Genomic DNA, 56,481 nt, shown 5'->3' with positions numbered 1-56,481 from the left:
ACGAATTCGACGATGGCCGGCTGGATTTTCTGCGGATTGATGATCTTGGCCAGTTCGGCCAGGCGCGCATCCGGCACTTCGACGATGCCGACATTGGGCTCGATGGTGCAGAACGGGTAGTTGGCGGCTTCGATGCCGGCCTTGGTCAACGCATTGAACAGGGTGGACTTGCCAACGTTGGGCAAGCCGACGATACCGCATTTCAGACTCATTGCTGTCTTCCTAAAGAAATTCTATTTCAATCCATTATGGCGGCGGACCGTCGGACCGCCAGCCCGCAATCATTTGGCTTCGGTGTGCAGCGCCTTCATCGCCTCGGCCATCTTGCCGGCGATCGCGCGCGGCAGCTCGCGCAAGGATGCCAGAATGGCTTCGTCCAACGCTTGCTGCTCCTCGGCGCGCGGCTTCTTCAGCACGAAGTTGGCCACTTCCTTCTTGTCCCCCGGATGGCCGATGCCAAGCCGTAGACGCCAGAAGGCCGGCGAACCCAGCCGCGCCGCGATGTCCTTCAGACCATTGTGGCCGCCATGGCCGCCGCCCTGCTTGAAGCGGGCCACGCCGGGCGCGAGATCCAGTTCGTCATGCACGACCAGGATCTCGTCCGGCAATATCTTGTAGAAATGCGCCAGCGCCAGCACGGCCTGGCCGGACAGGTTCATATAGGTCATCGGCTTCAGCAGCCAGACATCCTGTCCTTCGATCTGGATCCTGGCGACGTCGCCGTGGAACTTGCCTTCCGTGCGCCAGTTGCCCTTGAACTGCCAGCACAACTCGTCCACCAGCCAGAAACCGGCGTTATGGCGCGTCTTTTCGTATTCGGGGCCCGGGTTGCCCAGGCCGACAATCAGGCGGGTGCCAGACATATCGCTCATTCCAATGAAAAAAGCCCGCTGCCCGCCACCTGGGCGCACAACGGGCTTTTCACCGTCACCGCGAACGGCGACGGCAGCAGAAATCACACACGAGTGAAGTCGATGTGCATAACTTGCTGTTTGTACGGGTGCATCTGGAATGCAGCCACTTTCACTTGCTCTTTCTGGCCGTCGATGACCAGATCCAGCACGGAAGCGTGGAAGGATTCGTTCTTCAGAGCGTAGTACATGGTGTTGTGATCCAGCACCAGGGAAACGGCTTCCTTGCCGGCGCCGTAAACCACGGCCGGCACTTGGCCAGCGTGACGCAGGCGGCGGCTCGCACCCGTACCCAGATCAACACGCTTGCTAGCAATCAGTTCAAAAGACATTGTAAAACTCCAGTTTCAGTTAAAAGCACCCGGCCCGCCGCGACCAGCAGGCCAGATGTTTACGGCAGGCAAGCGCCCGTCGCAACCAGTTCCTCATTGAAGAGGTAGGACACCGATTCTTCGTTGTTGATCCTGCGCAGCGTCTCGGCCAGCAGGCCGGCGATCGAAGCCACCCGGATGTTCGGGCAGGCCTTGGCCGCGGCGGTCAACGGGATGGTGTCGGTCACCACCACCATATCGATGTCGGAATTCTTGATGCGGTCCACCGCCTGACCGGAGAAGATCGGGTGGGTCGCATAGGCCAGCACGCGTTCGGCGCCGCGCTCCTTCAGAGCGCTGGCCGCCTTGCACAGCGTGTTGGCGGTGTCGATCATGTCGTCGACGATCAGGCAGGTGCGGCCCGACACATCGCCGATGATGTTCATCACTTCGGCCACATTGGCCTTCGGGCGGCGCTTGTCGATGATCGCCAGATCCGTGTTCAGCGCCTTGGCCACCGCCCGGGCGCGGACCACGCCGCCCACGTCCGGGCTGACTACGATCAGGTCGTCGAAGCGCTGGGCGCGGATGTCCTTCAACAGCACCGGGGTCGCATAAACGTTGTCCACCGGAATGTCGAAGAAGCCTTGGATCTGGTCGGCGTGCAAGTCGACTGTCAGCACGCGGTCGATGCCGGCGCTGGTCAGCATATTGGCCACCAGCTTGGCAGAAATCGGCACGCGGGCGGAACGCGGACGGCGATCCTGGCGGGCGTAGCCGAAATAGGGAATCGCCGCGGTGATCCGGCCGGCGGACGCGCGTTTCAGCGCATCGGCCATGGTCAGGATTTCCATCAGGTTGTCGTTGGTCGGCGCACAGGTGGATTGCAGAATGAAAACGTCGCGGCCGCGAACATTTTCCAGCAGCTCCACTGCCACTTCGCCATCGCTGAACTTGCCGACATCGGCGCGTCCCAACGAAATATCCAAATGTTTGACTACGTTCTGAGCAAGTTCCGGATTAGCCGTACCGGTAAATACCATCAAACTGTCGTATGCCGCCATGATTCGCTTTGCCTTAGCTGGATAAAGAAAAAGCGTGTAAGGCTCTCTTACACGCTTTTTTCATGCTCTCTCTTATTCGGAGAAAGTCCTGGCTGGGGAGGTAGGGATCGAACCTACGAATGCCGGAATCAAAATCCGGTGCCTTACCACTTGGCGACTCCCCAGTAACCTTATTCAGCGCTGTCGAACAGGGGGTGGACATTCAGTCCTTCCGCTACAAATCCCTGATATTTTTTCAACAACACTCGGTAAACTTTATCGGCTTCGTCTTTCGACTCGAATTCCACAAACACGCAAGCGCCGGAACCGGTCATCAGCGGCGAACCATATTTTCTTAACTCGCTCAGTACTTCATTCACCGCTGGAAATCTTTTCTCTACAACGTTTTGCAGGTCATTTCTGCGCTGCTGCGTTGTTTCGAGGATTCGCATTATGCCGAGGCGACCTACCTCTGTCAACATGCTTTGCGAAAAATTCCGGAATATCTCGGCAGTCGGCACATGGACCTGTGGGTGAATTACCAAATACCAGGCAGGCTTCAAAGAAAGGGGCTCCAACACCTCTCCGACGCCGGTGGCCAACGCATTGCGGCCAAAGATGAAAACCGGCACGTCGGCGCCCAGCCTCAAGCCCAGCGCCTGCAGCCGCTCGCGCGGCCAACCCAGCCCCCATAAGCGATTCAACGCGATCAGCACGGTGGCGGCGTCGGAGCTGCCGCCGCCCAGGCCGCCGCCCATCGGCGTGCGTTTTTCCAGCTCGATGCTCGCTCCAAGCCGGCAGCCGCTTTCCTGCTGCAGCAGCCGGGCCGCGCGCACGGTCAGATCCTGCTCCGGCGGCACGCCGTCGGTCGGCGTCAAGAGTTCGATCGCGCCATCGTCGCGGACGGCCAGGCGCAACGTGTCGCCGAAATCGATGAACCGGAACACAGTCTCCAGCAAGTGGTAGCCATCGGGCCGTTTGCCGACCACGTGCAGCAACAGGTTGAGCTTGGCCGGAGCCGGATAGGTGTGAAACGGATGCCGCATGTCTATCTTGTTCTGTATCTGGATGATGGGTATTCGGAGGGCGCGGGGAAGCTGGCTTACTGCCAGCTCTGCACCACTACCTTGACGGTCAGGCCTTCGCGCTGCATTTCCACCCGTTTGGGATGGTCGGCGTCGACGTCGGCGTCGCGGACGAATCGGATATGCCAGCCCTGCTGCTCCAGATTGCCGTCGGCGTCGACGCGGCTTTCCAGACCGGGCGCCGGCAGGCCGCGTATCCACCACACCAGATTGGACAGCGGCAGCGGCCACCCCATCACCTGCCGGGTCAGGCTTTCCACGTCGTCGGCCTGCCAGCTTTTGCCGTCGGCCAGCAGCGTCACGCCGCCGGGATCGCGCAGCACCTTGGCCACGGTGTTGCCCAGCGGCGAGTTGATCGCCACCTCGTCGCGCGGCGGCTGGTGCCGCCAGTCGAAATTGGCGACATGGCCCTTGCCGTCCAGATTGGCCGACAGGCGGCCGCTGACGCTGAACGGCGCGTCGGCCGCCGCCTCCAGCGACGGCTTGGGACGGAATAAAGCCTCGTTGGCGCAACCGGCTAGCAGCAGCGCCAGCGACAACAGCAGCGCGCGCCGGATCACGGCTTGGCCCCCAGGCGGCGCATCGCCTCGGAGATCACCTCATGGCCGGGATGCTGCGCCAGCTCCTTGCGCCACACGGCCATCGCCTCGTCACGGCGGCCCTGCTTCCACAGCACCTCGCCCAGATGCGCCGCCACTTCCGGGTCCGGCATCGCGGCGTAGGCCTTTTCCAGATTGCGCCGCGCGGCGTCCAGCCGGCCCAGCTTGTACTGCACCCAGCCCAGGCTATCCTGGATCACCGGATTGCCCGGCTCCGCCTTCAGCGCCTTTTCGATGTAGCCATAGGCTTCCTGGTAGCGCGTGGTCCGGTTGGCCAGCGTGTAGCCAAGCGCGTTCAAGGCCTGGGCATCGCCGGGCTTGTCCTTCAAAATCTGTTTCAGGTCGCGCTCGGCATTGCCGGTGTTGCCCAGCATGTCGGACACCAGCGAGCGCTCGTACAGCAGTTCGGTCGAACGCGGCTGCCGCTGCAGCGCCTGGGTCAACACTTCGTAAGCGCGGCGCGGCTGCTTGGCTTCTCGCGCCAGCTGCGATTGCAGCAAGGCCACCGAAACCTTCTCCTGGTCGTTGCCGCCCAGGCCGTTCAGACGCGCCAGCGCCTCTTCCAGACGATCGTTTCCGGCCTCGAGTATCGCCAGCCGGGATTGCGCGGGCAGATATTGCTGGCCGGGGCCGACCTGGCGGTACCAGTTTTCGGCGCGCTCGACATCGCGGCTGTCCTCCGCGATCTGTCCCAGCGTGTAACGGACGAAGTCCTGTTCCTGATACTGGCTGGCCAGCGCGTGCTGCAGGCGGTCGTCGGCGGTTTTCAGATCGCGCATCTGGTAGGCCAGCAGGCCGGTCGCGTACAACAGGTCGGCATTATCCGGATGCGTCTTCAGCAAGGCTTCGAAAGCGGCCCGCGCCTCGGGGAAACGCTTGGCCCCGACCAGCAGCCGCGGGTAGGCGGTCTGCAGCTCCAGCCCGGCGTCGGGACGGCGCGCCAGCTCGCGCTGCAGGAATTCCGCCGCCGCATTGATGTCCTTGCGGCGCAGCCTGTCCACCTGCCAGGCCACCGGCAGGTCCCATTTCGGCGCGATGCGCGCCAGGCGGTCGAACTCGCGGTCCACCGCGGCCTGGTCGTTATTGTCCGCCGCGGCGGCGAGCACCGCGAAACGGGCCTCCGGCAGATCGGGGTAACGATCGGCCAGTTCCTCCACCAGGCGGTAAGACGGAGCCGAGCCGCCGTCCTGCCTGGCGCTCAGCCGCGCCAGCTGGACGAAGATCGCGGGGGCGCGCTGCGGCTCCAGCCGCAGCAGCTCTTCGATCAAGGGTTTGCTTTCGGCCAGCTTGCCGCCGCGCATCAGCGTGATGAACAGCTGCTCGCGCGCCGGCAGGGAATTGGGATCCAGCTCTATCCACAGTTGCAGCGCCTCGGTCGCCGGCTTCAACTGGCCGGACAACAGGCAGAATTCGGCGGCGCGCTGGGCCATCCGCGGATCGCGGGTCTCGCGCGCCAGATCGAGGTAGGTGAGCCCGGCGGAGCCGGCCGCGCCGCGGCGGGCGGCGATCTCGCCGGCCAGCACGCCATAGAGGATTTCGGGCGACAGTTCGACCTTGGGCAGCGCGGCCTCGTCCGGCTCGGCCGCGGCCGCCGGTTTCGATTCGGGCTGAGCGGGCGCGGCCGCCGGAGGCTTGACGCCGGCGCAGGCCGACAGCAGCAGCGCCAGCAGCAACGGGAGGGATCGTTTCAGCGGTTTCATTCGCATGGATTAAGTTGCCTGCTCAAAGCCTGTTGAACGCGTAGAATAGCATGTCCGGTTTTCATCTTTGCACCATTTACCGAATCGCCGCCTGACCATGCCAGAACTGCCCGAAGTCGAAACCACCCGCCGCGGCGTAGAGCCGCATCTAGAAGGCCGCATCCTGCGCGGCGCCGTTGTCCGCAATCCCAGTCTGCGCTGGCCGGTGCCGCCGGATCTGGCGGAGCGCGTCGCCGGCGAAAAAGTGCTGGCCGTGCGCCGCCGCGCCAAATACCTGCTGCTGGAGTGCGAGAGCGGCACCCTGCTGATCCACCTGGGCATGTCCGGCAGCCTGAGGGTGATGCCGGCCGGCTCGCCGCCGCAGAAGCACGATCACCTGGACCTGCTCTTGGGCGATCAGGTGCTGCGCTTCCGCGACCCGCGCCGCTTCGGCGCCGTGCTGTGGCATATCGGCCCGCTCGAGCTGCACCCGCTGCTGAAGGCGCTGGGGCCGGAGCCGCTGTCCGACGCCTTCGGCGGCGAAGCGCTGTTCCAGGCCATGCGCCGCCGCGGCAGCCCGATCAAGCTGGTGATCATGGACAACCACGTGGTGGTCGGCGTCGGCAACATCTATGCCAACGAGTCGCTGTTCCACGCCGGCATCTCGCCGTCGCGTCCGGCCTGCGATCTGTCCCGCGCGGATTGCGACCGGCTGGCGGCCGAAATCAAGGCGGTGCTCCGGCGCGCGATCGACGCCGGCGGCAGCACGCTGCGCGATTTCGTCGACAGCGAGGGCAAGCCCGGCTACTTCCAGCAAAGCTATATGGTGTACAACCGCCAGGAAGAGCCGTGCCGCCGTTGCGGCACCCCCATACGCCACATCCGCCAGGGCCAGCGCAGCACTTACTATTGCCCGCTGTGCCAGCCGTGATAGAGTGGCGGCCTGTCATCCCTCAGACTTGAAACCGTAACGATCTTGAAGTCACCCGCCACCACTTCATTCGCCACCCGCTGCGGCCGCGTCTTGCGCCTGCTCGGCCATCTGGCCGTCGGCGTGTTCATCGTCGCCACCCGCTATTCCCGGCTGGCCCAGGCCGAGCGCGCGGTGGTCACCCGCCGCTGGGCGCAGCACGCGCTGAAGATACTCGGCGTCAGCATCAAGGTGCAGGGCGTCAACCCAGGCTTCTATCCGCCCAACACCCTGCTGGTCGCCAACCACGTGTCCTGGCTGGACATCGTGGCACTGAACAGCTGCACCGTGTCGCGCTTCGTCGCCAAGCGCGAAATCCGCAAGTGGCCGCTGATCGGCTGGCTGGCCTACGTGGCCGGCACGCTGTTCATCGACCGCGGCAACCGCCGCGACGCCAGCCGCGTCAACCAGATACTGGCCGACGCGATGAAGAACGGCGGCTGCATGGCGGTGTTCCCGGAATCCACCACTTCGGACGGCAGCGGCCTGTTGCCGTTCAAGGCCTCGCTGTTCGAGGCCGCGCTGCTGGCTGGCGGCACCGTGCAGCCGGTATCGCTGCGTTATCAGCGGCCGGACGGCAGCCTGCTGCGGGAAGCCGCCTACATCGACGACATTTCGCTATTTCAAAGCATAGGCAAAGTGTTGAGCGTGCCGCAGATCGAGGTGGAGATCAGCTACGGGCTGCCGCTGAAAGCCGGCGACGCCGGCCTGGACAACCGCTTCCTGCTGGCGGAACAGGCCAGGTTTCAGGTGGCGCGCGGCCTGCGCCTGCAACTGGAGGAAAAGCCGCAGCCGGCGCCGGCCGCGGAAACCGGCGCCTGAGCGCTCAGCGCGCCAGCCGCTGGCTCAGGCCTTCGTAGAGGTCGTCGCCCAGGCGGACATAGCCCGGTCCCGTGAAGTGGACCATATCCGGGCGGCCCAGTTGCTGCTGCCGCCACGCGCGCATGCTGCACAGTCCGCCCATCGCCTGCTGCCAATCCCAATACAGCAAATGGTTGTCGCGCGCCAACTGGCGCTGCGTCTGCTGCACCGCGCTCAACATCAGCGGCCGCTGCGGGCCCGCCGCGCACTCGCGGCTGACCGCCCCGCCCTTGCTTCGCGCCGAATCCGGCGCGCCCAGCAGCAGGATGGCCGCTTGCGGCAACTGGCTGCGCACCAGGCTGACCGCGCCCTGCAATGTGGCGCGGTATTCGTCCAGATCCAGCTTGGGGTCGAAAGCCTCATTGGTGCCGTAGGCCAGAATCACCAGATCAGCCTCCCGCGCCGCCAGCTGCCTGCCCCAGGCCCCTCCCCAGCTGCGCCACAAGGCCAGTTCCGCGCCATTGCTGCCCACGGTATCCAGCACCACGCCGGGCGCCAGCTTTTCCAACTCATAACCGCCCACTTCCGGCGCCGGCAGACTATCCGCGCGCAAGGTGAACGGCAGCTTCAGCTTCATTTCCACCCGCTGCCAGCCCGCGCCGGCGTTAGCCTGCGCTCGTCGCGGACCGCTGCCGTCGTCCACGATCAAGCCCTGCCCGTCCGCGCTCTGCCGCAGCCAGATCCGCACCCGCCACAAGCCCTTGTCCTCGACGCGCGGGCGCACCGCGATGCTGGCCCCTGGCCGTTGCGCGATGCCGACGAAACCGCCCAGCGGGAAGTCCGGATCGGTGTCGCGGCGGCTGTTGCGCAGCGCCCAGCCTTCGCTGCGCATATAGGCCAGCGCGTTGCGCTGCCCCGGCACATTGACCGGCGGCAGCCAGCCTATGCCGGCGTCGCCGTAGCGCGCCTGCAGCCGGGCGCGCAATTCGCCGCTGAAGTAGTCGGCGGCGGTGTGCGAATCGCCGAACTGGATCACCCGCACCGGCGGCTGCGCCTCGCCCTGCAGGCTGAAGCGCGCGGCCAGGCGGGCCAGGTTGGGTTCGCCGAAATCCTGCACCGGCGCAGCCTGCGCCTGGGCCGCCAGCGCGGCCGCCATCATCCAGCGCGACGCGCGCGCGATTGCCTTGAATGTCATTCGAACCTCAATTCCGCCAGCACGCGGCGCGCCAGCAGCAGTTGGCCCTGACGGGTGAAATGCACGCCGTCGGCGGTACGCACCGCCACCTCGCCCTGGTCGGGCAATGTCATGAATTTATTGAAGCTGTCGTCCTGGCTGCCCAGCGCCTCGCGGGTGGAGATGAAGCGTCCGCCCCCGGCCGCCACCTCTTCCCGGTACAGGCGGTTCAGGTAGTGCACGCCGTCGTTCATCTTGTCGCGGCTCATATTGGGCAGGCCCAGCCACAGCACCTTGACCTTGCGCTTGCTTGCGCTGGCGAGAATGCTCCGGATCCGCTCGCGGTAGCGTTGCTCCCAGTCGGGAGACGCGAAGCGGATGTAATGATTGCCGTTGACCATGTCCCAGGTATCGTTGGCGCCGATGAACATCACCAGCAACTGCGCTTTGGGATTGGCCGCCAGCTGGCGCTCCACCGTCGCCGGCCAATTGAAGAAATCCGGATAGGTGAGGCCGGTGCTTTGCTTGCTGATATCGATCGCCTTGACCTGATGTTGTCGGAACAGCGGCGGCAACAGATGCAGCGCCACGCCCTGCATCATAGAATCGCCGGCCAGCAACACTGGCAGTCCCTCCTCCAGCAGCAGGCGGGAATCCACCGCTTTGACAGCCGCCGCCGCGGCAGCCGAGGCCTGCGGCTTGGGTACCGCGACTTTGGCTGCCGGTGCCGGCCTCGGCTTCAGACAGCAGGCGTTCAAGCTGTCTATCATGCGGCGGTCCCAACCGCCCACCTGCTGCTGCAGCGCTTCGCTGTGCCGGCGCAACCCTCCGCCCAGCGAACCGCCTTCCCTCCATGGCGACAGCGCGTCCAGCCGCTCCAGCAGGCTGGGCGCGTGGAAGGTTTGCCGCCAGTAGGCGTTGACGGCGGCCTGCTCCAGCCAGAACAGCAACAGCATGCAGCTGAGCAGGATGACGAGGATGCGGCGGTGCGGATAGGCGGCGAGCATGGCGAGGGTCGAATCGTCAGAATTGGTAGTAAATGAAAGCGGGGATGCCGGACGGCGCCAGCGAGATCACCAACAGCGCGATGGCGCTCAACAGCAGCGGCTTGCCCCACCACGGCAGCGCGGCCAGCCGGCCGAAACAGCGCTCGGGCAGGGAGGACAGCGTGGGCAGCGCGGCCAGCCACAGCGCCAGCAACAACAGCAAGCCCGGCGCGTTCAGCGTCAGCTCCTGGCCGGAGTGCGCAAACATCGCGCGCAGGAAATCCATCGCCTCATCCAGCGACTGGGCGCGAAAGAATACCCAGGCCAGACACACGTAATGGAAAGTGATCAGCCGCGCCAGCCACGGCGACGCTCCGCTGACGGCGTCGCGCCGCCACAGCTTGTCGCCGACGTTCAACGCCACCACGCCCAGGCCGTGCATCGCGCCCCACACCAGGTATTTCAGGCTAGCGCCGTGCCACAGGCCGGACAGCAGCATCGCCGCCAACAGGTTGATCTGCGCGCGGGCGAAGCCATCGCGGTTGCCGCCCAGCGGGATGTAGACGTAGTCGCGGATCCAGCTGGACAGCGAGATGTGCCAACGCCGCCAGAAATCGCGCAGGTTCAGCGCCAGGTAGGGCGCGTCGAAGTTGCGCGGCAGCTGGATGCCCAGCAGCAGCGCCAACGCGGTGACCAGGTCGGTATAACCGGAGAAGTCCAGGTAGATCTGCAGCGCGTAGGCGTAGAACGCCGCCCACACCTCCAGGGTATGGAAAGTGTCAGGCGCGGCGAACACCGGGTCCACCCAAGCGCTGGCCAGCCAGCCGGCCAGCCACAGCTTCTTCAGCAAGGCCAGCGCGATCAGGCCCAAGGCGCGGTCCAGCTGCGCCACCTGCCGCCGGGCGGGACTGCGCAGTTGCTCCAGCAGATCGCCGGCGCGGCAGATCGGCCCCGCCAGCAGGGTGGGGAAGAACGCCAGGAACAACGCGAACTGCGGCAGCGCCGCCGGCTTGATCTCCTTGCGGTACACCGACACGAAGTAGCTGACCGACTGGAAGGTATAAAAGGAGATCCCCACCGGCATCAGGATGTCCAGCGCCGGCAGCAGCGCCGTCACTCCCAGCGCGTTAAGGCCGGCCTGCGCGCTTTCGCGGAAGAAATCGAAGTATTTGAACAAGGCCAGATTGCCCACAGCCAGCAGCAAGGAAGCCTGCAGCCAACGCCGCGGACTGGCGGACGCGCTCATCCGCCGGCTCAGGCCATGCTGAACCAGCGTGTAGACGGCAAGAATGGAGGCGAAACGCCAATCGAGCTTGGCGTAGAACAAATAGCTGGCCAGCAGGAGCAGAAGGTTCTGCATGCTGGGCATGCGGCGGCAGCCCCAGTAGACGGTAAAAAAACCGACGAAAGCCAGGGCGAACTCAATGGACAGATAGCTCATGCTAAGGTAACAAGCTGGCGGAGGCGGCAATTATGACAATAAGCCTTGCCGCTTGCCAGCTTTGCTAAAAATTTATTTATCTGCCCGCCGCAAGCGCGATTTCCCGATAGGCCGGGCAAGGCAGAGAAAACAATTGCCTGTCATTCAGCCGCAGCGCCGACAGGCTGCCGCCCCACAGGCAGCCCGAGTCTATCGCCAGGATATCCTCGTCCAGATGCACGCCCAGCGCCGACCAGTGGCCGCAGATGATGGGCGTGCCGCCGTGGCGGCGGCCCGGCGCCTCGAACCACGGCACCAGATTGGCCGGCGCGCCGTCCAACTCGCCCTTGTAGCTGAGGTCCAGCTCACCGTCCCGCGTCAGGAAGCGCATCCGCGTCATCACGTTGACGATCAGGCGCAGCCGATCCACACCCTTCAGATCATCGGTCCAGCGCGTGGGTTTATTGCCGTACAGGCGGCCGAGAAACTCCCGGTAGCGGGTGCCCGACAGGCCGAACTCCACTTCCTCAGCCAGCCGGAGCGCCTTGGAAATCGTCCATTCCGGCAACAGGCCAGCGTGCACCATCGCGTAGCCCTGGCCCTCCAGCATCATCGGCTGGCAGCGCAGCCAGTCCAGCAGCACCTTGCCGTCGGCGGCGTTGAGGATGTCTTCTATGGTGTCGTCGCGATGGAGCTTGCCGAAGCCTTCCGATACCGCCAGCAGATGCAAGTCGTGGTTGCCCAGCACCATCTCCACCTGGTCCTGGTGCTGGAACACCCAGCGCAGCACATCCAGCGACTGCGGTCCGCGGTTGACCAGATCGCCGGTCAGCCACAGCGTATCCTTGCCGGGATTGAAGTCGATCAGCCGCAGCAATTGCTGGAACGGCTCGAAACAGCCCTGGATGTCGCCGATTGCGTAGATGGCCATATTGTTTCCTTGAGTGGCGGATCGGCTGCGAGAGTGGGACGCCATCCGCGATAAGCCATGATACCCCATGCTACAATGCATGGCCTTGATTACCGATTTGCTGCGCCCGTCCGGGCCCGACCGCCATGTCCGCTCCCCTGCTCAATCCGCCGCAACGCGCGGCCATCCATTACCTTGACGGCCCCTTGCTGGTGCTGGCGGGCGCCGGCTCGGGCAAGACTCGGGTGATCACCTACAAGATCGCCCATCTTGTGCGCGAGGGCGGCATTCCGGCCCGGCACATCGCCGCCATCACCTTCACCAACAAGGCGGCGCGCGAAATGCTGGAGCGGGTGAGCAAACTGATGACATCGGCCGAAATCCGCGGCATCACCGTCTCCACCTTCCACTCGCTCGGCATGCACATCCTCCGTCAGGAAGCGCCGCATCTGGGTTACAAAACCCAGTTCTCCATCCTGGACGCCTACGATGCCGGCAAGATCATCGCCGACATCCTGAACACCACCGCCAAGGATGAAATACGCAAGGTACAGAGCCAGATCTCGCTGTGGAAGAACGATCTGAAAACGCCGGACGACATGCTGCTGGCGGCGCAGGACCAGTGGGAAAGCGTCTGCGCCAAGACGTATCTGGCCTATCAGGACACGCTGACTGCCTATCAGGCGATGGACTTCGACGACCTGATCCGGCTGCCGGTGCAGCTGTTCCGCACCCACCCGGAAGTGCTGCTCAAATGGCAGGGCAAGCTTCGCTACCTGCTGCTGGACGAATATCAGGACACCAATACCTGCCAATACCAGATGGTGAAGCTGCTGGCCGGCGTGCGCGGACTGTTCACTGCGGTGGGCGACGATGACCAGTCCATTTACGCCTGGCGCGGCGCCAATATGGAAAACCTGCGCCTGCTGCAGCAGGATTTCCCTCAGCTTAAAGTGATCAAGCTGGAGCAGAACTACCGCTCCACCGCCCGCATCCTGCGCGCCGCCAACAGCGTGATCTCCAATAATCCCAAGCTGTTCGAAAAACAGCTGTGGAGCGAGCTGGGCCTAGGCGAACCGATACACGTGGTCCAGTGCAAGGACGAAGAACACGAGGCGGAGACAGTGGTGCAAAAGCTGCTCGCCCACAAGTTCGAGTGCCGGACCGAGTTCAAGGACTACGCCATCCTCTACCGCGGCAACTACCAGGCGCGGATCTTCGAGCAGGCGCTGCGCAACCAGCGCATCCCCTACCAGATGGCCGGCGGCCAGAGCTTCTTCGACAAGCCTGAAATCAAGGACCTGCTGGCCTATATGCGGCTGATCACCAACCCGGACGACGATCCCGCCTTCATCCGCGCGCTGACCACGCCCAAGCGCGGCGTCGGCGCCGGCACGCTGGAGAAGCTGGGCGCCTGGGCCGGCCAGTACGGCAAGAGCCTGTTCGCCGCCGCCCACGACGCCGGCCTGCGGGTGCAGGTGCAGCAGGCGCAACTGGCGCCGCTGGAGCAATTCTGCGAATTCATCACCCAGCTGCAGTACCGCGCCACCCGCGAGGAAGCCGGCAAGCTGGCGATGGAGCTGCTGCAGGCGATAGGCTACGAAGCCTGGCTGTACGACAGCGAGGACAGCCCCAAGATCGCCGAAACCAAATGGAAGAACATGCTGGAAATGGTGGCCTGGTTGGCGAAAAAGGGTGAGGCCGACGGCAAAAACCTGATCGAGCTGACGCAGACCATCGCGCTGATCACCATGCTGGAAGGGCGCGACGAAGGCGAGGTGGACGCGGTGAAAATGTCGACGCTGCACGCGTCCAAGGGCCTGGAGTACCCGCACGTGTTCCTGGTGGGCTGCGAGGAAGGCATCCTGCCGCACAGCGAGTCGGTGGAAAACGGCATGGTGGAAGAAGAGCGGCGGCTGATGTACGTCGGCATCACCCGCGCCCAGCGCAGCCTGACGCTCAGCTACTGCGTCAAGCGCCGCCGCGCCGGCGAATGGCAATTCATCGAGCCGTCGCGCTTCATCAGCGAAATCGACGGCGAAGACCTGCGCCATTTCGGCAAGCCCGGCGCCGAGCCACTGGTCAGCAAGAGCGAGGGAAAATCCCGGCTGGCCAACCTGACCGCGATGCTGGCCGGCAAGGACAAATCGGGCGAAACGCCGACGGATTGAGCGGGCAAGAAAAATGGCGCCGCGAGGCGCCATAAAGAAGAATGAGGAACATCTCTGGGTGAAGCGAGGCTGGGGAACCTCACCTGACTGAAGGGCTGGAAAGCCAATCGGTCAATCAGATGAGCGAATGATGCCCGATATCCGCCAAGCTGCCACCTGTCCTTTTTAGCAAGTCATAAGCATTGACATTTCACAAAATACCAAAAGCATTAAAAAATCACCCAATGCCAATTGGGTGATTTTTTATATCAAATGCTGCTTATTTTGAATTATTGACCATATACTCGATGGCAGAGCGGAATTCCGCATCGCTACCGGTATAGCCGCCTTTGGGCGGCATCGCGTTCAGGCCCTTGGTGGCGATTTTCACCACTTCGTCCATGCCCGGCTTCAGACGCGCCGACCATGCCGCCTTGTCGCCGAACTTCGGCGCGCCCGCGAGGCCCGCGGCATGGCAAGCCACGCACACGCTGTCGTAAATCTTCTTGCCGACCACCGCCGGGTCCGCCGCAGCGGCCGCGCCGCCCGCCCCGCCAACCGGTGGCTCGGTGAACTTGGCGCCGCCGGCGTTGCCCATATAGGCGACCGCGCGCTTCACTTCGTCATCGCTCAGATCGGTCGCGCCGCCCTTGGCCGGCATCGCGTTGAAGCCATGCAAGGCATGGTTGACCAGCATGTCCCAACCCTTGGCGATGCGCGGTCCCCAGGCGCCGGCGTCGCCGAACTTGGGAGAGCCGGCCAGGCCGGTGGCGTGACAGGACATGCAGATGCCCTTGTAGACCTGCTCGCCAGTGCGCATGCCCGGCGGCGCGTCGCTGGCCTTGGACTCGCCGACCGGCTTCAGGCGGGCTGCCACGGCTTCCTTGGTCATCACCTCGGCATCCACATTGAAACCACTGGTGGCGAGCTTGGCCAACAGCCAAATCGCCACGACAAGGAAGACAACGACGCTGACCAGCACCTTTACGATCTGGCCGGGGGCCATTCCGTTCTCATTACTCATCCCAAGCCTCGCCTGAAAAAATGACAATTAAAACTGGTTAATTATACGGTATGCAAGTTCGCAAGGCAAAAAACCATACTCTGGACTCGGATTAGATGTTTGCGGTATGATGCGTTCACTTGATTGCAAGTGCCAGCGCACCCGTAGCTCAGTTGGATAGAGTGTCAGTTTCCGAAGCTGAAGGTCACAGGTTCGATCCCTGTCGGGTGCGCCAACCAAATCAAGCGCTTGCGCCATTTCATGACATTGCGTTCATTCCGGTTGTTCCCTCCTGCATTCCCCGCAAACTGATTTCCCAACGCTGCCCCGCAATATCCGCCTTTTGCATTTCGTTGAACCCGCCCGCAGCATCTATTCCAAACCGTCACAGTTGTTTTTCCTCCCGCTCTCTCTTTCGCCCTGAAATACGCCTTTAACATGAGACACCCATAACTCAGCCCGCCGGCCTCGCCGCATCGCGCACGCGCCGGCATGGAACCTGGAAAGTCTCATGAACATCCTGATCCTACACCGCATCCCCTATCAAAAGATCAACTACCATCTCGGCATCGACCACGACAGGCACAACGTCACCTACATCGGCACCGCCAAACAATTGGCAAACCTGCCTGAAGGTTTGCGTTGCGCCCGGCTCGAACGGCCTGGCCTCAAGGATACCGCCAGTGAGGTGCTGGCGATTCTGTCCGATCTCAAACTGCATTTCGACCGGGTGATTTCCCTTTCCGAGTACGAGCTGCTCGATGCCGCCAAGGTCCGCGAGGCGCTCGGCGTCCCTGGCGCCAGCATCGACGAAGTGATGGCCGTCCGGGACAAGCTGATCATGAAACACAGGGCTGCCGCGGCCGGACTGCGTGTGCCGCAAGCCTTGCCGCTCGCCGAATTCCTTGCCCAGGGCGGCGCCCCATGGCCGGGACGCACCGTCATCAAGCCCGTGGACGGTGCCTCCAGCGAAGACGTCCAAGTCTTCGACGATCCGGCCTCTCTGGCCAGCGCGCTGGAGAGCCGCCAGGCCGGCATCCCCCGCCTGGACCAAGACCTCCACGCCAACGCGGAGCGCTTCGAGGTGGAAACCTTCATCACCGGTCCTTTGCTGCACCTTGACGGCTTGGTGCACAACGGCAAGGTCGTCGCGCTGGTGGGCAGCCGCTACATCGGCACCTGCCTCGACTACGCCAAGGGCCAACCGCTGGGTTCGGTGCAATTCAAACTCGACGCCGCGCAGGAGCAGTGGGTTCAACGCGCCATCGACGCCATCAGCCTGCGCTCCGGCGCTTTCCATCTCGAAGTCATAGACGATAACGGCAGCGGCGACTGGGTCTTCCTCGAGATCGCCAACCGGGTCGGCGGCGCCGACGTGGTCGACACCTTCGAGATGGCGACCGGCATCTACCTGCCGGCCCAGGAACTGGCCATCCTGTGCGGAGAACAGCCAGACCTGCCCGGCTCGTTGCGCAAGACGACCTTCTTCGGATGGTTCGTGTTCCCTGGCCATCACCTGCCCGACGGTTTCGTGGAGCTGGATGGCCACCAGTCCTTCTGCAAATCATCCGAGTTGCTGCGCCACAGCGTGCTGCCGAGGGATACGCCGCTGCCGCGCAACATCACTTACCAGGCTTTCGAGGTGCCGTTCTCCGGCGTGGTCGGCGCCGAGTCGACGACCGCGCTGCAAACATGGATGGAGGCGCTGTTCGCCGCGGTCACCCTGCATCCCCGCCTCCAGGAAGAAGTCCGCGAGGTGCCGGCATGAACAATCTGCGAATGCTGTCGTTTCTTGGATCTCGGGCGGCGTCGGCGCTGGGCGACCAGTTCCTGATGTTCGCCGTGCCGCTGATCGTTTATCACAGCACCGGCAGCGCGACGATGTCCGGCCTCGCCTTTCTGTGCGAGTGGCTGCCGCGCGTGATCTCGCTGCCGCTCGCCGGCACGTTCTCCGACAGGCTGGGCGGCCGCCGCGTCTACGCGCTGGCCGACGGCACCCGGGCCGGCGCCTGCCTGCTGGCGGCGCTGGGCCTCGCGATGTGGCCGGGCCACAGCTTCGCCATGGCCGCCATCCTGATGGCGATTTGCGCGGCCTGCTACGCCCAGGCTTTCATCGCGCTGGAAAGCACGGTTCCGATGCTGGTGCCGCCGGAACAGATGCCGAAAGCGCAAAGCATTTTGCAAGCGATAGATTATTCCGCAGGGGTGCTGGGCCCGGCGCTGGCCGGCGCGCTGAGCCTGTGGCTGGCTCCCAGCCAACTGCTGTGGGCGGCCTGCGGCGTGTTCGCCGTCAGTGCCGCCGGCGTCTGCACGCTGCCGCCGATGCCGTCGCGCGCGGCCAGCCAGCCGTCCGAACGCAGACCGCTGTTCCTCGACAGCTTGCAGCACGGCTTCGCCACGCTGAGACAGGCTCCCGTGCTGCTGGCCCTGGTCGCGCTGTCGATGCTGGTCAATCTCGTGGTCGGACTGGCGCTATCGACCAGCGCCGCCGTCACTGTCGGCGTGTTCGGCAAGACCGACCAGGTCTACGCGACGCTGCAGGCCTTCATGGGCATGCTGTCCATCGCCAGCTTCCTGCTGGTGCCCTGGCTGCTGCGCCGGGCATCCGTCTACCAGTTGGGCATGGCGGCCTTTGCGCTGATCATCAGCGGCGGCGTCCTGATGGGCTTGGCAAGCCACTATTCGATATTCGTGCTGGGATATGCGCTCAGCTTCGGTTTGTGCGGCCTCTTCAACGTGTTCATCCGCACCGAGCGGCTGCACTGGATTCCCAAGGAGAAACTGGGAAGGGTCATCAGCGTGATCGTGCTGCTGAACCAGCTCAGCCTGCCGCTGTCTGGCTTGCTGGTCACCTTGCTGGCCAACCGCATTCCTCTCCAGTGGCTGTTCATCGGCGCGGCCCTGCTCGCCTTCGGCCTGTGGATGCCGCTGCAAGCTTATATCCGCCCTCGCGCGGTCACGGCCCAGCCCAGCCCCGCCTGACGCCTCTGCCCACCCCCGCAACGGGTTCATGGCTTAGCCATGAGCCCGTTTTTCATTCCAGAACAGTCCATCATTACTAATTATCAAATCAAACCATTCCAAATCGTTAAATCTCATTTTCCATAGGATTTAACAAAAAATATGTCGAAGTAATATATTAGTCCTGCAACCATTCTTCTGGAGATCGTCAGCAAATGACTGTTCGCATACATTGGAGCCTGCCGCTGGATAGCGGGCAACAGAGCGCCAGCGGCGGCTTCGATGCCGGCGTGGTCGACGTCGACACCATGATCAGCTTCGCCCGCGAAGCGGAAGAAGCAGGCGTGGATTCGCTGCTGATGCCGATGAGCTGTTACATGCCGGACCCCATTCCCCTGCTTGCCGCGCTGCTGCGGGAAACCCGCCGCGTCCGCTTCATCCTCGCCTATCGTCCGGGCCTGATGTCGCCGACCTTGCTGACGCAGGTCATCAATACCCTGGCATGCATGGGACAGTCCCGCGTGGACCTGAATCTGGTGGCCGGCATCTCTCCGCAAGAACAGGCTTATTACGGCGATTTTCTGGAGCATGACGATCGTTACCGCCGCGCCGACGAGTTCCTTGGCGTCATGCAGGCGCTGTGGGCCAGCCGCGAACCCGTCACTTTCCACGGCCAGCATTACCAGATCGAAGCGGCCACCCTCGGCCTGCGCCACCCAGGCGACGGCCGCCCCTACATCTACGTCAGCGGCGCCAGCGCGCCGGCCAAGGCGCTGGCCGAAGAGCGCGCCGACTGTTGGCTGTGCTACGGCGACCTGCCGGCCAAGGTAGGCGTCCATGCCGCGCCGCTGTTGCAAGCGGGCAAGGAAGTTGGCCTGCGGCTGCACGTGATCGCCCGCGAGACGCGGGAGCAGGCCCTGGACGCGATAGCGGAAATGATGGCCCGCCCGGATGAAAAACACCGCGCCTTCATCAAGGACTTCGTTTCCCGCTGCGACTCCGAGGCCGTCAAGGGCAGTTTCCGCCTCGCCGAACAATATCCGGACCACTGGCCGTCTCCCTATCTGTGGACCGGTGCGGTCCCCTACCGCGGCGGCCCCGCCATCGCCATCGTCGGCAGCTATCAAGAAGTGGCCGATTACATCCGGGAATACGAACGCCACGGCATCCGCAATTTCATTTTTTCAGGCTGGCCGTCCCGCGACGAAATGCGCCACTTCTGCGGCGGCGTCATGCCCTTGCTGCAAAAGGAAGCCGTCCATGCTTGAGTCATCCGCGCTGAAAACGCCGGTGCTCAGCCGCCAGCGGCTGGACGCGGCCACCGAGCGCGTCACGCTGGGCCTGCCATCCCGCCACCCGGATGTGCGGCCCGGCCAGGCGATCCAGGTTCAACTGGCGGACGGAAGACCCTTCTTTTCCATCGCAGGACTGCAACCGGGCGCCAGCCTGGAGCTGCACGTCACCCGACGCCGGGACAGCCGCAGCAATCCGCAGCTGTTCGCGGCGCTGGATGCCGGCTCGCTGCAGATCAGCCTGCCGCACGGCGCGATCGCGCTGACGGACGACAGGCGCCTGCCGGACATTTTGATCGCAAGCCAATCCGGCTACGCCCAATCCCGCGCCATGCTGGACTGGATGGCCCGCCGCCGGCCAGGACACCGCTGCCGATTGCTGTGGCAGGCCTCCTCCGGCTATCTGGAGGCAGAACGGCCCTGGCTGGAAAAACTGGCGGCGGCCTGGGCCGGCCTGTCGCTGACGCTGCTGCCGCTGGACGAACACGATGCCTTGAACGAGGCGCTGGCGGCCCTGCCTTCGCCCTCGACCCAGGGTCTGGCCGTGGTCAGCGGCTCTTCCCACTTTCTCGATGCCGCCCGCCATGCGTTGCGGCGCCACCGATACACATTGCTGAGCGACCAGAATCCGGCCGCCCTGCCCTCGATCGAACAGGAGAACGCTCTATGCCGGTAATCACCCTGCTGCCTGAGCACAAGCAACTCGAACTGCCGGCGGAAAGCCCGTTGATCGACCTCGAATTCGAATACTACGGCGAACAACACTTGTCCTTCGGCTGCCGCTCCGGCGTCTGCGGCGTTTGCCTGGTCAAGGTGCACCACGGCGCGTCCTTGCTGGGCCCCGTAGCGGAAAACGAGCGCGATTTCGTCCAACGAATGGGATTCGAATCGGGTCCCTACCGCTTGGCCTGCCAATGCCGGCTGAACGGCGACGTGACGCTGGAGGTCGCCACCCGCGACGCCATGCCCCACGCGGCCGCGCCGTCTCCGGAGCCGGATCGCGCCCCCGCGCTGTAAAACCGCGCAACCCCATTTACCCGGCGACTCCGCCCGCGCTGGCGGCGGGAAGCCATTTTTCAAACCATAGCCCATAGCTATAAACAACCACCACTCAACAGGAAAAATCAACATGAACCGTTGCAAAAACACCGGCCTGAACCGCAGCAAGCCCTTCCTCTCCTCCAGCCAGTCCCAAGAACTGCGCCAGAAGATGGATCAGCAAATCGACGCCCAGATCGACGCCTGGTACGCCAGCGTGCCCGCCGCCGACCACCTGGAACGCCGCGAGGTGAACAGCGAGTACTACCGCCGCAATCTGATCGAAACCGCATGGCGCATTCGCCTGCTGCGCGTGGCCGAATCCAAAACGCTGGCGGAAATCGCCAAGCGCAGCCCGGAAGCCGCCCAGATCTGGGCGAACTATGAAATGGAGGAAATGCTGCACGACGAGCTGTTCATCCAGGATCTGCAGCGCGCCGGCGTCAGCCGCGAAACCTTCCTGGCCACCGAGCCCTACCTGTCCACCAAGCTGCTGACCGGTTTCTTCAGCTACCTGCTGGACCATGAAGGCCCGCTGGGCGTAGTGGCTTACTCCTATCTTGTGGAGTACGTCAACGTCAAGCTGGAACCGCGCAAGATCGAGGCCATGAAGCACAGCATCGGCGACCAGAAGCTGGTCGGCCAGATCGCCCACTCCCATACCGACATCAATGACGACCACCCGGGCGAAGTCTGGGCCGCTCTGCGCCTCCTGATTGAAAACGAGCAGGACATCGCTCACCTGGAACGCTACCTGCAAGAACACCAGCGCATCCTGGCGATGTACTTCGAAGAACTGGCGCAAGACACCCTGGCCCAGGAAAGCAAAGCGGCCTAATGCCATGAAACGCGCCATCATTCTGTTAAGCCATTGCGGCTATTCCTTCATGGAAGACCTGACCGCTGCGGCACGCAGGCAAGGGCAAGCGGTGCTGATCCTCAGCTCCGCCCCCTTGGGCGCGGCCAGCGAACGGCTGGACGCTCTGGCCGGCCTGGCGGACGGCGTGCGCGCCGCCTCAGGGCATCAGCTGGAAGAAGCCGACCTGCTGCAGGCCATCGACGCCTGGCGCGGACAGGGCTGGGAACCCGCGGCCTGTGTATCGGTGTGGGAGGGCTACCGTCGGTTGATGGCGCAAGCCAACGCGCTCCTCGGCGTGCCCGACCTGGCGCCCGACACCGTGGACAACCTGACCGACAAGCACTGGCTGCGCCAGCGGCTGCAAGCGCTGGGCCTCAGCCAGACCCGCACCGAACTCGCCAGCGATGCTTCGCTCGAAGCCTGGCTGAGCGAGGGCCGCCCTGGCTTCGTCAAGCCGCGCCGCGGCCTGGCCTCCTTCGGTGCCAGCAAGCTGCGACCGGGCCTGAACATGGCCCGCCTCTCCGAGATCGGCGAGGAGGCCAGCCGGGATCCGCTGTACGCCGGCCTGATCGGCAATCCGCAGTTCATCATTGAAGATTATCTGGACGGCCCGGAATTCAGCTTCGAAGTCATGATGCAGGCTGGCCGCGCCTATCTGCTGGGCGTGCACCACAAGCTGCAGGTGACGGAGCAGGAACACACGGTGCTGGAGGAATGCTGCGTCTCGCCGCCGCTGGACTGGGAACCCTCCCAGGCGGACGGCGCCAGGCAATGGCTGCAGGCCGTGCTGCACGGCTGCGGCGCCGACTGGGGCTGCTTCCATCTGGAAGCCCGGCTGTGCGCCAGCGGCTGGGAACTGATTGAAATCAACCCCCGCGTGGGCGGCTCCCTGATCTCGCCGAGCGTCGCCGTGCAATGCGACGGCCGCAATCTGCTGGACTTCTGGCTGAAGCAACTGCTGGCCGCCGACTCCGGCCAGCAACTGCAGGCCGGAAGCGAACTGGCCGCGCTGGACTCGGAATACCCCCGGCGCCGCGCCAGCTTTTTCCGCGCCTACTTCTGCCGGCCCGGCACCATAGACTCGATCGAACGGAACGAGCATCCCCACGCTCCGGACCAGCTGCAGTGCTTCCTGCAGTCGGGCCAGACCATTACCGAAGGCGCGCGGGAAGTCTTCCTCGGCCAGGCGCTGTGGTCGTTCGACTATCAGAGCCGCCACGAAGTGATTCCGGAATTGCTGCGCGCCTCCAGCCGCACGCTTGTCGCCCACTATGCCGATTGAACGAGGTATTACTGCGATGACATCTGAAAACAAACGCTGGCTGCTGCTGGTGGACTACAACCTCAGCCGGGTGGGCGACGTAGCCTGCATGTTCGACTACGCGCGGACCCGCTACCAGCTCTCCACCATCCTGATCCGCCACCATCCCAGCCAGCAAGACCATCAACTGGCCGACGCGGTCATCGATCTGAATCCGCTGGACGGCGGCTTCGTCGACCAGGCGCTGCGGGCATTGCAGCCTTGGCTCGGCCAACTGGCAGGCGGGCTGGTGTTTTCCGACAACGCTGTCGCCAGCGGCGCGTCCCTGCTCAAAGCGCTGGGCTTGCCGGTGGACGACGCCGACCTGGCCCAGGCAGCCTTCAGCAAATCCGTCTACCGGCAGCGCGAGCAAAAGCATGCCGAGCTGTTCGGCGCGCAATCGCTGTACTGCCCGCCTTTCCAGATCATCCGCACGCAGGCCGAACTCGCGGCCTTCGCCGAGCGCAATCCGGAAGGCTTCGTGCTCAAGCCGTCCTGCGAGGGCAACAACCGCGGCGTGCTGCTGCTGAAGCAGGGCGACGATCTGGCCGCAGCCTGGCAGGAAGTCCTGCCCTATCTGGACGGCGGGCTGATCGCGGAAGGCTACATTCCCTTCCATCGCGAATATTCGTTCGACGGCATCGGCAATCTGCATTTCATTACCGAGAAGATCAGCGCCAGCGGCCGCTATCCGGTGGAAACCGGCCAGTTGCTGCCCGCCCGGCTCCAGCCCGCGGAAAGACATCGTCTGATCCGGGCCGGACAGAGCGCCAACCTGCTGGTCGGCCAATTCGCGGGCCCCTTCCACAACGAGGTCAAACTGGACGATGCCGGCGCGAGAACTGCGGTCATCGAGCCGAATCGCCGTCCGGCCGGCATGAAGATCTGGCACTTGGCGGAACGGGTCTATCGACAATCCTTCTACCAGCTGTGGGTCGATAGCGTGCTGGCGCAAGCGCTGCCCCAGCAACTGCCCGCTCCGCGCGGCCAGGCCGCCACGATGATGCTGGGCATGCCCCGCGACGGGGAGCTGGACATCGCCGCCCTGCCCGCTCCAGAACAGCTGCTGCAACAGGCGCTGCAACGATTGGGGGAACAGCCGGACGAACTGGAATTCTTCGAATTCGCCTGGCTCGCCCCCGCCCGCCGCGCCTATCCGCTGCAGGCCCGGGACAACGGCGACTTCCCGGCCCAGGTCTGCGTGTACACGCCGGACGATGGATATGATCTGCACGGCTGGCTGCAACGATTCCAACAAGCGTGGGCGTCCATCCTCCTCAACTACCTCGACGCGCCTGACGTGGAAGAGAAACTACGCCGGCCAGCGGTAGCCATCGCCAAAAATGGGGGGCATGGATTTCTGCATGCGCACCATTAGGAAATCCTGCAGCAGACGCACCGGCAGCGACAAATGCCGCCGGTGCGCATAGTAGAAATAAATGGAGCGCGGAGGCGGCGCGAAATCGGTCAACAACGGCACCAGGCGCCGGGTGGCGAGATAGGGGTAGGCCTGCACCGTTCCTATCATCGCCAAGCCGGCCCCCTGCAGCGCCGCCTCACAGGCGGCGAACGGATCATTGACGGTCAGCCGCCCCTCCACCTCTACCCGCCGCAACACCCCGTTGTCGTTGAACTCCCAAGGCATCAGCCTGCCGCTGTTCTGGCTGACCACCCGGATGCAGTCGTGGCCGTCCAGATCGGCCAGCGTCTGCGGCGTGCCCGATCTCGTCAGATAGGCCGGGGAGGCGAAAACCAGGCGCTGCAGCGGCAGCAGGGCCTTGGCGACGAAGCTGCTGTCCTTGGCCAACTGGTCGCCGATGCCCGCGTCGTAACCATCCCGCACCAGGTCAACGATACGGTCTTCGAAGTGGAGCTCCAGCTTCAAGGATTGGTGCAGCTGGGAGAACTCGTTCAACACCGGCAGGAAATAATTCCTGCCGATGCCGTTGGGCAAGGTCAGCCTCAGACGCCCGCCCACCTCGCTGCCATGGTGGCGAACGTCCTGCTCCAGCTGCCGGAGCTCGCTGTACAGATTGGACATCCGCTGGAAGTACATTTCGCCGACTGCGGTCAGCGCCAGCGCCCTCGTGTTCCGATGCACCAGCCGCACGCCCAGCTCGCTCTCCAACTGCTGCACATGCTTGCTGACAGCCGCCGGTGTCAGGCCCATGCAACGGGCCGCCTGCGAAAAATTTCCCTCCTCCACCGAACGCAAGAAAGAAACCACAATATTGAAATTATTCATTAGCCCCGCCAGCGGCGAACCGCCACTCATGTCAAAACAATAAATATTAAATCAAGACTGGCATAAAAATAACTGTACGTACTTACAATAACTGGACGAATAAAATCTCCCGCCGCCGGCTCTGCCGCCTCATGCCGGCATTGGTCTCACTCCATGAAAAAACCCTCCGGCATGCCGGAGGGTTGGATGGCGATCAGCCCATCAAGGACAGGTTCGACTCCTCGTCGCCGTCCTCCTCTCCGAGGAAGCCGCCGCTCTGGTGCGTCCACAACCGGGCATAGAGGCCGCCCTGCGCCAGCAACTGCTGATGCGTGCCCTCCTCGACCACCTGGCCCTGGTCCAGCACGATCAACCGGTCCATCGCCGCGATGGTGGACAGCCGATGGGCGATGGCGACCACAGTCTTGCCTTCCATCAGCCGGTACAGGCTGCTCTGGATCGCCGCTTCCACTTCCGAATCCAGCGCGCTGGTCGCCTCGTCCAGCAGCAGGATGGGCGCGTCCTTCAGCATCACCCGCGCGATGGCGATCCGCTGCCGCTGGCCGCCGGACAGCTTGACGCCGCGTTCGCCGACATGCGCCTCGTAGCCGATGCGCCCCTTGGGATCGGTCAGCGAGCGGATGAAATCATCGGCTTCAGCCTTGCGCGCCGCTTCAATCATTTGCTCGTCATTGGCGTCCGGCCTGCCGTACAACAGGTTGTCGCGCACCGAGCGATGCAACAGCGACGTATCCTGGGTCACCATGCCCACTCTGGCCCGCAGGCTGTCCTGGGTCACGCCGGCGATGTCCTGGCCGTCGATCAGAATGCGGCCGCCATCCAGGTCGTAGAAGCGCAGCAACAAGTTGACGATGGTGGACTTGCCGGCGCCGGAACGGCCGACCAGGCCGATCTTCTCGCCCGGGCGTATCGTCAGGTCCAGGCCGGAAATCACATTTTTCGCTCCGCCATAGGCGAAATCGACATTATCGAAGCGGATCTCGCCGCGCGGCACTTCCAGCTTGGCCGCGTCCGGCTTGTCCACCACCGCCACCGTGCGCGACAGCGTGGTGATGCCGTCCTGCACCGTGCCGATGTTCTCGAACAGGCTGGACATCTCCCACATGATCCAGTGCGAAATGCCGTTCAGCCTCAGCGCCATCGCGGTGGACGCCGCCACCGCGCCGATGCTGACCTGGCCCTGGCTCCACAGCCACAGCGCGGAACCGGTGGTGATGCCGATCAGCAGCATGCTGGTCAGCTGGTTGACGACCTCGAAGCCGCTGACCAGACGCATCTGGCGATAGGCGGTGGACAGGAACTCCTCCATCGCGCCCTTGGCGAAGCGCGCCTCGCGCTGGCCGTGCGAGAACAGCTTGACCGTAGCGATATTGGTATAGGCGTCGGTGATGCGGCCGGTCATCAGGCTGCGCGCATCGGCCTGCAGGGTGGCCGCCTTGCCCAGCTTGGGCACGAAGAACCACAGCGTCGCGACGTAAAGCGCCAGCCAGGCCAGGAAAGGCAGCAGCAACATGACGTCGAAATGGCCGAGCACCGCGATCATGGTGACGAAGTAAATGACGACGAATACCAGAATGTCGGTGATGATCAGCACGGTGTCGCGCACCGCCAGCGCGGTCTGCATCACCTTGGCCGACACCCGGCCGGCGAACTCGTCCTGATAGAAGCTCAGGCTCTGGCCCAGCAGATGGCGGTGGAAATTCCAGCGCAGCCGCATCGGAAAATTGGAAAACAGGCCTTGATACTTGCTCATTGCCTGCAGCGACACCAGCAGCACGCTGGCCAACAGAATGCCGGCCAGCAGCAGCAGATGGCCGCTCTCGCGCTGCCACAGCTGGTTGGCCGGCACCTTGGCCAGCCAGTCCACCACCGAGCCCAGCATCGAGAACAGCAGGGCCTCGAAGGCGCCGATCAACGCGGTGAGCAGGGTCATGCACAGGATCAGGCCGCGCATGCCGCGGGTACAGAACCAGATAAAGGAGAAAAAGCCGCGCGGAGGCTGGGCGGCAGGCGTGTCCGGATAGGGGGATATCCGGCGTTCAAACCAGGAAAACATAAAGATCGCTCCATTCCCGACAAGCTGAGGGCTGTCGGACAGGGGGTTTAGTGGAGCGATGACGGTAGCCTATCTTCAGCCAGTCTGCAACGGGAAAGTTTGCCCGCAGTCGTTTTCGCGCATGAAAATAGCCGAGACTGGCGGCATCCGGCAGATTGCCTCAGTTCTGTACCTCCAGCCGGATATATACCTCTTCCAGTTTTTCCGACGTGCGCGTCTTCACGTCCACCTTGTGGACCTCGGCCCTCAGCCGCCCCTTGTAAACATGCAACATCAGTTCGGCGGCCTTGCGCGCCTGCTCCTGGGTGGGATGCAGGGGCCCGCTGTCGTCGATGCCGAAATCCGGTGAAATCAGTTTCAACCGATACATTATTATTTTCTCGAAAAATGGCGCTGCCGGATATTTTTATACGGAATGCATTTCCAGCACTCGATTCTACATGAGTTTACCTGATAGAAAATCGATGCCGCGCCATGTAAGGAGAAATCCGAATCTGTTTACAATTCAATGCAAACATTCTAATGAATGCGGATAATGCCGGAGAAAAGCCTGGACAGCTGAATGAGAAAATTGAATATGGGAAAAGCCGGCGAGAAAAAACCCGGCCAAGCCGGGTCGTCGATAAGCGCGCGGCCTCCGCCTAACACCGGCGCTCAGGCCGGCACGCCCATTTCCTGGCCCAGCTCGTAGCGGACCCGCGAGAGCGCGTCTGCCATCTTCCGGTTGTGGCGCTCCCAGTAGCCATGCCGGCACAGGCAGTCCATGCTGACCAGCGCCGCGTCTATCATGAAGCGCTCGTCCACCAGCAGCTGCTCCACCTCGGAAAACGGCAGCAGCAGATGCTCGGCCACCTCTCCATCCTGGCAAGCCGGCGACTCTCCCGGCGCCAGCCACAGATCGTAGGCGTACAGCCATTCGCGGTGCAGGCCCCGCGCCACCGGCCGCTGCGCCAGCAGCAGCGACGCCGGCGTCAGGCCGTCCACCCGCTCGCGCGCGACGCCGGCTTCTTCCCACGACTCACGCTCCAGAGCCAGCGCCAGCGTTTCGCCGGCGGCGACGCCGCCGCCGACCAGGTTGTCCATCCGGTTCGGGTCCACCGCCTTGTGCGGGCTGCGCCGTCCCACCCACATCCGGACCTCGCCGTCGTCGAGCCGGCACAGGCCATTGACGTGCACCGCGCGGCTGGTCAGGCCCAGCGGGCGGAAGGCCGCGCGCTCCAATTCGAAGTAGGGTCTGCCGTCCTGGCGGAAGGCGGTGAAGTTCTCGTTGCGCCAGCCGTTGAGCCAGCCAGCCTGTTGCCAGCGCCGCGCGGCGTGGGCCAGCGCGTGGCTGATGCTGCGGTAGCTGCCCTTCACCTTGCAACGCAGGCCCTGGAAGGTTTCCTCGAACAATTGCGGCTCATGCTGCAGCAGGCGCTCTTTCCACTGGGCGTTGACGCACCCCATTCTTTCGGTGCCGATGAACAGCGGCGTGAACTGCTGAGCATCGAAGCGGCTGACCTTGTCCAGATAGCCGAGTACGGCGTCCACCTGCATGACCACTCCCCCTGCGTTGTTCCGGGAAGGCTGCATATTAGGATGTCTGCCGACGCTTGACTATCCTTCGTCGCACAAAGCCCGAGACTGTTGCATTCCCGCGATTTCAACGCAGCCGATCGCCGAGTCCGGAATCCCGCCGCGGCGCCAGTTCCGCCCCGCGCAGCCAGACTTCGGCATCCCCCACCGCGGCGAAACGGGAGCGGGCGCGGGTGATGGCGGTATACAACAGCGCGCGGTTCAGCAGCGCGCCGGCCTGCTGCGGCAACTGCAGCCACACCTCGTCGTACTCCGAGCCCTGGCTCTTGTGAACCGTCATCGCGAACACCGTGTCGTGCGCCGGCAGCCGTCCGGGCGCGAACTCGCGCCAGCCGCCGTCGGCCGATGGAAACAGCACTCTCAGGCCGGACGGCCGCTGCAAGGCGAAACCGATGTCGCCGTTGAACAGGCCCAGCCCGTAATCGTTCTCGCCTATCATCACCGGCCGGCCCGGATACCAGTCGCGGCCCTCCTGCTTGACGCCGGCCGCTTCCAGCTCGCGCTCGATGCGGCGGTTGCAGTCGGCCACCTGACGCCGTTCGGCCGCCAGCAGCATGAAGGCGGAAAACTCGCGCTGCGCCTCGTCCGCGCCGGCGCCGGCGGCCACCGCGTCCAGGTAGCCGCGCCTGCGCGCGAGCAGCGCCGCGTCGTCGGCCGCATCCTGCCGCCAGACATCGGGCCGTCCGGCATCGTCCAGCACTTGCAGCGAGGCCCGCCCTTCGCCGGCGTTGACTCGACGCGCCAGCTCGCCAATGCCGGAATCCGCGCCGAAGCGGTGGCTGCGGGTCAGCAGCGCCACGCAGTCGGTCAGCGCGCCGCCGGGAGCGGCATCGCCCCGCAGGCTGGCCCCGGCCACCCGCCGCAGCCATTGCGAAGTCTCGTCGCGATAGGCGATGCGCCCGCACAGCTCGCCCAGCACCGCGCCGGCCTCCACCGACGACAGCTGGTCGCGGTCGCCCAGCAGGATCAGCCTGGCCTGGGACGGCAGCGCCGCCACCGTGCGCGCCATCAGCGCCAGGTCTATCATCGACGCCTCGTCCACCACCAGCACATCCAGCGGCAGCGGATTGCCGGCGTGGTGGCGCGGCGCCTCCACGCCGGGACGCAGGCCCAGCAGCCGGTGCAGCGTCTCCGCCTGGGCCGGCAGTTGGCGGCGCACCGCGTCGTCGACATCCAGCCGGTCGCGCGCCGCGCGCACCGATTCGGACAGCCGCGCCGCCGCCTTTCCGGTCGGCGCCGCCATCGCCATCACCAGCGGGCGTGGCGACATCGCCGCCAGCAGCGCCAACAGCCGCACCACGGTGGTGGTCTTGCCGGTGCCGGGGCCGCCTGAAATCACCATCAGCCGCTGCCGCGCCGCCAACGCCGCCGCCAGCTTCTGCCGGTCAGGCTCGCCGTCGTCCGCGCCGGGAAACAGCCGGGCCAGCAGATCGGCCAGCCGCGCCTCGTCCGGCGGGGGCAGCGGCTGGGCCAGCCGCGCCAGCCCTTCGGCCAGCCTGTTCTCGTCATGCCAGTGGCGGGCGAAATACAGCCGCCCGGCCTCGTCCAGGATCAAGGGCGCGTAATCGCCCGGCTGGCCGACCAGCGGGCTGCCGCGCAGCGCCGCCGCCTCGCCGCGGTGCGCCAGCGGCAGGCAGACATGGCCGGCCAGATTGGCGTTGCTCAATTCGCCTATCAGCGCCAGCACCTTGTCATCCGCGTCGGGCGCCAGGCGTTGGAACAGCTTGACCAGTTGGCCGGGCAACAGCGGGATATCGGGTTTCATCGATGGGACTTCCGGATGGATCAGACGCCGCGCTCAATGGCGGGCGAACAGCGGCCGCAAGCGGCCTTGCTCTTGCAGTTGCTGGATGGCCTGGTTCAGGCCCGGCAGCAGGTCCCGATAGCGCGGATGCAGCCGCAGCGCCACCGGCAGGCTGCCCAGCGACTCGCCCGGCAGGCAACGGCCGCCTTCGTCGCGCCGGCTCCAGTATTGCGCGCGGCGGCGCTCCAGCACCACGGCCTGGACCCGGCCCTGGCGCAGCTTGTCCAGCATTTCGTCCTCGTTGGCCGATCCGTCCCGCAGCAGCTTGCGGCTGGCGAACGCGCTCTCCAGCGACGGGAAGCGCTGGCCCAGCAGCGTGCCTATGGTGCCGCCCTTCAGCGAGGCCAGGGTAGCGGGCCGCTTGCCCTTGTCTGGCGGCAGGCACAGCACGAACTCCGCGTCGGCGATGGGTTGGGTGTAGAAGCCGGCCACCGGGGACAAGGCGCGCCAGGATGCGTTGACGCCGACTTCGACATCCAGCTTGCCCACCTGGAACAGCTGCTCCAGCCGTTGCGAGGGATAGTAGTCGAGCTGGAAATGGACGCCGCTTTGCCTGGCAATCAAGGCCAGCGCGTCGCGGTAGGCCAGCGAGAGTCCATCGTCGGCGTTCGCGCGCAGCGATTCGCCGCTGTCGTTGGCCAGCCCGGCCCGAAGCGTGGGTTGGGCCAGCGCCGGCAGGCACAGCAACAGCATCAATCCCCACCACAGCCTATTCACTCAGCCTGGCCTCCAGCGCGTCGCAGATGGTGGACAGTATCTTGATGCGCGCGAAATACTTGTTGTTGGCCTCCACCAGCGTCCACGGCACCTTGCTGGTGCTGGTGCGGTCCACCATATCGCTGACCGCTTGGCGGTAGAGGTCCCATTTGTCGCGGTTGCGCCAATCCTCGTCGGTGATCTTGAAACGCTTGAAACCGGTTTCCTCGCGGCCCTTGAAGCGCGCCAGCTGCTCATCCTTGCTGATCGCCAGCCAGAACTTCAGCACGATGGCGCCGTTCTCGGTCAACTGGTGCTCGAAGTCGTTGATCTCGTAATAGGCGCGCATCCAGTCGGCCTCGGCGGCGAAGCCCTCCACCCTCTCCACCAGCACCCGGCCGTACCAGCTGCGGTCGAAGATGGCGATGCCGCCCTTGCCCGGCAGATGCCGCCAGAAGCGCCACAGCCAGGGCTTGGCCTTTTCCTCCTGGGTAGGCGCGGCCACCGGCACCACCCGGTAGCGGCGGGCATCCAGCGCCTGGGTGATGCGGCGGATGCTGCCGCCCTTGCCGGCCGCGTCGTTGCCCTCGAACGCCAGCACCAGCGAGTGGTTGCCGAAGCGCGGATCGCGGGTCAGCTTGTTCAGCCGCCCTTGCAGCTGGTCCAGCTTTTTCTGGTAGCTGGCCTTGTCCAGCTTCTGCTCCAGCTCCAGCGTGTCCAGCACCAGCTTGTTGTCTATCGGCGCCAAGAGCGGCGGCGCCTCGACGCGGTCGGTGCTCAGCATCGGCTGGCCGAGGCGGTTGCGTATCGCCTCCAGTATGGTATTGGCCACCGTCAGGCTGCGGTAATTGGCGTCCTCGCCGTCGATGACGATCCACGGCGCGTGCGCGGTATTGGTCAGCCTGAGCATGTGCTCGCCGTACTTGCGGATCTTGTCGTAGCGCTCATAGTGCTCCCAGTCGGTCTTGGTCACGCGCCAGCTGGTGGCCGGGTCTTGCTCCAGCGTCTTCAGCCGCTGCTTCTGCTTGTCGCGGCTCAGATGGAACCAGAACTTCAACACCACCGCCCCGTCCAGCGTCAGCATGCGCTCGAAGCGCAGGATGTCGAAAATTTGCCGGTCGAAGGCGTCGCGGTCGCTGCGGTTGAACACCCGCTCGAACAAGGTATCGGAATAATAGGACCCGAAGAACATGCCGATGCGTCCGGTGGCGGGCAGCTCGTTCCAGTAGCGCCACATCCACGGCCGGGCGCGCGCTTCGTCGTTGGGCTTGTCGAAGGCTACGGTGTGGATCAGCCGCGGGTCCAGCCACTCGTTGATCAGATTCATCGTTTCGCCGCGGCCGGCGCCGTCGAAACCGTGGATCAGGATCAGCACCGGGAAATCGGCTTTTTCCTTCAAGTCATACTGCACGTCCAGCAACGCCTCGCGCAGCGCCGGCATCATCTTGCGGAAAGTGTCTTTGTCTATGCTGTGGCCGATTTCGGCGGATTCAAACATGTTTCACATCCTTATCCACTTGCTTAGCTTAGTTGCCATCCCCGGTCGCCATCACTGCGTAGAACTACCAGGGCCTCTCTTGGTTCCAGATCCCGCCAGTAGCGCGTCCAGCGCGTCCAGCAGCGCCGCGGCCGGCGCATCGGCCCACACGCCGCAGCCCGGCTCGCCCATGCCGCGCAGAAACAGGTAGCGCACGCCGCCGAAGCGGCCGTCCCAATCCGCGCCGCGCGCGGCGAAGTAGCGCCGCAGCGCCACCAGGTAAATCAGGTACTGCAGGTAATAATGCTCGCGCGCCACCGCGTGGACCAGACTGTCGTTGCGATAATCGTCGTAAGCGTCGCCCAGATGGTTGGACTTGTAGTCGATCAAATAGACGCGGCCGTCCGCCTCGCACACCAGGTCGACGAAACCTTTCAAAAAGCCCTGCACGCTGGCGAAATCCAGCGCGCCGGCGGCGCGCCGGAACGGCTCGGCCAAGCCATGCTCCGGCTTTTGCAGCGCGGCGATCAGCGCCGCCACGTCCAGCCTTTTCACCGGCAAGGTGAATTCCAGCTCGATCAGCCGCTTGCCGTCGGCGACGTCGCGCAGCCGCGCGCCGGGGGCGATCTCGGCGTTCAGCGCGTCCAGGATCAGCTCGCAGCCGGCGTCCAGCCACTCCTCGCCGAAGCCGTGCCGCGCCAGCGCGCGCGCCACCGCCGCGCGGATGTCGTCCTCGCCGGAGCCGAAGCTGATGTTTTCGAAAATCTCGTGCAGGCAAACGCCGGCCTTGGCGCCGCGCGGGAAGCTGAAGCGATTTCGGACCGGGTCCTCCGGCGGAGCCGCCGACGCCGACGCCGCCGCTCGGTCATAGTCCGGCGCTTCGGCCAGATGGCTGCCGGCGTCATGGGTCAGCGAGGTGAAGCTGGCGATCTTCCACGGCGTGTACAGTTTGCGCTCGAACGGCCGCGCGGCGTAGGCGCGGCCGATCTCGCGGCCGCCCGCCAAGGCCTGCCGTCCCTCGCCGGCCAGCCAGCGCGCCGCGTCGCCGCGCGCCTGGAGAAAGTCCCGCAGCTGCGCTTCCACTGTGCCGCCGTCCAGCTCCAGCGCGTCCAGCGCCGCCAGGTCGCGCGCGCCCGGCGCGTGCAACAGCCAGGACAGCGCAGCAGTCTTCAGCTCCCGCACCCAGCCCCAGGCGATGTACTGGCGGTATTGAGCGCGGGTCAGCGCCACGTACAGCAGGCGCAGCTTCTCGGCCAGCATCTCGCTCCGCGCCGCCTGGCGGATGCCGTCGTCGGCGGCCGCTTCCGGCGCCAGCCACGGCTCGTCGCCGTCGTGATAGCTCCAGAAGCCCGCGCCGCGCCGCTCCAGCGCGCCGTTCCACAAGAAGGGGCAGAACACCACCGGGTACTGCAAGCCCTTGGAGGTGTGGACGGTGACGATCTTGACCAGCGCCGCGTCGCTCTCCAGCCGCAGCACCGCGTCCTCGCCGCGCGGCGGATCGGCGACGCGGGCGGCAAACCAGGACAGCAGCGGCGCCATGCCCTGGCGGCCCTCGCTCTCCTGCTGGATCAGCTCGGCAAGGTGGCCGAGATTGGTCAGCCGCCGCTCGCCGTCCGGCAGCGGCAGCAAGCGCTCCGCCGCCCGCTCCCGCGCGAAATAGTGCCGCCAGGCGGCCATGAAGCCGCGCTCGCGCCAGCGCTGATGGTCGTCGGCGTTCTTCAGCAGCTGGCGCTCCCAACGCGTCTCGTCTTCCAGCTCGGACTTGATCCGCGCGGCGTCGAAGCCGGCCAGCTCGGTGGCCAGCGCGCGCCGCAGCCTGCCCTCGTTGGCCGGCTCGGCCCAGGCGTGCAGCAGGGCCAGCATCTCGCCGGCCTCGCGGCTGGCGAACACGCTCTCCTGGGTCAGCGCCACGCTGGCCACCCCGCGCGCGCGCAGCTCGGTCCGCACCCGGTCGCCCTGGCTGTGGGTGGCCACCAGCACCGCGATGTCGCCGCCGGCCAGCGGCCGCCGCGCGTCGCCCTTGGCGATGGCGGCGCGGCCCTCGGCCGCCAGCGTCAGCAAGCGGGCGATCTCGTCGGCGCAGCCCTCCGCCGCGGCCTGCTCGGCCGCCTCCTTGCTCAACTCTTTTTCGCCGGCCTGTATCCACTGCGCGTTGAACGGCGCGCGATCGTCGTCCACCTCCAGCCTGCCGCCGGACGAGGGGCTGGCCGCCACCGGCTGGTAGGCGATGCCATCCAGCAGGAAAGGCAGATCGCGGCCGAACAGCGCGTTGACGGTGGCCACCAGCGGCTCGTCGGAGCGGCGGTTGGTATCCAGCGTGTACTGACGCTCGGCGTCGTGGCGAGCCGCCAGATAGGCGAAGATGTCGGCGCCGCGGAAGCTGTAGATCGCCTGCTTGGGATCGCCCACCAGAAACACCGGCCGCGCCTCCTCGACGAAGCAGCGGCGGAAGATCCGGTATTGGGTGGGGTCGGTGTCCTGGAATTCGTCGATCAGCGCCACGGAGAAACTGTCCGCCACCTGCGCCGCCAACAAGGGGCCGGTTTCCGGATGCGCCAGCGCCGCGCCCAGATCGGTCAGCAGATCGTCGAAACTGCGGCTGCGCTCGACGCCGCGCCGCCGCGCCAGCTCCTCGTTGGCCCAGGCGATCAGCTCCAGCTTCAGCCCGGCCAGCGAGTTGGCCACCTGGCCCATATAGACGTCCCAGCCGGCGAGCCAGGCCTCCATCCGCTCGAACAAGGGATGGGCCGGCGGCTCGCAGCCCTTCTTCATGCCCTTGGCCAGCGCCTCCGGCCGCAGCTTGTCCAATAGTTTGCGGCTGTCGCTGTCCAACTCCGGCAGCGCGTCGGGCAAGGCCAGCCAGCCGCGCAGATTGCCGGCGATGCGCGCCATGGTGTCCGGCCGATAGATATTGGCCTTGAAGCCGGGATGGGCGAGGAACAGCGCCAAGCCTTCCTCAACCAGCTCTGGCGCTGAAGCCAGCAGCTTCCATCGCTCACTAGCCACCCATCTCGCAGTCTCCAGCCTGACCGCGTCCGGCGCGCGCAGCTTGAGATAAGGCTTGGACAGATAAGGGCGGATCTCGGCCAGCCAGGCGTCCGGCGTCTCGCCCCGCTCCACCAGCACCTGGGCCAGCAGCGGCGCGGCGACGATGCGGCGGCGCCAGAAGTCGTCGACGATTTCGGCCAGCCGCGCGGCGTCGTCCTCGACCAGCTCGGCCTGGAAGGTCTGGCCGCTCTCGAAGGCGGCGTCGGTCAGCACCCGCTGGCAGAAGCCGTGGATGGTGTAGATGGCGGCGGCGTCGAAACCGTTGACCGCGGCGGTCAGCCGCTGGCGGGCCACGTCGCGCGCCTGCCCCTCGGGAAAGCGCGCGGCCAGCGCTTGCAGGAAATCGTCGCCGTCGGCCTTGCCGTCCAGCAGCGCCAGCATCTCGGCCAGCCGCCGGCGCAGGCGCTCGCGCAGCTCGGCGGTGGCGGCCTTGGTGTAGGTGACCACCAGGATCTGCTCGATGGCCGGCGGCGACGCGCCGTCGCGCTCCTCCAGCAGCAGCCGGACGAACAGCGCGGCGATGGTCCAGGTCTTGCCGGTGCCGGCCGAGGCCTCGATCAGGTTGACGCCCGCCAGCGGGCAGTTCAGCGCGTCCAGCGCCTGCGGCGCGTTCATGCCTCGCCTCCCTGCAGGCGTTCGGCCAATGGCAGCAGCAGCGTCTCCGCCAACTGGACGAACAATGGATCTTCCAACGGCGATTGGTGGCGGAAGGCCAGCGCGATCGCCGGCTCATCCTTCTGCGCGATGCCGTCGCCGAGGATGAAATTGGGCTCCCACTTCTGCCAGGCGGCGGCCAAAGCTTTTTCGCGGTTTTCGGGCGCTTTGGCCAGCGCCTCGGCGTAGGCCCAGCTGGTGCGGCCGAAGAAGGGCAAGGGCTGGGCCTGGCCCTGCTTCCAACGGACCAGCCACGGCGCGAGCAGGCCGGCGGCGTCGATCTCCTCGTCAAGCAGCGTGCTGCCGGCGTCGTCGTAGCAGGCGCTGTGCGGAACCACGCCCGCCGGCCGCGCCGCGCACAGGATCAGATGGCTCAGCCACAGCGCGACGCGCTGGGCGGCATTCAGCTTGCCGACGATGAAATCCAGCCGGCCCTCGGGCCGCAGGCCGTACAGCTCGCCCACCAGCGTGAAGCCGGCGATGTCCAGGTGCACCGGCTGCGGCGGCAGCGTCTCCTCGCCCAGCGCGCGCGGCAAGCGGCCGGCCAGCCGGGCGCTGGCCCGGCCCTCCTCTTGCAGCCAGGCTTGGCCCAGCTCGCCGGTGGGCAGCAGGCCGGCGGCGGCCACTCTTTGCCGCACCGGAGCCGATGGCTTGCGGTGCAGCATCGCCTCCACCAGCTGGCGGCGCAACGCGTGGCTGGCGTCGCGCTCCATCGCGAACGGCTCCCGCGCCGGCTGCGCCTCGTCGCGGTAGGCGACGCGCAGCGCCAGCCGGTCGGCCAGCCAGGCCCGCGCCGGATTCTGCCAGAAGCGGATGAAATCGTGCAGATTGACCACCGTCGCAGCCGCTTCGTCCGGCAGCGGCGCGACGAAAGGCGCGGGCTCGGCCGGCGGTGCGGCCAGCGCGGCGGCGAAAGCCGGCTCGAAGCTGGCCAGCCGCGCGTCGCCGCCGTCGAACGAGGTGGGAGAAAACGGCTGCAGCGGGTGGCGCAGCGTCAGCCGCGCCGCCATGTCCTCGCCGCACATCGCCGACAGCGTGTCCAGCAGCTCCGACACCAGCGGCGACGGCGGCAAGGGCTCGCCGCTGCGCGCCGACTGGCCGACATAGGAGAGATACAGCCGGCCGCGGGCGGACAGGATGGCCTCCAGGAACAGGTAGCGGTCGTCGAAGCGGCGCGAACGGTCGCCGCGGCGCGGATTGCGCGCCACCAGGTCGAAGCTGACCGGCCGCTCGTCGCGCGGATAGGCGCCGTCGTTCATGCCGACCAGGCACAGCGCCTGGAATGGTATCGAGCGCATCGGCACCATCGCGCAGAAGGTCACGCCGCCGGACAGAAAGCCCTGCGCCGACGACGAGGACAGCTTGCGCAGCAGCCAGTCGCGCGCCACCGCCAGGCCCACCGGCTGGCCGAAGCCGGCCAGATCGGCGTCCTCGGCCAGCTCGGCGAAGGTTTCGCGCAGCAGCTCCAGCGCCGCCTCGTCGTCGCCGTCGGCCAGGAACAGGCTGTCGCAGGCCAGGTGGAAGCGCTGCGCCCACTGCTGCGGCGCGGCCGGCAGGGACCACGCGTCCGCCAGCGCGTCCAGCGCGTCGTAGAAGCCGGCGAAGCGCGCCAGCGTCTCGCCCAGCTGCCCTTGGGCCGCGGTATAAGGCAGCAGGCCGGCGAACAGCCCGGCGTCGTCGCCGGCCAGCGCCGGCGGCAGCACGGTGCCCAACAGCAGGCGGTCCAGTCCCCAGCGCCAGGTATAGGCGGCTTCGGCCGGCAGTCCCAGCGAGGCCTTGTGCGCGGCGTCGCGCCCCCAGCGGATGCCGGCATCGCGCACCCAGTCCTGGATGAAGGCGAGATCGGCGTCGGCCAGGTCGAAGCGCGCCAGCAGCGCCGGGCAATCCAGCAGCGCCAACACCTCGTCGGCGGCGAAGCGGGAATCGGCCAGCTTCAAGACGGCGGCGAAAGTGGACAGCAGCGGCTGCTCGCGCTCGACGCGGCGGTCGGCGATGCTGTACGGGATGTTGGGCGCGTCGTCGCGGCGGCCGAACACCGCGTCGATGTACGGCGCGTAGGCGTTGATGTCCGGCGTCAGCACCGCCACGTCGGCCGGGCTGAGCCTGGGGTCGGCGGCGAACATCGCCAGCAGCCGGTCCTTCAGCGCCTCCAGCTCGCGCATCGGGCCGTGGCAGGCGTGCACCTCCACCGAATCGTCGGCCGGGTCGAAAGGCCGCGGCAGCTGCGACGGATCGTTGAGCTCCAGGATGTCGCGCTGCAGCCGGGCCAGTAGGCTGTCGCCCTTGGGCGCGGCGAACAGCGGCCTGGCGTCCAGTTCGGCGTCCTCGGCGATCAGTTCGAAAAAGTCGCGCCCCTGCTTGCCCAGCGACGACAACAAGGGATGGCCCTGGGTGGCGAACAGGTCGCCGGCCTGCCGGAGCTTCAGCATCCGGCGCGCATCGACGATGTCGCCCCAATAGGCCTCGCACGGATTCAGCGTGAACAAGCAGACGTCGGTCAGCTCGGCCAGCCGTTTGACCAGCGCCAGATACATCGGCGCCAGGCTGGCGATGCCGAACAGCGTCACCCGCGGCGGCAAGTGCTCGGGCTTCAGCTCGGCGAAGAACTGGTCCAGCATCCGCACCCGGTGGCGGCCCGGGTCGCTTGCGGCCAGCTGCCGCCACAACGCGGCCTGCCAGGCCTCGTCCTCACCCAGGCCCAGCAGCTCATCGGCCTCCCAGGCGCGGATCCAGTCCGGGCGGAACACCAGGTACTGGTCGAAGATGTCGGCGATCTTGCCCGCCAGCTCGAAGGCCGCGGCCTCGCCGCCCTCCAGATAATGCAGCACCGGACCGAACGGCTCGCCCTCCAGCGTCGGCAGCAGCGCCAGCAGCCGCCAGGCCAGCACCTCGGGCACGAAGGCCGACTTGCGCGGCAAGTTCGGCATCACCTGCTGCATCAGCCGCCAGGCGAAGGCCGCCGGCAGCGCGAAATCGATATGGGCGGCGATGCCGGCCTTGCGCGCCACGTCCAGCGTGATCCAGCGTCCCATGCCGCGGCTTTGCACGATCACGGTCTCCGCCGCGAACGGATCGGCCAGCGGCATCGCCTGGGTCATGCCGCAGAACAGCTCGCCCAGTTGCTCGAGACGATTGGATTGATAGAGAAACAGCATGGAATGGTGCGCGCGCGCCTGGATGCGGATATGGCCGGATTGTAGCATCGCGCGGCGGCCGGCCGGGGAACCGGCGGCGATTGACGCCCATCAATGCCCGCCCCGAGCGGATGACATTCAATACAGCCATGATAATGACATTTTGCTTTCTCGCCCCGACGCGCCGCCCCGCGCTCGCTACAAAACGCCGGCCGCGCCGTGTACCATGGCCGGCATCAGCGCGCTGCGCGCCTCAACCGTCGGACCGCCATGTACCCCTACCTGATCGTCAAGCACGCCCACATGGGCTTCGCCTATCTGTCCATCCTGCTGTTCGCCGCCCGCGGCGCGCTGGTGCTGGGCGGCCGCGGCCACTTGCTGCAGAACAAGCCGCTGCGCATCCTGCCTCACGTGATCGACAGCCTGCTGCTGGCCTGTGCCATCGCGCTGGTGGTGATGGGCGGCTGGCCCATTCTGCAGAGCCCCTGGCTGCTGGCCAAGATCGCCGGCCTGATCGCCTACGTGGCCCTGGGCACCATCGCGCTGCGCGGCTCCACGCCGCGGCGGCGCGCGGCGGCCTTCATCGCCGCCTTGCTCACCGTGATCTACATCGTGCTGGTGGCCAAAACCAAACTGGTCATGCCGCTGCTCTGATCGGTCCCGCCGGCTTGACTGCGCCGGCCGCGGCTTCTAGGACACAGTAGGGACGCGCGATGCAGCCCTTTATCCCGTCCCTGCCCCCGGAGCCCGCCGCCAGATGAACCGCGACCTTCCCGCCGTCTTCCGAAACCGGGGTTTTTCGCTGCTGGAGCTGTTGATCGCGCTGGCGGTGGTGGCCATCCTGGCCGGCATCGCCATCCCCTCCTACCAAAACTATACGCAGCGCAGCCGCCGCAGCGACGCGCTGGACGCCTTGTACCAGTTGCAGCAGGCGCAAATACGCTACCGGGGCTTTCACGCCGAATACGCCTCGCAACTGGCGGGCCTGAAAACGCCCTACGCCAGCGGCGTCAGCGCCCAAAAGCATTACCAGCTGGAAACCGGAACCGGCAGCAAGCCCGCATCCGACTTCTACGTCCAGGCCACGGCCAAGCCCGGCGGCGCCCAGGCCGGCGACCGCGACTGCCAGACCATCACGCTCACCCAGCGGCAGCAGACCGTCAGCCTGACGCCGCCCGCCTGCTGGGGACGATGATGCGCGGCGAGCAGCGAGGCGTCACCCTGATCGAGCTGCTGGTGGTGCTGGCCCTGGCTTTGGTGCTGCTGACCCAGGCGCTGCCGGCGCTGGGCCGCTGGATCGCCCGCCAGCAGCTGCAGGGCGCGCTGGACGACATCGACCGCGGACTGCAACTGGCGCGCAAGAGCGCCGCCACCCGGCAGAAAAAGATCTGGGTGACCTTCCGCCGCGACGGCGCCGCCTGGCTGCTGCGGGTATCGGAGAGCGATGCGAAGGATCCATGCGACACCGCCCGCGACTTACTGTGCGTCGGCAGCGCCGAGCATGCCGGCATCGCGCTGGACATGGCCGATCCGCTGCCGCTGCAGCTGGTTTTCACGCCGCTGCGCGGCCTGCCGGAAACCCCTGGCGGCGCCATGATCGGCGGACTGCGGCTGCGGCTCAGCCGCTCCGGCTGCCGGCCGGCGGATTTGCAATTGCTGCCCACCGGCCTGGTCATCGTCGACGAGGCCAGATGCCCATGAGACCGGCGCGCGGCATCAGCCTGCTGGAGCTGTTGATCAGCATGACCATCGGCCTGCTGTTGCTGCTGGTGGTGTCCGGCCTGCTGGTCAGCCTGCTGGGAGAGCAAAGCCGCGAACGCCGCCAGGCTCAGCTGGGCGCGATGATGGACGCGTCGCTGTCTCTGATCGCGATGGACCTTCGCCGCGCCGGCTTCTGGAACGGTTCCGGCGCGGAGGAAGACAATCCCTACCGCGAGCTGTTCATCGAGCGAGACGGAAGCTGCCTGCTCTACGGCTACGACAATCCGGCCACGCCCTCCGCCGCGCCCAGCCTCCGTTATTTCGCCTTCCGCCTGGAAGGGCAGCGCATCCAGCGGCGCAGCAGCGACAAGGCCGGCTGGAGCTGCTCCGCCAGCAACGGCTGGGACGACCTGAGCAAACCCGGCATCGGCGTCGTCGACGCGCTGCGCTTCAGCCCGGAAGCCGGCGGCGGCGCGATCGGCATCGCCGTCAGCGCCCGCGCCGCCAACGGCCCGGAGGAGGAAAAGCTGGACATCCACACCAGCGTGACGCTGCGCAATCACCCCAAGGTGGCGGTAAGATGAGCCGCCGCCACGCCGGACTCGCCACGCTGTTCGCGGTGCTGACGCTGCTGGCGATCGCCAGCCTGGTGTTGCTGGCGGCCTCGCGCCAGCTGGTGCTGATCCACGCCAACGCGCAAAACCAGCATCGCTACCACCAGGCGCTGGACAATGCCGAGGAAGGCCTGCGCCAAGGCAGCCAGGCGCTGGCAAACGGCCAGCCTCTCCCGGCGGATAACGACCGCTTCTCGCTCACACAGCAGGCTATCGCCCCGGACCGCATGCGGCTGCGCAGCGCTGGCAACTACGACGGCCATCGCGTCACCGTGCAGCGGGACTTCCTCCAGAGCGGGAACCAGGGCGGATCAAGCAGCGCGCTGACCCTGGTCGGCAACCTGGATCTGAGCGGCGCCATCAACCTGATCGGCGACAAGCCGGTGGAAATGACAGTGGATGGCGCGGTGACGCTGAGCGGCTCGGTAGACGGCATCGCCACCCTGCAAAGCACCGGCGACATCATCGTCACCGGATCGCAAACCATCAATACCCTGTACTCCAACGGCAATATCGAACTGGGAAACGGCCGCTACCAGACGGTGAAGGCGCTCGGCAACCTGACGCTGCGCGGCGACGCGGCGATCGGCGCGCTGGCGCGGGTCAACGGCAAAGCCGCCTTCCTCAACAGCCCAGGCGTCGCGCCGGCGGTGGCTCGGGCCGAGGTGAAGGGCGATGTGGACATCGCGATGGGCGGCGCCCGCTTCGGCCAGCTGGATGCCGAGGGCAAGGTCGACATCCGCCAGATCGGCGCGCTGGACGCGCTGCGCGCCGAGGGCCACCTGAGCGTGCAGGGCTGGGGCGCGCCCATCGCCGCCACCGTCGCCGGCGCCGCCAGCTACAACGCGGGCAATCCCGACATCCGCGTCGCGTTCCAGCCCGGCCTGAAGCTGAATCTGCAGCCGGTGCCGCCGCTGGAAGTGAAGCGGCCGCGGCTGGACGCCTACGACTACCGCGGCCAGGCCCACTACGTGTTCACCCATGCCGCCGACGGCGGCGTGCGGGTGACGGTGCGCAAGATCCACGGCCTGGCCGACGGCGAATACCGGCTGGGCCGGGATCCGGACAAGCAGCTGCCAAACTACCTGTGCCGCTCCGTGGACGCCAACGGCGTCTGCCGCGCGCCGGCGACGCTGATCTGCAAGGGGCATTCGCCGCAGAACGATTGCTTCGCCGGCAGCCGCCCAGGCCAATGGAAGCTGGACGGCGTCACCTTCGCGCCCGGCGTGCTGTGGTTCGACGGCGACCTGGAGGTTGGCAACGGCACCTACCACAACACCTTCATCGCCAGCGGCAGCATCGCCACCAGCGGCCAGCACGTCAGCTACGCGGTCAACTACGCCGGAACCGTCGGCATCTGCGCCAACGTCGACTTCCCCAGCCTGTATCCGGAAGACGACTGCCGCGGCGGCGCGTTCAAGGGCCGGCCGGTGGGCAACGCGGTGTTGCTGGCCGGCGGCTACGTCGGCAAGCGCTTCCATGGCGGCGACATCACGCTGGGCTCGTCCAGCCGGGTGTTCGGCAATGTCTGGGCCGGCAACCAGCTGTTTTCCAGCGGCAGCACCACGATACACGGCTACGTCAGCGCGCTGGCCCAGGCCGGCGGCCAGGGCGCGCGGCCGCACCAATGGGGCGCCAGCACCACGATAGACCTGCGCGGACTGCCCGACTCGTTCCGGCCGGACGGCCCGCCAGACAACGGCGGCGGCCAGAGCGGCGGCGGCCGTTTCAAAGCGCTGCCCTACAGCTGGATGGACACATGAAGACCCGAGCCCCGCGCGGTTTCACCTTGCTGGAAATGATGATCAGCCTCTTGGTGCTGGCCATCGGCGCGCTGGGCCTGCTGCAGCTGGAAACCCAGCTGCTGCACAGCCAGATCGCCGCCAACGATTACAACACCGCCACCAATCTGGCCCAGGCGGCGCTTGAGCAGCGGAAAACAAACCAGCCCGTCGACTGCCGCCAGAGCAGTTACGCGCCGGCCGCCGCCAGCGGCACCCTGGCCCGTTTCCGCTGCCGCGGCAACGATAGCGGCCCCACCGCCCAGGTGGACGTGAACTGGACCGACAGCGAGGGCGAAAGCCTCACCCTGAGCCTGACCGCTCCGAAATAGCGCGCCCGGCGCTCCTTGACCCAAAACAAGGGCGGCCGGACGCCCATCTGCTACTGTCCCCGCATTTCCCCTACCCGTGATTATCCGATGCCAGCCAGTCAGCAACTGCCGGAACTGGTGTGCCCGGCGGGCAGCCTGCCCGCGCTCAAGGCCGCCGTCGACCATGGCGCCGACACCGTCTACTTCGGCCTGAAAAACGACACCAACGCCCGCAACTTCGCCGGCCTCAATTTCGACGAACACACCGCCCGCGTCGGCATCCGCTACGCGCATGACCGCGGCCGCCAGGTGCTGATGGCGATCAACACCTACGCCCAGGGCGGCGACATCAGCCGCTGGCGCCGGGCGGTGGACCAGGCCGCCGACCTCGGCGTAGACGCCGTGATCCTGGCCGACCTGGGCCTGCTCGACTACGCCAGCCGCCGCCATCCCGAGCTGCGGCTGCACTTGTCGGTGCAGGGCTCGGCCACCAACCACGAGGCGATCCGCCTCGCCCATGAGCTGTTCGGCGTGCGCCGCGCGGTGTTGCCGCGCGTGCTGACCCTGGATCAGGTCAAGAAGGTGATCGAGCAAAGCCCGGTAGAAATAGAAGTATTCGGCTTCGGCAGCCTGTGCGTGATGGTGGAGGGCCGCTGCCTGCTGTCCAGCTACGCCACCGGCGAATCGCCGAACAGCCACGGCGTCTGCTCGCCGGCCAAATACGTGCAATGGCAGAACACGCCGTCCAGCCTGGACGCGCGCCTGTCCGGCATCCTGATCGACCAATACGGCCTGGACCAGCCCGCCGGCTACCCGACGCTGTGCAAGGGCCGCTTCGACGTCCAGGGCGACACCTACTACGCGCTGGAGGAGCCCACCAGCCTCAATGTGCTGGCGGTGTTGCCGCAGTTGCTGGACATGGGCGTGGCCGCGATCAAGATCGAAGGCCGCCAGCGCAGCCCGGCCTACGTCGCCCAGGTGACGCGGGCGCTGCGCGAGGCGCTGGACGCCGCCGGCCGCGAGCGGCACCGCTTCATGGTGCTGCCTGCCTGGCAACAGGCGCTGAACAAGGTGGCCGAAGGGCGCCAGCAAACGCTGGGCGCCTATGACCGGCCCTGGAAATGAGCCGCCGCATGGATACCCGCATGAATCCCATTCCCATGAAACTGTCGCTCGGCCCGGTGCTGTTCTTCTGGAGCCGCGACGACATCCTCCGCTTTTACGCCGAAGCCGCCGAGTGGCCGCTGGATACCCTGTACCTGGGCGAAGTAGTATGCGGCCGCCGCCAGCAGCTGCGCAGCCAGGACTGGGTTTCGCTAGCCGCCGATCTCGCCTCGACCGGCCGCGAGGTGGTGCTGTCCTGCCAGGCGCTGATCGAGAGCGAGTCCGATCTCAAGCGGCTGCGCAAGATGGTCGACAACGGCCAACTGGCGATCGAGGCCAACGACCTCGGCGCGGTGCGGCTGGCCAATGAAAAGAAGCTCCCCTTCGTCGCCGGCACCCACCTGAACATCTACAACGCCGACACGCTGGCGTTGATGTCCCGCCTCGGCGCCTACCGCTGGCTGCCCCCGGTGGAAATGGGCCGCGACACGCTGGCCGCGCTGCTGGAAGCCGCCCGGGGCCAGCAACTGGAGATCGATACTGAAGTGTTCGCCTGGGGACGGCTGCCGCTGGCGCTGTCCTCGCGCTGCTTCACCGCCCGCCATTACAACCTGAACAAGGATGACTGCCAGTTCCGCTGTCTGGAGCACCCGGACGGGCTCAGGCTGGACACCCGCGAAGGCCAGCCCTTCCTCGCCATCAACGGCATCCAGACCATGTCCGACGGCTGCCATGCGCTGCTGCCGCGCCTGGAAGAGCTGCACGCCGCCGGCGCGGGCCGGGCGCGGATCAGTCCGCAGGCGCAAGGCACCGAAGCCGTAGTTCAGGCCTTCCGCCAGCGGCTGGATGGTCACGACGGCTCCGGCTCGCTGCTGGACGGCCTGCGCGCCCAAGCCCCGGGCGAACTCGTAGACGGTTACTGGCGCGGCCAGGCCGGCATCCAAGCGCTGGAGGAGACCCACTGATGCGCGTTCCAGAATTGACCTTCCCCGCCGCCGGCGCCCGGCTGTTGTCGCGGCTGCCCTCCGCGCCGCCCAGCCGGCTGCTGGCCGCCGCCCTGAATCTGCTGAAGAAACGCGGCGTGCTGCCGGTGGACATGGCGCTGCTGGACGGCAAACGCTTTGAGGTTCACGTCAAGGATGCCGGGTTGCGGCTGGGCTTCGCCGCCAGCGGCGACGCTTTCGTCGCCAGCCGCGGCGAGCCTGATTTGCGCCTGGCCGCCAACGGCTGCGACTTCGCCCGCATGATGCTGCGCGAGGAAGACCCGGACACGCTGTTCTTCCAGCGCAAGCTCTCCATTGAAGGCGATACCGAGCTGGGCCTGATCATCAAGAACCTGCTGGACAGCGTGGACTGGAGCCAGACGCCGCTGGCGCGAATGATGGCGGCCTGAGCGGCTGCTTGCCCCGGCCAGTGGGATGGGCTAGCAAGAAAATAGTCCGCCACCCACGCAGGGGCACCATGAATCCCTGGCCGTTCAGCGCCCGCCGCATCCGCAAGGAACTGACCCTGATCCTGCTGCTCAATCTGGGCTGCTATCTGCTGTTCATTCACTGGGATCTGTTCGAGAAGCTGGACGTCTGGCTGCACCAGCACCCGGCCTCGCAACTGGACGAGGTGCTGTTGCTCAGCTTCACCCTGGCGCTATCCATGACCTGGTTCGCCATCCGCCGGCTGCGGGAGGCTCGCCAGTTGCTGAAAGCGCTGCGCCGCCAGGCCGAGCGAGACGACATCACTGGCCTGGCCAACCGCCGGCGCGCCAACCAGGCGCTGCAGCGAGAAACCGAGCGCAGCTGCCGCTCGGGCCGCCGCTACTCGGTTCTGCTGATCGATCTCGACCACTTCAAGCACATCAACGACAGCCATGGCCATCTGGTCGGCGACAGGGTGCTGCAGCGTTTCGGCCAAGTGCTGCGCCAGCGGGCGCGCCAGTTGGACACCATCGCCCGCTGGGGCGGAGAGGAATTCATCATCGTCTGCCCGGAAACCGAGCAGGACGGCGCGCTGGCGCTGGCCGAAAGCATCAGCCAGCTGCTGCGCGAAACCGACTTCGATCCGGCGCTCCGCGTCACCGCCAGCATAGGCGTGGCGACCCTGGCCGACGACGACACGCCGGACAGCCTGGTCCACCGCGCCGACATCTGCCTGTACGCCGCCAAGCAAGCAGGCCGGGACCAAGTGGTGGGAGAAAACCATTCCCCCGCCGCGCAGCCATGAAAAAACCGGCGCCGCGGCGCCGGTTTTCTTCGCATGGGGAAAGGCTGCTCAGAGCGCGCCCACGCTCTGCTGCAAGGCGCTGCGCTTGGCCGATAGGTCCAATCCCGGCAGATCCGCCATGATGTCCGGATGATCCGCCAGCTTCTCCACCACGTAATCGACGAAAACGCGGGTACGCGGCGCGATATGGTCGCGGTGCGGGAAGCAAATGTAGATGGAACGCTCCAACGACACCATGTCGGTCAGCACCGGCTCCAGCTCGCCGCTGCGGATCAGGTGCACCACCTCGTGGCCCGGCAGTTGCGCGACGCCCATGCCCAGACGGGCCAGCTCGGCCACCGCCTCCATGTCGTTCAACGTGTAGGTGCCGTTCACCTCCAGCGGAATGCGCTCGCCCTTGCGGTCGAACTCCCACTTGAACAGGCGACCGGAAGTCGGAAACTGGAAGTTGATGCAATCGTAGCCGCTCAGCTCTTCGGGAGCGGACGGCCTTCCGTGGCGGTCCCAATATTCGGGAGAGGCCACCACATACAGCGGCATCTGCGCCAGATTGCGCGCCACCATGCGGCTGTCCGGCATCATGCCGGTACGGACGCCGACATCGTAGCCATCTTCTATCAGATCGCTGAAATGGTCATCCAGGCCGAAGAACACCCTGATCTTGGGGTAGCGTTCGCAAAACTCGCCCATGATGGGCAGAATGAAGCGGCGGCCGAAGGAGTTGGGCATGCTGACGCGCAGATGGCCGGCCGGCTCGTCGCGGCTGGCTTTCAACTGGTTGATCGCCGAATCCAGATTATTGACCGGACCGCGGCACTGCGCGTAGAAGCGCCGGCCGTCTTCCGTCAAGGTCAACTGGCGGGTAGTGCGATTGAACAACCGCACCTCCAGCTCCTGCTCCAAGCGGGCAATGCTCTGGCTGATCGCGGCCGGCGAGACGCCAAGCTTGCGCGCGGCATCGGAAAAACTGCCGTTCTCGGCTGTGGTCATGAAGACCATGAGTGCTTTTAAGGTATCCATAAGCGGGGCGATTCCTGAAGCGATCCATGCTGTTTTGCCTGATTGATTGGTCTGGCGAGCAGTCGGATCGTTCACAGAATTGAAGCTATTTATTAAAACAGCTTACATCAATTCTGCATGATATTAAAGAATATAGTTTAATCTCATATACTATCCACCACTTTGGCCGCGTCGACTGCCTACCCTACATCCCCGATGTTTGCCAGCCGCGTCCTCGAACGGGCACCGCTGGCTTATCAATTATTTTATGCGATCCAATTATGCGCTTTAAAGCGTTCGCTTGCCAGAATTTATTAGTTATCGCTTACAATTTATGACATTGAGATGAAGATAAAATGCGACATCCTTACTCATCGCAACGTCCGGCGCGTCTTACAGAACAAAGATAAGAAAAGCATTATTTTTAGCCAAATCATGCCCTTGTCATTGTTGATGCAAATCAATATCATCGTTTTTACAATTACAAAAAAGTCAAATTCTTTTCCCCTATCGGCATGTTTCTATTTGTAACGAATGCCGTTATGACAAACAAAATGATGAATTATCAGTAATTTTCCTAGGATTCATGCTCTTACAAATTTGGTATACTCAATGACGAAAAAGCAACAATTCATATGAATTCAAATCCGCAGGGTCTTACATGCAACAAGCATGTGGGGTACTATCTGCGGCACACAGAACCAAGAACAAGGAAGACCCGCTCATGGTGACTTCAAAACCCATCAATGCAAGACCGCTCCCGGCCGGACTCACCGCGTCGCAGCAATGGACATTGCTGGAATGGATTCACATGGCCGGGCACATCGAGACCGAAGGCGAGCTCAAGGCCTTCCTGGACAACATCCTGACCCAGGCCCCGTCGGACCGCATCATTCTGGTCCTCGGCCGCCTGAACAACCAGAACCAGATCCAGCGCATGGAAAAGGTGCTGAACGTCAGCTACCCGTCAGACTGGCTCGACCAGTACTCTCAGGAAAACTTCGCCCAGCACGACCCGATCATGCGCATCCATCTGGGCCAGGGGCCGGTGATCTGGGAGGAGCGCTTCAGCCGCGCCAAAGGCGCGGAGGAAAAGCGCTTCATCGCTGAAGCCTCCAGCAACGGTATGGCCAGCGGAATCACCTTCAGCGCGGCATCCGACCGCAACAACGTCGGCAGCATCCTATCTCTCGGCGGCAAGGAACCCAGCCGCAACGCAGCGCTGGTGGCCATGCTGAATTGCCTGACGCCCCATCTGCACCAAGCCGCGGTCCGCATCGCGAATCTGCCGCCAGCCTCTCCCAGCAATATGCCGCTGTCGCAACGGGAATACGACATCTTCCACTGGATGAGCCGCGGCAAGACCAACTGGGAAATCGCCACCATCCTCAACATCAGCGAGAGGACGGTGAAGTTTCACGTCGCTAACGTGATCCGCAAGCTCAATGCGAATAATCGTACTCATGCCATAGTTCTTGGCATGCACTTGGCGATGACACCCCGCGATTTAGTGAACGGATAAGCTCCGTTTTCGCCTGCCCCCAGTCCAGCAGACCAGTCATAGACATCACCCCGCCATCCAGAGGGCGGGGGATGCCCACGGGCACGATGGGGAAGCCCATCATCACCAATCGCCGGTAAAACACCGGCTCCACCACGAAATACATCCAGCGCACGCCGCGCACTTGCGACCAGAGCCACGCCCCCAGGTACAACAGTCTGGCCGCCATGATGGATTCACGCGCGCCAAGCACGCTCCGGTCCACCGCCAGACGGGTGATTTCCGAATACTCGCATCCCTTGCCTATTCGCTCGCCAGGCGCCAGCAATCGCGAGAACTCCTCCTCCAGCATGAAAGGATGATCCCCCGTCGTCAGGCGTATCGCGCCGACAACCTGCCCCCCGCGAGACAACACCAGATTGTCAGAAAAGTCATCGTACGCGTCTCTATCGAAGCCATCCTCGCATAAAGGCACCCACTGCAGCTGCTCGCGAAAGATCTTGTGTCGGAATGCCCACAGCTGTTTCATTCTGGATTCGGTATTCGCCCATTCCAGTACCAGTCCATCTTGACGCAACGGAAAAAATTCTTTCATTTCAACCTCCTATTATCGGTTCGTATAGGCAGAAGAAATGTAAGACCAGACCGAAATAACTGAATCTGACAAATAGGACAGGAAAATTTGATGAAATTTTGTCTAGTGAATGCGCAGAAACCACAATCAAATCCAACCCAAATCGTCATCCCATCCATGATTTTTTGTTACATTAAGGTCTTTGCCCTCCTCTGATCATGACCGCCTTCACCAGTTGCAATCCCTCTTCCGGCGAAGTCTGCTTCACCCGTTCCTCCTGGAATATGCCGGCCCTGGAACAAAGCCTGCGACAGTTGCGAACCGCTCAAAGCGGCTGGGCCGCCCAAGGAGTGGAACAACGCGCCGCGGCGCTGCTGCGCCTGGCGGACCTGCTGTCCCAGCAACGTGAAGCGCTGGCGGATCTGGTGACGCTGGAGGTGGGCAAACGCACGCCTGAGTGCCTCGCGGAGATAGACAAGTCCGCGCAACTGATTCGCTATTACGCGGAGCTGGCGCCGGAACTGCTGCAATCGCTGAGCATCCCCACCCAGGCCAGCCGCAGCGGCGTAGCCTTCGAGCCTCTGGGCCTGGTGCTCGCTGTCATGCCCTGGAACTATCCGGTATGGCAGGTGCTCCGCTTTGCGATCCCTGCGCTGATGTCGGGCAATGCCTGCCTGGTTAAGCCGGCGCCGTCGGTGCCGCAATGCAGCCAGTTGCTGCTGGACATCGTCCGGCACGCCGGCATCCATGTCCTGGACATGGCCTGGATCGAAACCGAGCTGGTGGAAGAGGCGATCCGCCAATGCGACGCCGTCGCGTTCACCGGCTCCACCCAGACTGGGCGCGTGATCGCCTCGCTGGCCGGCCGGCACCTGAAGAAAACCGTGCTGGAACTGGGCGGCAGCAATCCCTTCATCGTGCTTGCCGATGCCGACGTCCAGGCGGCGGCGCGCGACGCCGCCAACTCCCGCTTCCGCGACGCCGGCCAGAGCTGCAACGCCGCCAAGCGGATGATCGTGGTGCCAGAAATCGCCGATGCCTTCGTCAGCGCCTTCTGCGCCGAGGCGGCCAAGCTGCGCGCCGGCGATCCGCGCGATCCGGCCACCACCTTGTCGCCGCTGACCCGGGCCGACTTGCGGGAAGCGCTGCACGCCCAGGTGCTGGACGCCTGTCATCATGGCGCGGAGTTGAAGCTGGGCGGACAGATGCCGCACACGCCAGGCTTTTACTACCCCGCCACCGTGCTGGACCACGTCAATCCCAGCTGCCGCATCTACCACGAAGAAGTGTTCGGCCCGGTGGCCGGCATCCTGCGCGCCGCGGATGAGGCCGACGCGATCCGGCTGGCCAACGACACCCCGTTCGGCCTGGGCGCCAGCATCTATAGCGCCGACAATGACCGCGCCTGGACGCTGGCGCGCCAGATCGAAGCCGGCAGCGTATTCGTCAACCGCCACACCAGTTCCGATCTGCGACTGCCCTTCGGCGGCGTCAAGGCCTCCGGCTATGGCCGCGAGCTGTCCGAATTTGGCCTGTACGAATTCGTCAACGTCAAAACCTACTGGCAGAAGTAGCCGGACAAAAGAAAAAGGGGCCAATGGCCCCTTTACTGTTTTTCGTAACCCGCGGCTCAATGCAGCCGCGCCACGCTTTGCGACAGCGGAATGCCCGCCTCTTTCAGGCAATCGGCCAGATCGCGCCAGCACGCGTCGCGATCGGGCGCCACATCCGGCACTACCAGCCACGGCACGCGGGCGGCGATTTCATCGCTGCCCTTCAGCCTCAGGCCCACTTCGTAGCCCTGGATCTCCGGCTGGTATTCCGCCACCGCCTCCAGCTTCTCGATGCCGCCCTGGCTGGTCGCCAGCAAGGCCACCGATATGCCCAGCCGCTTGCGGTTCCAGGCGCGCATGCCGCTGGACAGCGCCTCCCACCACGGCAGCGGCGCGAACAGCTCGGCCTCGCCGTACTCCATCTCGGCGGCGACCGCCTGCTGAACCAGCGGCATCGATGCGTCCAGCGCGCGGCGCGCCAGGCGGCGCGCGCGTTCCGGCGGCAGGGCGCCGCGTTCCACCAGGAAGGGGATCCAGCTCATCACCAACTGCGGCTCGACCGTCTTGCGCGCCGCGTCGAAGGTGGCGCGCGACGATTCGGGGTCCAGCGGCGCGAAATCGCAGCCGGCATCCATCACCGGCGCCAGTTGCACCAGATCCTGGCAGGCGCGCTCATTCAACATGTCCACGGTGAACAGCGTCGGCGAAATCCATAGAATGGATTTTTCCGGCACCTCCAGCGCGTCGGCCAACGCCACCTCCAGCGACTCCAGCCGCGGGAAGTGCCACCAGACGCCGCCCTGGCTGCGGGAAAACGCGAACGGCAGCGCCCACAGCTCGAACGACATCACATTGCCGTCCTTGCGCATCACCTCGGGAAAGGCCACCGCATCGCGCGCGCTGTTCACCAACAGTTGGCGCGCCGCCGGCTCCGACACCAACGACAGCTGCGCTTCGGTGAACACCGCCTGATCGCCGGCCAACAAAGCCATTTGCACCGCCGCCGCCAGCTGCGCGCCCTCCATCGGTTTGCCCACCGCCTGACGCGCCTGCTCCGCCAGCTTGCCTACCGCCAGCTGCCGCTCCGCCGGCGGCAGCGGCTTGGTCGGTCCGATGCGCATTTCACGCGGCTCCGGACCGGCCGCGTCGCGATCGGCATAGGCCTTGTGCAAACGCTGGTAGACACGCATCGCCTCGTCGCAGATATCCTGCAGCTCGCCAACGCTGGGCTCGATCTCGTCATAGAAATTGAAGTCGAACAACCTCAAGCGCAGATTGCAGACATAGACGGTGAGGCTCTCCTCCTCGTCATACAGCATCGCGCTCGCCAGACCATCGCGCTCGCGGCCGGGAAAGTCGGTGTCGTCATTGCCCACCAGGCGGCAGACAAAAGCTGGGGATTCGGTATGCACCAGGTACTCGGCGCCCTCCAAGCCCTGCTCATCGACGGCATCGCCGAAAATGAAACGGTTGGGCAGGTAGGGTTCGCCCCGAATACGGGCATTGCGCGGCAGGGATTTCATCAGGCGACACTATCTACGTTTACAAGCATCTATTGTAGCGCCACCACCCTCCGGCTTGAAGCCTGCCGCGCGATTTACGACTGCGCCGCAACAATTTGCGCCAAACTGGCGCGCTGCCGGCCGTCGGCATCGAAGTTGCCCTCATCCAGCCACGCCTCAAGCGCAGCTCTTCGCACTGGCCACTCATGGTCCAGGATGGAGAACCAAACCGTGTCCCGATTGCGCCCTTTGTTGACCCGGGCCTGGCGGAACAGACCCTCAAAGGTGAAACCCAGCCGCAAAGCGGCTTGCACCGATGGCGCATTCTGCGCGTCGCACTTCCATTCATAACGGCGATAGCCGAGTTCGAACGCATTGCGCATCATCAAGTACATCGCCTCGGTGGCCAGCCGGCTGCGCTGCAAGCGAGGCGAGAAATTAAGGAAACCCACCTCGATGCTGCCGTCCGCCGGCGCGATGCGCAGATAGCTGCAGAGTCCAACCGCCTCGCCGTCGCGGCCGTCGACGATGGCGTAGAACTGCGGGTCGTCCAAAGCCGCGTTCGCCGCCATCCATTGCTGCCAATCCTCCAGATGAGAAAACGGGCCATGGCTGAGGTAGGTCCAGTTCGCGCCGCCCGGCATCTTATGCAATTCGTCGAACAATTGCGCGCCATGCCGCTCCTGGCTCAGCGGCTCCACCCGGCAATAGCGTCCGGCCAACAGGCTGCGCGGCGGATGCCGCACCCCCTCCCAGTCAACCCGCATGCCTACCATCTGGCCATTCGCATTCGTCTCTGCCGGCTGCGCCAGCGCTTCCCAATCAACACGCATCGCACACCTCCTTGCCGCAGCCCGCATCGCGGGTGGTGGCGTAGCCATCGCGCTTCCACCAATCCAGCCCGCCCTGCAGCTCCTTCACCTTGAACCCCAACTTCGCCAGTTTCAGCGCGCCCTTGGTCGAACCGTTGCAGCCGATGCCGTCGCAGAACGCCACCAGCGTGATATCCCGCGGCAGATCGGCGGTGCTCTCCATCGTCATCAGCCGGTGCGGATGGCTGAGCGCGCCGGGGATGGTTTCATGGCCGAATGCTTCAGCGCTGCGGGTATCGATCAAAAGCAGCGAGCGGCCACCTTCCCCCAGCGCTTGCGCCACATCGGCGGCATCGATCTCGTAAGCCAGCTTGGCTTCGTAAAACTCCTGTTGGCTGATCATTGAGCCTGTCCTTCTGCGTGCATGGAATACTGTTATGCTAAGTTCAAAGTCATCACCAGAAAAGCTCCACTTAAGCCAATTTTATGGAACCACTTTGAGCAACGATTGGTTAGTCGACTATCTGCAGCCCCGGCTGACGCGCAATGGCCCCGAGCATTTGTCGCGCCAGCTCTATCGCCAGCTGCGCGAACTGATACGCTTGCGCCGGCTGGCCGGCGGCAGCGCCCTGCCCGCCAGCCGCGCGCTGGCGCAGACGCTGCGACTTGGCCGCAATACCGTGCTTGCGGCTTATGATCAGCTGGCGGCCGAAGGCTATCTGGAAAGCCGCCACGGCTCGGGCACCTATGTCTGCGACGCCTTCGGCGACGCAGCGCCCCAACCCGCCCGCGCCGATGCGCTCCCGCGCCAGCTTTCCCTCCGTGGCCAAGCCCTGGCCAATGCCAGCCGTTTGCCTGCCCGCAAACTCGGCGCCTTCGTGCCGGGCCAACCCGAACTCGAGCTCTTCCCCCACAAGCAATGGCAACAATGCTTGAGCCGGCGGCAACGGAGCGCGCCGCTGGCATGGCTGCACTATCAGCATCAAGGCGGATTGCCCGAGTTGCGCGCCATCCTCAGCCAATACCTGCATTTGACGCGATCGGTCCGCTGCCAGCCGGAACAGGTCGTCATCGTTCCCGGCGCCCAAAGCGCGCTGACCTTGCTGGCGCAATTGCTGGCCGAGCCCGGAGACACCGCCTGGATAGAAGAGCCGGGCTATACCGGAGCGCAGGCCGCCATGCTGGCCGCCGGCCTGCGCTGCCAGGCCATCCGGGTCGATGAGCAAGGATTGCGTTCGGATCCGGCCGCCGATCCGCCGCGCCTCATCTATGCCACGCCCGCCCATCAGTACCCGACCGGCGCGGTGATGAGCCTGCCGCGACGGCTGGAGCTGCTGGCGCAGGCCCGCCGCCACGACAGCTGGATCGTGGAGGATGATTACGATGGCGAATTCTGCTACGCCTCGGCGCCGCTGGCCGCGCTGCAAAGCCTGGATCAGGATGGCCGCGTGATCTATGTCGGCACCTTCAGCAAAGTGATGTTTCCCGGCCTGAAGCTGGCCTACCTGGTGCTGCCGGCCGAGCTGGTCGATCCCTACCGCCGCTGCCAGGCCAGACTGCAAGGCGAAGGCAGCTACCTCCAGCAGGCCGCGGTGGCAGACTTCATCGAACAGGGCCACTTCGCTCGCCATATCCGGCATATGCGCGAGCTATACCAGCGGCGCCAGCAACTGCTTCGGCACGCGGTGGAGCAATGCCTCGGCTCGGCTCTTCCCCTGCACGGCGGCGATGCAGGCATGCATCTGCTGGCGGAACTGCCGGAGGGTTTCGATGAGTGGGAGCTGCAAGCGGCGGCGGCGGAGCGCCAGCTGTGGCTGCGCCCGCTGGCCCGCCATTTTCTGGATACGCCCTACCGCAACGGACTGGTATTGGGTTACGCCGGCATCGCCGACCACGCGATGCGCCCTGCCGTGCAACAATTGGCGGACTTGCTGGAAACGAGACTGAAATGACAAAACCGACGCTGCTGGTCAGCGCCTGCCTGCTGGGGCAGCCCGTACGCTACGATGGCCAATCCAAACCGTTGTCCAGCCTGCAATGGACAACCATGAGGCAACGCTTCGACCTGGTCCCCGTCTGCCCGGAATGCCTGGGCGGCTTGCCTACGCCCAGGCCCGCCGCCGAGATTGTCGGCGGAGACGGCCGCGACGCATTGGCCGGCACCGCCCGCATCCAGACCGCAGACGGCGATGACGTCAGCGCCGCCTTCATCGCCGGCGCTGAGCGCGCCCTGGATGCGGCCCTGCAGCATGGCTGCGCCCAGGCGCTGCTCAAAGCCAACAGCCCCTCCTGCGGCAACCGCCAAATTTACGACGGCAGCTTTTCAGCCACGCTGCGCGATGGGCAAGGCATAGCCGCCAGCCTGCTGGAACGAAATGGCATCGCCGTCTGGAATGAAACCGAAATCGACAGCCTGCTGGATCCCGAGCCGCCGCAAGCAGTTTGACTGCCCCGCAAGAGCCCAGTCGCCGTCAGCAAACCGCTCGAGCGGATGCGGTGCCTGCTGGCCATCCGCAAACGCCAAAGCCCCGCCGGGGTTCGGTCGGGGCTGCTTGGGGAGGTTTCGCGCGCGCAAAGCACAAAGCCCAGCTCGTCTGAGCTGGGCTTCGTTATGGGGCGTCTGGCGGTGTC

51 protein-coding genes and 2 tRNA genes (1 of these 53 only partly in view) are annotated in these 56,481 nt (G+C 65.2%); 26 read left to right on the top strand and 27 right to left on the bottom strand.

The features are described from left to right. The 8 genes from ychF to VA599_RS18980 all read right to left on the bottom strand — a co-directional run. Positions 1 to 212: the 5' end (the start) of a redox-regulated ATPase YchF gene (gene ychF / locus VA599_RS19015; RefSeq protein WP_021478221.1), read on the bottom strand. Its footprint begins 880 nt before the window's first position; the window shows 212 of its 1,092 coding nt (coding positions 1–212); the start codon lies at positions 210 to 212; its stop codon lies off the left edge, out of view. Between the two features lie 69 nt (positions 213 to 281). Beyond that, positions 282 to 863, bottom strand: a complete 582-nt coding sequence (gene pth / locus VA599_RS19010) for an aminoacyl-tRNA hydrolase (protein ID WP_021478222.1) — start codon at positions 861 to 863, stop codon at positions 282 to 284. 92 nt (positions 864 to 955) lie between these two features. After that, on the bottom strand, positions 956 to 1,243 hold the full coding sequence (gene rplY / locus VA599_RS19005) for a 50S ribosomal protein L25 (RefSeq protein ID WP_021478223.1): 288 nt from the start codon (positions 1,241 to 1,243) through the stop codon (positions 956 to 958). Between the two features lie 59 nt (positions 1,244 to 1,302). After that, a complete protein-coding gene (locus tag VA599_RS19000) occupies positions 1,303 to 2,286 on the bottom strand; it encodes a ribose-phosphate pyrophosphokinase (RefSeq protein ID WP_021478224.1) in 984 nt (327 codons plus the stop codon). Between the two features lie 89 nt (positions 2,287 to 2,375). Next, positions 2,376 to 2,450 (bottom strand) — tRNA-Gln (locus tag VA599_RS18995). 6 nt (positions 2,451 to 2,456) lie between these two features. Further along, entirely contained in the window at positions 2,457 to 3,311 is an 855-nt protein-coding gene (gene ispE / locus VA599_RS18990) for a 4-(cytidine 5'-diphospho)-2-C-methyl-D-erythritol kinase (RefSeq protein ID WP_346790057.1), read from the bottom strand. Between the two features lie 56 nt (positions 3,312 to 3,367). Next, on the bottom strand, positions 3,368 to 3,910 hold the full coding sequence (gene lolB, locus VA599_RS18985) for a lipoprotein insertase outer membrane protein LolB (RefSeq protein WP_021478226.1): 543 nt from the start codon (positions 3,908 to 3,910) through the stop codon (positions 3,368 to 3,370). Beyond that, the gene (locus tag VA599_RS18980) at positions 3,907 to 5,655 is read right to left on the bottom strand and encodes a tetratricopeptide repeat protein (protein ID WP_346790056.1); all 1,749 of its coding nucleotides are present in this window, start codon (positions 5,653 to 5,655) and stop codon (positions 3,907 to 3,909) included. Before VA599_RS18980 ends, lolB begins: the two co-directional genes overlap by 4 nt. A 91-nt stretch (positions 5,656 to 5,746) precedes the next feature. Between VA599_RS18980 and mutM the strand changes: the two genes are divergently transcribed. Both mutM and VA599_RS18970 read left to right on the top strand, forming a co-directional pair. Continuing rightward, positions 5,747 to 6,559 carry a bifunctional DNA-formamidopyrimidine glycosylase/DNA-(apurinic or apyrimidinic site) lyase gene (gene mutM / locus VA599_RS18975; RefSeq protein ID WP_104946128.1) on the top strand — a complete coding sequence of 271 codons (813 nt, stop codon included), beginning with the start codon at positions 5,747 to 5,749 and terminating at the stop codon, positions 6,557 to 6,559. 45 nt (positions 6,560 to 6,604) lie between these two features. Continuing rightward, positions 6,605 to 7,420 carry a lysophospholipid acyltransferase family protein gene (locus VA599_RS18970; RefSeq protein ID WP_104946127.1) on the top strand — a complete coding sequence of 272 codons (816 nt, stop codon included), beginning with the start codon at positions 6,605 to 6,607 and terminating at the stop codon, positions 7,418 to 7,420. Positions 7,421 to 7,424: 4 nt separating this feature from the next. Here VA599_RS18970 and VA599_RS18965 read toward each other — a convergent pair whose 3' ends face one another. The 4 genes from VA599_RS18965 to VA599_RS18950 form a co-directional block, all read right to left on the bottom strand. Beyond that, positions 7,425 to 8,594, bottom strand: a complete 1,170-nt coding sequence (locus VA599_RS18965; protein ID WP_346790053.1) for an SGNH/GDSL hydrolase family protein — start codon at positions 8,592 to 8,594, stop codon at positions 7,425 to 7,427. Next, complete coding sequence (locus tag VA599_RS18960; RefSeq protein WP_104946125.1) at positions 8,591 to 9,580, bottom strand: SGNH/GDSL hydrolase family protein; 990 nt, start codon at positions 9,578 to 9,580, stop codon at positions 8,591 to 8,593. The genes VA599_RS18965 and VA599_RS18960 overlap by 4 nt, the downstream gene beginning before the upstream one ends. 16 nt (positions 9,581 to 9,596) lie before the next feature. Further along, on the bottom strand, positions 9,597 to 11,000 hold the full coding sequence (locus VA599_RS18955) for an MBOAT family O-acyltransferase (protein ID WP_021478232.1): 1,404 nt from the start codon (positions 10,998 to 11,000) through the stop codon (positions 9,597 to 9,599). Positions 11,001 to 11,076: 76 nt separating this feature from the next. Next, positions 11,077 to 11,910, bottom strand: coding sequence for a symmetrical bis(5'-nucleosyl)-tetraphosphatase (locus tag VA599_RS18950; protein ID WP_021478233.1), 834 nt, complete (start codon positions 11,908 to 11,910; stop codon positions 11,077 to 11,079). A gap of 125 nt (positions 11,911 to 12,035) precedes the next feature. On the opposite strand from VA599_RS18950, the gene VA599_RS18945 reads away from it, so the two are divergent. Then, on the top strand, positions 12,036 to 14,060 hold the full coding sequence (locus VA599_RS18945; RefSeq protein ID WP_021478234.1) for a UvrD-helicase domain-containing protein: 2,025 nt from the start codon (positions 12,036 to 12,038) through the stop codon (positions 14,058 to 14,060). 259 nt (positions 14,061 to 14,319) lie between these two features. Here the strand turns inward: VA599_RS18945 and VA599_RS18940 are convergent, their stop codons facing one another. Further along, positions 14,320 to 15,063: a c-type cytochrome gene (locus VA599_RS18940; protein WP_031296731.1), complete on the bottom strand. Its 744-nt coding sequence runs from the start codon at positions 15,061 to 15,063 to the stop codon at positions 14,320 to 14,322. 137 nt (positions 15,064 to 15,200) lie between these two features. Here VA599_RS18940 and VA599_RS18935 point away from each other — a divergent pair. The 9 genes from VA599_RS18935 (at position 15,201) to VA599_RS18895 (ending at position 23,870) form a co-directional block, all read left to right on the top strand. Continuing rightward, positions 15,201 to 15,277: transfer RNA gene (locus VA599_RS18935), tRNA-Arg, on the top strand. Between the two features lie 276 nt (positions 15,278 to 15,553). Further along, positions 15,554 to 16,810, top strand: a complete 1,257-nt coding sequence (locus VA599_RS18930) for an ATP-grasp domain-containing protein (protein WP_021478236.1) — start codon at positions 15,554 to 15,556, stop codon at positions 16,808 to 16,810. Beyond that, positions 16,807 to 18,024 (top strand): MFS transporter, encoded by a 1,218-nt coding sequence (locus tag VA599_RS18925; RefSeq protein ID WP_021478237.1) that lies wholly within the window; start codon positions 16,807 to 16,809, stop codon positions 18,022 to 18,024. The genes VA599_RS18930 and VA599_RS18925 overlap by 4 nt, the downstream gene beginning before the upstream one ends. A gap of 194 nt (positions 18,025 to 18,218) precedes the next feature. Beyond that, a complete protein-coding gene (locus VA599_RS18920; protein ID WP_104946120.1) occupies positions 18,219 to 19,271 on the top strand; it encodes an LLM class flavin-dependent oxidoreductase in 1,053 nt (350 codons plus the stop codon). Next, complete coding sequence (locus tag VA599_RS18915; protein ID WP_021478239.1) at positions 19,264 to 19,971, top strand: ferredoxin reductase domain-containing protein; 708 nt, start codon at positions 19,264 to 19,266, stop codon at positions 19,969 to 19,971. The genes VA599_RS18920 and VA599_RS18915 overlap by 8 nt, the downstream gene beginning before the upstream one ends. Next, a complete protein-coding gene (locus VA599_RS18910; RefSeq protein WP_021478240.1) occupies positions 19,962 to 20,312 on the top strand; it encodes a 2Fe-2S iron-sulfur cluster-binding protein in 351 nt (116 codons plus the stop codon). Before VA599_RS18915 ends, VA599_RS18910 begins: the two co-directional genes overlap by 10 nt. 112 nt (positions 20,313 to 20,424) lie before the next feature. Continuing rightward, entirely contained in the window at positions 20,425 to 21,171 is a 747-nt protein-coding gene (locus VA599_RS18905; protein ID WP_021478241.1) for a heme oxygenase-like domain-containing protein, read from the top strand. Positions 21,172 to 21,175: 4 nt separating this feature from the next. Continuing rightward, complete coding sequence (locus VA599_RS18900) at positions 21,176 to 22,474, top strand: ATP-grasp domain-containing protein (RefSeq protein ID WP_021478242.1); 1,299 nt, start codon at positions 21,176 to 21,178, stop codon at positions 22,472 to 22,474. A 16-nt stretch (positions 22,475 to 22,490) separates the two neighbouring features. After that, on the top strand, positions 22,491 to 23,870 hold the full coding sequence (locus VA599_RS18895; protein ID WP_021478243.1) for an ATP-grasp domain-containing protein: 1,380 nt from the start codon (positions 22,491 to 22,493) through the stop codon (positions 23,868 to 23,870). On the opposite strand, the gene VA599_RS18890 is transcribed toward VA599_RS18895, so the two are convergent. From VA599_RS18890 to recC, 9 genes are all read right to left on the bottom strand, one after another. Next, complete coding sequence (locus tag VA599_RS18890; RefSeq protein WP_021478244.1) at positions 23,805 to 24,737, bottom strand: LysR family transcriptional regulator; 933 nt, start codon at positions 24,735 to 24,737, stop codon at positions 23,805 to 23,807. The genes VA599_RS18895 and VA599_RS18890 overlap by 66 nt on opposite strands. 193 nt (positions 24,738 to 24,930) lie before the next feature. Next, positions 24,931 to 26,793 carry an ABC transporter ATP-binding protein gene (locus VA599_RS18885; protein ID WP_346790049.1) on the bottom strand — a complete coding sequence of 621 codons (1,863 nt, stop codon included), beginning with the start codon at positions 26,791 to 26,793 and terminating at the stop codon, positions 24,931 to 24,933. A 160-nt stretch (positions 26,794 to 26,953) separates the two neighbouring features. Beyond that, positions 26,954 to 27,163, bottom strand: coding sequence for a hypothetical protein (locus tag VA599_RS18880; RefSeq protein ID WP_021478246.1), 210 nt, complete (start codon positions 27,161 to 27,163; stop codon positions 26,954 to 26,956). A gap of 284 nt (positions 27,164 to 27,447) precedes the next feature. After that, positions 27,448 to 28,329: an NUDIX hydrolase gene (locus tag VA599_RS18875; RefSeq protein ID WP_346790046.1), complete on the bottom strand. Its 882-nt coding sequence runs from the start codon at positions 28,327 to 28,329 to the stop codon at positions 27,448 to 27,450. A 106-nt stretch (positions 28,330 to 28,435) separates the two neighbouring features. Further along, the gene (gene recD / locus VA599_RS18870) at positions 28,436 to 30,133 is read right to left on the bottom strand and encodes an exodeoxyribonuclease V subunit alpha (protein WP_346790045.1); all 1,698 of its coding nucleotides are present in this window, start codon (positions 30,131 to 30,133) and stop codon (positions 28,436 to 28,438) included. Positions 30,134 to 30,166: 33 nt separating this feature from the next. Further along, positions 30,167 to 30,889 (bottom strand): substrate-binding periplasmic protein, encoded by a 723-nt coding sequence (locus VA599_RS18865; RefSeq protein WP_152526796.1) that lies wholly within the window; start codon positions 30,887 to 30,889, stop codon positions 30,167 to 30,169. Continuing rightward, a complete protein-coding gene (pap, locus tag VA599_RS18860) occupies positions 30,882 to 32,366 on the bottom strand; it encodes a polyphosphate:AMP phosphotransferase (protein ID WP_346790043.1) in 1,485 nt (494 codons plus the stop codon). The genes VA599_RS18865 and pap overlap by 8 nt, the downstream gene beginning before the upstream one ends. A 51-nt stretch (positions 32,367 to 32,417) precedes the next feature. Further along, a complete protein-coding gene (recB, locus tag VA599_RS18855; RefSeq protein ID WP_346790042.1) occupies positions 32,418 to 36,008 on the bottom strand; it encodes an exodeoxyribonuclease V subunit beta in 3,591 nt (1,196 codons plus the stop codon). Continuing rightward, the gene (recC, locus tag VA599_RS18850) at positions 36,005 to 39,202 is read right to left on the bottom strand and encodes an exodeoxyribonuclease V subunit gamma (protein WP_346790041.1); all 3,198 of its coding nucleotides are present in this window, start codon (positions 39,200 to 39,202) and stop codon (positions 36,005 to 36,007) included. Before recC ends, recB begins: the two co-directional genes overlap by 4 nt. Positions 39,203 to 39,451: 249 nt before the next feature. On the opposite strand from recC, the gene VA599_RS18845 reads away from it, so the two are divergent. The 10 genes from VA599_RS18845 (at position 39,452) to VA599_RS18800 (ending at position 46,909) form a co-directional block, all read left to right on the top strand. Continuing rightward, positions 39,452 to 39,835: a SirB2 family protein gene (locus VA599_RS18845; protein ID WP_021475631.1), complete on the top strand. Its 384-nt coding sequence runs from the start codon at positions 39,452 to 39,454 to the stop codon at positions 39,833 to 39,835. A gap of 103 nt (positions 39,836 to 39,938) precedes the next feature. Next, the gene (locus VA599_RS18840) at positions 39,939 to 40,376 is read left to right on the top strand and encodes a type IV pilin protein (protein ID WP_346790039.1); all 438 of its coding nucleotides are present in this window, start codon (positions 39,939 to 39,941) and stop codon (positions 40,374 to 40,376) included. Next, positions 40,376 to 40,882 (top strand): GspH/FimT family pseudopilin, encoded by a 507-nt coding sequence (locus VA599_RS18835; protein ID WP_161627424.1) that lies wholly within the window; start codon positions 40,376 to 40,378, stop codon positions 40,880 to 40,882. Before VA599_RS18840 ends, VA599_RS18835 begins: the two co-directional genes overlap by 1 nt. Next, positions 40,873 to 41,466, top strand: a complete 594-nt coding sequence (locus tag VA599_RS18830; RefSeq protein ID WP_346790038.1) for a PulJ/GspJ family protein — start codon at positions 40,873 to 40,875, stop codon at positions 41,464 to 41,466. Before VA599_RS18835 ends, VA599_RS18830 begins: the two co-directional genes overlap by 10 nt. Further along, the gene (locus VA599_RS18825) at positions 41,463 to 43,259 is read left to right on the top strand and encodes a translocation/assembly module TamB domain-containing protein (protein ID WP_346790036.1); all 1,797 of its coding nucleotides are present in this window, start codon (positions 41,463 to 41,465) and stop codon (positions 43,257 to 43,259) included. The genes VA599_RS18830 and VA599_RS18825 overlap by 4 nt, the downstream gene beginning before the upstream one ends. After that, the gene (locus VA599_RS18820; RefSeq protein WP_346790035.1) at positions 43,256 to 43,609 is read left to right on the top strand and encodes a type IV pilus modification PilV family protein; all 354 of its coding nucleotides are present in this window, start codon (positions 43,256 to 43,258) and stop codon (positions 43,607 to 43,609) included. The genes VA599_RS18825 and VA599_RS18820 overlap by 4 nt, the downstream gene beginning before the upstream one ends. Positions 43,610 to 43,696: 87 nt before the next feature. Next, positions 43,697 to 44,713 carry a ubiquinone anaerobic biosynthesis protein UbiU gene (gene ubiU / locus VA599_RS18815; protein ID WP_021475637.1) on the top strand — a complete coding sequence of 339 codons (1,017 nt, stop codon included), beginning with the start codon at positions 43,697 to 43,699 and terminating at the stop codon, positions 44,711 to 44,713. Positions 44,714 to 44,733: 20 nt separating this feature from the next. Then, positions 44,734 to 45,657, top strand: coding sequence for a U32 family peptidase (locus VA599_RS18810; RefSeq protein WP_346790033.1), 924 nt, complete (start codon positions 44,734 to 44,736; stop codon positions 45,655 to 45,657). After that, positions 45,657 to 46,085 (top strand): ubiquinone anaerobic biosynthesis accessory factor UbiT, encoded by a 429-nt coding sequence (gene ubiT, locus VA599_RS18805; RefSeq protein ID WP_021475639.1) that lies wholly within the window; start codon positions 45,657 to 45,659, stop codon positions 46,083 to 46,085. The genes VA599_RS18810 and ubiT overlap by 1 nt, the downstream gene beginning before the upstream one ends. Positions 46,086 to 46,153: 68 nt before the next feature. Continuing rightward, positions 46,154 to 46,909 carry a GGDEF domain-containing protein gene (locus tag VA599_RS18800; RefSeq protein ID WP_346790030.1) on the top strand — a complete coding sequence of 252 codons (756 nt, stop codon included), beginning with the start codon at positions 46,154 to 46,156 and terminating at the stop codon, positions 46,907 to 46,909. Positions 46,910 to 46,957: 48 nt separating this feature from the next. Here VA599_RS18800 and VA599_RS18795 read toward each other — a convergent pair whose 3' ends face one another. After that, positions 46,958 to 47,929, bottom strand: coding sequence for a LysR family transcriptional regulator (locus VA599_RS18795; protein WP_021475641.1), 972 nt, complete (start codon positions 47,927 to 47,929; stop codon positions 46,958 to 46,960). Positions 47,930 to 48,569: 640 nt separating this feature from the next. On the opposite strand from VA599_RS18795, the gene VA599_RS18790 reads away from it, so the two are divergent. After that, complete coding sequence (locus VA599_RS18790) at positions 48,570 to 49,430, top strand: LuxR family transcriptional regulator (RefSeq protein WP_081665865.1); 861 nt, start codon at positions 48,570 to 48,572, stop codon at positions 49,428 to 49,430. Here the strand turns inward: VA599_RS18790 and VA599_RS18785 are convergent. Beyond that, positions 49,351 to 50,004 (bottom strand): acyl-homoserine-lactone synthase, encoded by a 654-nt coding sequence (locus VA599_RS18785; RefSeq protein WP_081665867.1) that lies wholly within the window; start codon positions 50,002 to 50,004, stop codon positions 49,351 to 49,353. The genes VA599_RS18790 and VA599_RS18785 overlap by 80 nt on opposite strands. 197 nt (positions 50,005 to 50,201) lie before the next feature. Between VA599_RS18785 and VA599_RS18780 the strand changes: the two genes are divergently transcribed. Then, on the top strand, positions 50,202 to 51,557 hold the full coding sequence (locus tag VA599_RS18780) for an aldehyde dehydrogenase family protein (RefSeq protein ID WP_346790029.1): 1,356 nt from the start codon (positions 50,202 to 50,204) through the stop codon (positions 51,555 to 51,557). 56 nt (positions 51,558 to 51,613) lie between these two features. On the opposite strand, the gene VA599_RS18775 is transcribed toward VA599_RS18780, so the two are convergent. The 3 genes from VA599_RS18775 to VA599_RS18765 form a co-directional block, all read right to left on the bottom strand. After that, the gene (locus VA599_RS18775) at positions 51,614 to 53,059 is read right to left on the bottom strand and encodes a hypothetical protein (RefSeq protein WP_021475644.1); all 1,446 of its coding nucleotides are present in this window, start codon (positions 53,057 to 53,059) and stop codon (positions 51,614 to 51,616) included. Positions 53,060 to 53,133: 74 nt separating this feature from the next. Then, positions 53,134 to 53,871: a GNAT family N-acetyltransferase gene (locus VA599_RS18770; RefSeq protein ID WP_346790027.1), complete on the bottom strand. Its 738-nt coding sequence runs from the start codon at positions 53,869 to 53,871 to the stop codon at positions 53,134 to 53,136. Continuing rightward, positions 53,861 to 54,253: a rhodanese-like domain-containing protein gene (locus VA599_RS18765; protein WP_104946105.1), complete on the bottom strand. Its 393-nt coding sequence runs from the start codon at positions 54,251 to 54,253 to the stop codon at positions 53,861 to 53,863. The genes VA599_RS18770 and VA599_RS18765 overlap by 11 nt, the downstream gene beginning before the upstream one ends. Before the next feature lie 94 nt (positions 54,254 to 54,347). Here VA599_RS18765 and pdxR point away from each other — a divergent pair, with 94 nt between their 5' ends. After that, positions 54,348 to 55,802, top strand: coding sequence for a MocR-like pyridoxine biosynthesis transcription factor PdxR (gene pdxR / locus VA599_RS18760; RefSeq protein WP_346790026.1), 1,455 nt, complete (start codon positions 54,348 to 54,350; stop codon positions 55,800 to 55,802). Next, entirely contained in the window at positions 55,799 to 56,296 is a 498-nt protein-coding gene (locus VA599_RS18755) for a 2-thiouracil desulfurase family protein (protein WP_104946103.1), read from the top strand. The genes pdxR and VA599_RS18755 overlap by 4 nt, the downstream gene beginning before the upstream one ends. Positions 56,297 to 56,481: the final 185 nt, after the last annotated feature.

The sequence above is a fragment of the Chromobacterium indicum genome (assembly GCF_039708975.1).
Classification (GTDB): Bacteria; Pseudomonadota; Gammaproteobacteria; order Burkholderiales; family Chromobacteriaceae; genus Chromobacterium; species Chromobacterium piscinae.
This window is presented reverse-complemented; position numbering and strand designations above follow the sequence as displayed.

Bases quoted from the DNA above. Each gene is read 5' to 3' on its own strand.
- pth (WP_021478222.1), bottom strand. From the start codon at position 863: ATGTCTGGCACCCGCCTGATTGTCGGCCTGGGCAACCCGGGCCCCGAA.
- rplY (WP_021478223.1), bottom strand. From the start codon at position 1,243: ATGTCTTTTGAACTGATTGCTAGCAAGCGTGTTGATCTGGGTACGGGT.
- VA599_RS19000 (WP_021478224.1), bottom strand. From the start codon at position 2,286: ATGGCGGCATACGACAGTTTGATGGTATTTACCGGTACGGCTAATCCG.
- ispE (WP_346790057.1), bottom strand. From the start codon at position 3,311: ATGCGGCATCCGTTTCACACCTATCCGGCTCCGGCCAAGCTCAACCTG.
- VA599_RS18980 (WP_346790056.1), bottom strand. From the start codon at position 5,655: ATGCGAATGAAACCGCTGAAACGATCCCTCCCGTTGCTGCTGGCGCTG.
- mutM (WP_104946128.1), top strand. From the start codon at position 5,747: ATGCCAGAACTGCCCGAAGTCGAAACCACCCGCCGCGGCGTAGAGCCG.
- VA599_RS18965 (WP_346790053.1), bottom strand. From the start codon at position 8,594: ATGACATTCAAGGCAATCGCGCGCGCGTCGCGCTGGATGATGGCGGCC.
- VA599_RS18960 (WP_104946125.1), bottom strand. From the start codon at position 9,580: ATGCTCGCCGCCTATCCGCACCGCCGCATCCTCGTCATCCTGCTCAGC.
- VA599_RS18955 (WP_021478232.1), bottom strand. From the start codon at position 11,000: ATGAGCTATCTGTCCATTGAGTTCGCCCTGGCTTTCGTCGGTTTTTTT.
- VA599_RS18950 (WP_021478233.1), bottom strand. From the start codon at position 11,910: ATGGCCATCTACGCAATCGGCGACATCCAGGGCTGTTTCGAGCCGTTC.
- VA599_RS18945 (WP_021478234.1), top strand. From the start codon at position 12,036: ATGTCCGCTCCCCTGCTCAATCCGCCGCAACGCGCGGCCATCCATTAC.
- VA599_RS18940 (WP_031296731.1), bottom strand. From the start codon at position 15,063: ATGAGTAATGAGAACGGAATGGCCCCCGGCCAGATCGTAAAGGTGCTG.
- VA599_RS18930 (WP_021478236.1), top strand. From the start codon at position 15,554: ATGAACATCCTGATCCTACACCGCATCCCCTATCAAAAGATCAACTAC.
- VA599_RS18925 (WP_021478237.1), top strand. From the start codon at position 16,807: ATGAACAATCTGCGAATGCTGTCGTTTCTTGGATCTCGGGCGGCGTCG.
- VA599_RS18920 (WP_104946120.1), top strand. From the start codon at position 18,219: ATGACTGTTCGCATACATTGGAGCCTGCCGCTGGATAGCGGGCAACAG.
- VA599_RS18915 (WP_021478239.1), top strand. From the start codon at position 19,264: ATGCTTGAGTCATCCGCGCTGAAAACGCCGGTGCTCAGCCGCCAGCGG.
- VA599_RS18910 (WP_021478240.1), top strand. From the start codon at position 19,962: ATGCCGGTAATCACCCTGCTGCCTGAGCACAAGCAACTCGAACTGCCG.
- VA599_RS18905 (WP_021478241.1), top strand. From the start codon at position 20,425: ATGAACCGTTGCAAAAACACCGGCCTGAACCGCAGCAAGCCCTTCCTC.
- VA599_RS18900 (WP_021478242.1), top strand. From the start codon at position 21,176: ATGAAACGCGCCATCATTCTGTTAAGCCATTGCGGCTATTCCTTCATG.
- VA599_RS18895 (WP_021478243.1), top strand. From the start codon at position 22,491: ATGACATCTGAAAACAAACGCTGGCTGCTGCTGGTGGACTACAACCTC.
- VA599_RS18890 (WP_021478244.1), bottom strand. From the start codon at position 24,737: ATGAATAATTTCAATATTGTGGTTTCTTTCTTGCGTTCGGTGGAGGAG.
- VA599_RS18885 (WP_346790049.1), bottom strand. From the start codon at position 26,793: ATGTTTTCCTGGTTTGAACGCCGGATATCCCCCTATCCGGACACGCCT.
- VA599_RS18880 (WP_021478246.1), bottom strand. From the start codon at position 27,163: ATGTATCGGTTGAAACTGATTTCACCGGATTTCGGCATCGACGACAGC.
- VA599_RS18875 (WP_346790046.1), bottom strand. From the start codon at position 28,329: ATGCAGGTGGACGCCGTACTCGGCTATCTGGACAAGGTCAGCCGCTTC.
- recD (WP_346790045.1), bottom strand. From the start codon at position 30,133: ATGAAACCCGATATCCCGCTGTTGCCCGGCCAACTGGTCAAGCTGTTC.
- pap (WP_346790043.1), bottom strand. From the start codon at position 32,366: ATGTTTGAATCCGCCGAAATCGGCCACAGCATAGACAAAGACACTTTC.
- recB (WP_346790042.1), bottom strand. From the start codon at position 36,008: ATGAACGCGCCGCAGGCGCTGGACGCGCTGAACTGCCCGCTGGCGGGC.
- recC (WP_346790041.1), bottom strand. From the start codon at position 39,202: ATGCTGTTTCTCTATCAATCCAATCGTCTCGAGCAACTGGGCGAGCTG.
- VA599_RS18845 (WP_021475631.1), top strand. From the start codon at position 39,452: ATGTACCCCTACCTGATCGTCAAGCACGCCCACATGGGCTTCGCCTAT.
- VA599_RS18840 (WP_346790039.1), top strand. From the start codon at position 39,939: ATGAACCGCGACCTTCCCGCCGTCTTCCGAAACCGGGGTTTTTCGCTG.
- VA599_RS18835 (WP_161627424.1), top strand. From the start codon at position 40,376: ATGCGCGGCGAGCAGCGAGGCGTCACCCTGATCGAGCTGCTGGTGGTG.
- VA599_RS18830 (WP_346790038.1), top strand. From the start codon at position 40,873: ATGCCCATGAGACCGGCGCGCGGCATCAGCCTGCTGGAGCTGTTGATC.
- VA599_RS18825 (WP_346790036.1), top strand. From the start codon at position 41,463: ATGAGCCGCCGCCACGCCGGACTCGCCACGCTGTTCGCGGTGCTGACG.
- VA599_RS18820 (WP_346790035.1), top strand. From the start codon at position 43,256: ATGAAGACCCGAGCCCCGCGCGGTTTCACCTTGCTGGAAATGATGATC.
- ubiU (WP_021475637.1), top strand. From the start codon at position 43,697: ATGCCAGCCAGTCAGCAACTGCCGGAACTGGTGTGCCCGGCGGGCAGC.
- VA599_RS18810 (WP_346790033.1), top strand. From the start codon at position 44,734: ATGAATCCCATTCCCATGAAACTGTCGCTCGGCCCGGTGCTGTTCTTC.
- ubiT (WP_021475639.1), top strand. From the start codon at position 45,657: ATGCGCGTTCCAGAATTGACCTTCCCCGCCGCCGGCGCCCGGCTGTTG.
- VA599_RS18800 (WP_346790030.1), top strand. From the start codon at position 46,154: ATGAATCCCTGGCCGTTCAGCGCCCGCCGCATCCGCAAGGAACTGACC.
- VA599_RS18795 (WP_021475641.1), bottom strand. From the start codon at position 47,929: ATGGATACCTTAAAAGCACTCATGGTCTTCATGACCACAGCCGAGAAC.
- VA599_RS18790 (WP_081665865.1), top strand. From the start codon at position 48,570: ATGCAACAAGCATGTGGGGTACTATCTGCGGCACACAGAACCAAGAAC.
- VA599_RS18785 (WP_081665867.1), bottom strand. From the start codon at position 50,004: ATGAAAGAATTTTTTCCGTTGCGTCAAGATGGACTGGTACTGGAATGG.
- VA599_RS18780 (WP_346790029.1), top strand. From the start codon at position 50,202: ATGACCGCCTTCACCAGTTGCAATCCCTCTTCCGGCGAAGTCTGCTTC.
- VA599_RS18775 (WP_021475644.1), bottom strand. From the start codon at position 53,059: ATGAAATCCCTGCCGCGCAATGCCCGTATTCGGGGCGAACCCTACCTG.
- VA599_RS18770 (WP_346790027.1), bottom strand. From the start codon at position 53,871: ATGCGTGTTGATTGGGAAGCGCTGGCGCAGCCGGCAGAGACGAATGCG.
- VA599_RS18765 (WP_104946105.1), bottom strand. From the start codon at position 54,253: ATGATCAGCCAACAGGAGTTTTACGAAGCCAAGCTGGCTTACGAGATC.
- VA599_RS18755 (WP_104946103.1), top strand. From the start codon at position 55,799: ATGACAAAACCGACGCTGCTGGTCAGCGCCTGCCTGCTGGGGCAGCCC.